The organism is Streptomyces deserti, from assembly GCF_054782695.1.
In genome coordinates this window covers 1,140,324-1,195,272 of the sequence record NZ_BAAGRZ010000001.1, presented here as the reverse complement: position 1 = coordinate 1,195,272, position 54,949 = coordinate 1,140,324, and the positions used below count along the sequence as shown (strand labels likewise).

Here is a 54,949-nt window from a genome sequence, read left to right as displayed (position 1 = left end):
TCTTGCCGTTCTGCATCAGGAACAGCGCCGGGTACGTCGGGAACTGGCGGACCTTCTCCGTGTACGTCCACTTCTTGGTCTTCGGGTCGAAGATCTCGTTCTTGCCCGGGACCAGCTGGCCGATGTCGTCGAGGCCGGACACGCTGAGGATCCTGCCGTCGCTCAGCATGGTGAGCGTCGGATACCAGCGGGCCTCGTTCATCGGGTCGACCTTGATGTACTTCTCGGCGACCGGGTCGAACTCGTAGGCGTCGCGGATGCCCTGGAAGTCCTTCTTGTCCAGGGCGAGCTTCTGCGCGATGCCGTAGGTGTTGCGGGCGTCGCCGCCCTTCAGGCCCTGGACGCGGTAGTTGTCCTGGGTGCCGGTCTCGTACTTGGCGCCTTCCTTGGCGGCCTCGACGTAGATACGGCCGAGCCCGGGGTCGTTGCCCAGGAACTTGCCGGTCTCCGGGTCGAACTTCTTCTTGGCGCGCGGCACGAGCACCGGGTCCTTCGAGATGAAGGTCTTGCCGTTCTCCTTGCCGGTGAACTTGGTGCCCGCGGGCAGGGTGATCGGCTTGTCCGGGTTCTCGTTGTGGACGATCATCAGGCCGCCGGCCTTCTTCACGTCACCCTTGAGCTTCTCGTACCGCTTGGTGCCGCCCGCGATCAGCAGGTTGCCGTTGGCGAGCTGGGTGTGGCCGGTGCAGAACAGGTCGGTCGGGGTCGGGACCTTCTTGATGGTGCCCTTGACCGGGTCCCAGATCCGGGTGTCGTACTTCTTCGCGTCGAAGTTGTCCTGGTTGTTGCCCGACCCCGCGACGAGCAGCACCTTGCCGGTGCGCAGCAGCGCCGCGTGGATGGTGTTCTGCCGGTACTCCTCGGGGAACTCGATGATGTCCCACTTGCCGTTCGCGGCCTTGTACTCCGGCTTGTTGATCTTGTACTGGTGGTATTTCTCGGTTCCGAAGCGGTACAGCCACGGCCCGTTCATCCCGGCCAGCGCGAGTACCACCGCCGTGCCTATCGCGAGTCGACGGGCGCGGCGGCGGCCTGCACGGTCGTTCATTCCTTACGTCCCCCAAGTCCACCAAGGGCGATCTGCATGGTCTGGTCGTTGCCCCCTTCGGTGCCTCCGTGGGAGGCGGCCCAGCTGGGCTTGTGCTGCGGGGTGTGCGGCGCGTGCGACGCCTGCGGCTGGTGCGGCAGGGACAGCGGCTGGGGCTGCGTCTGGTGCGGCCCCGCGGTGTCCCGCGGCTGCTCCGCGGACTGCGCTCCCGCGGCGTGGGCGCCGGGCTTCTTCTTGGCCTGCCGCAGCTCGTGGCGCCAGGCGAAGATCGGGAACGCGGTGATCAGCATGGCGAACGAGGCCCAGATGACCATCGCCGGGTGGGAGTTCCCGAAGACGAAGCCGGCGGCGATCGACGCGCCGAAGATCAGGATGAAGTACCAGTGGTACCGGAAGGTCCCGAACCACCGGTCCGGGCTCGCCGAGTCGCCCTTGGGCGTGACCACGAACTTGCTCTTGCGGCGCAGCACGGAGTCGATCAGCGCCTTCGCGTACAGCGGCGCCGACAGCGCGGACATCACCATGCCGGCCACACCGCCGGAGCCCTCCGGCTCGTGCGGCGAGACGTTGTGGCGGCGGTTCCAGACGTACAGACCGATCTGCAGGGCGGAGGCGTTGCCGTAGAGCATCAGCCAGACCGCCGGGTCGATGTTCACACCCGAGGCGCCCAGACCCAGGAACAGCGCACAGCTCAGCGCCGCCAGGATCCAGTTCAGGGCCGACATCGGGTAGAAGATGATCATCATCGTGTAGTTGAAGAGCTTGCTCGGCGGCAGCGAGTACCAGCCCTTCCAGTACTGCTTGAGGATCGTCTCGTACGTGCCGCGCGACCAGCGCATCTGCTGCGTGAAGAAGTCCGTCCAGGCGCTGGGGCCCTCACCGACCGCGAGCACGTCCGGGGTGTAGACCGAGCGCCACTTGTTGCCCGTGGCCGGGTTCTTGTGGCGGTGGATCTCGAAGCCGGTGGCCATGTCCTCGGTGATCGAGTCGTACAGGCCGCCGATCTGCTTGAGCGCCTTGATGCGCACGGCGTTGGACGTGCCGACGAACATCGGCGCGCCGTAGCGGTTGCCGGCGCGCTGGATCAGCGCGTGGAAGAGGAACTGCTGCGACTCGGCGGCCTTGGTGACGAAGTTGTCGTAGTTGCCGTACACCTGCGGGCCGATGACGAACCCGACGTCCGGGTCGCGGAAGAAGCCGAGCATCCGCTCCAGGTAGTTGGGCAGCGGCACGTGGTCGGTGTCGACCGAGGCGAAGAAGTCGTAGTCGTCGCCGTGGGCTTCCAGCCAGGCGTTGTAGTTGCCGTGCTTGGTCTTGGCGCGGTGCGGGCCGGTGGGCTGGTTCCACTTCGCGACGCCCTTGCGGGAGAAGTGGTGCACGCCGAGCCGCTCGCAGACCGCCTTGACCTCGGGGTCGTCGCCCTCGTCGAGCAGCCACACGTGCATCAGGCCCCGGTGGCGGATCCTCACCGCCGCCTCCAGGGTCTTCGTCACCATCTCCAGTGGCTCCTTGCCGGGCACGAAGGAGGTGAGGAAGGCCACTCTGGTGCCGGTCTCGGGCACCACCGGGATCGGGTCGCGGGCCACCAGCGTGGCGTGCGCGTTGGACAGCACGTTCATGCAGCGGAAGAACTCGATCAGGCCGATCGAGACGAGCATCACGACGTCGAGCGCCGGCAGGAAGTCGTACGCCGGGTAGTCGCGCTCGGTCCAGTGCGAGGGCTGCAGCAGCCAGACCAGCAGCACCAGCGACAGCACCGGGGCCGCGGCCAGCATCAGGGCGATCCGGATGCGGTGCGGCTCCTGCGAGATCAGCGAGCGGTACCGCACCTTGTACGGCTTGTTCGGATCGGGCTGGGTGAGGGGACCCGCGAGCCGGCTGTAGTGCTCGTAGTCGTATCTCGGCAGTGTTTTCTTGATCCGGCGGAACGTCCCCGTGTTCCAGGTCCGGTGAGCAGGCACCCTGAGCTGGGTGGTCTGGGACGGGTCGTGGTCCTGCCCGGCGCCTGTCGGCGTCGACGTCATGAGTCATCCCCCCACACGCGGGTCCGCCGCGTGTTTCGTCGCTTCCTACCGCCTGGTGCAGGTCCCCCTCGACCTTCACAGGCGTATCAGTGGTGGATCGCTGTCACCACGTCATCCACACCTTATAGACACGGCAACGCGACCTTCCGGTTGCATGATGCCCCCCTCGGCATCCCTTCACGAACGGGGCCCCTCTCCCCGCAGCACGGGCAACCGGCTCCTTGCCCCCCAACTACCGCGTATACGCGGATTGTTGAAGAACCAGGGTTCTACGGTGCTCATCATGATCGCAAGATGCGAAACGCGGTGTTTACCGGTCATACGCGCTCATTGTGGCGCCTGTGAGGGCCTTGTGGAGCCGTTGTGGACAGGCGGGCGCGGATGTTGCCGAAGTGCTCTCTTATGGCCTCCTCCGCCCTGACCGAGTCGCCGGACCGTACCGCGTCGAGGATCTCCCGATGTTGCCGGCAGGTGACGGCAGGGTCCTGCGGCACGCCCCCGAGGTCCGTGCGGACCCGGTGGAAGGCGTCCCAGAACGCCTCAAGAACCTCGCTCAGCAGCACGTTGTCCAGCCCCCGGTAGAGGGTGGCGTGAAAGGCCCGGTCGGTCTCGGCGAGGCCGGCTCCCCGCGCGGCCTGCTCATCCATACGGGCGGCGAGCGCGTCCAGTTCAATCAGGTCCGCCTCCGGCAGCCGCCCCGCGAGCCGGGAGACGAGCCCGGTCTCCACGGCCTCCCTCAGTTCCAGCAGCTGGAGCAGGGAGTCCTCGCCCCGGTAGTGCCCGGCGACCGTGCGGAAGGCGAGGCCCTCGATCATCGGGGCCAGGGACATCGGACCGACGTACGTCCCGAAGCCGTGCCGGATCTCCACGATGCCCATCGCCTGGAGCGCCTTCAGCGCCTCGCGCACCGAGTTCCGGCTCGCGCCCAGGTACTCCATCAGCGCGGGCTCGGTCGGCAGCGGGGCTCCGGAGGGCAGCCGGCGGTCGATGATGAGCTTCTTGATCCTCTCCTGGAGGTCACGCGCTGCCATGGCCAGAGGGTATCCGGCCAAAAGCCGACGGGCTCCCCGTTCGTACGAAGGGGGAGCCCGTCTTGTCGGTGCGCCGCCAGGGACTCGAACCCCGGACCCGCTGATTAAGAGTCAGCTGCTCTAACCAACTGAGCTAGCGGCGCGCGGTGACGCGTTAACTCTACAGGACGCCCGGGGGTGCTCCCGACCACCTGCCCGGCGGGGGGCCGGCCCGCGTCCGGCCGCGTACATCATTCGGACCGTCAACATGCGCACCGGGAAGACAGTTGAGAAACTGGCGGTCGTGCACAGGCGCGGACTTTTCGACCGGAAGTGTGAGGGGAATCGCATGGAGTCTCCGGTATTCGAGGAATTCGATCCGGCGAGCGACTGCGACTGCCCCGGCTGTGTCCACTGGCGACGCGTCCTGCCGCGTTCCACGGCCGGCCGCACCACCGGCCACCCGGCCGCCCACCGGGCCCTCGTCGTGGCGGCCGCGGCCTCCACCGCGCTCGGCGCGGGCCATGTGGCACCCGCCCCGGCCGCCCAGCACGCACCCCACCGCCCGGGCGTTCCCGCAGGTGAGGAGCCTGATACTCCACAGGGCGGCAAGGCCCCGCTGCACGGCTCCGGCGAGCAGTCGGCCAAGCCAGCCGTGGCTCCGAAGACACCCCCGACCACCCGCGCGGACATCATCAACCGGGCCAAGAAGTGGGTCGCCGCGCAGGTGCCGTACAGCGTGTACGCGTACTGGTCCGACGGTTACCGGCAGGACTGCTCGGGCTATGTCTCGATGGCCTGGAACCTGCCCGGAAACGAATGGACGGGCAGCCTGCACCGGTACGCGGACCGGATTTCCAAGGAGGAACTCCAGCCCGGCGACATTCTGCTGTTCCACAATTCGGCGGATCCCCAGAACGGCTCCCACGTCGTCCTTTTCGGCGGCTGGACGGACTACACGCACACCTACTACTTCGCCTATGAGCAGACCCGCCCGCACACCCGCCGGCAGGCCACCCCGTACGCCTACTGGAGCCACTCGGACCGCTACCTCGCCTACCGCTACAAGGGGCTCCCGGCGGGGACGACGGGCGCGTCGGGCACCCGGCCGGACACCGGGAAGCCGGCCGCGTCCACCCCGGCGCCGTACCCGGGAGCGGCGTATTTCGGCCCCGGCGCCAACAACAAGTACGTCACTCAGCTCGGCCGCATGCTCGTCGCGCGCGGCGCCGGGCGGTTCTACACCTCGGGCCCCGGCCCGCGCTGGACGGACGCGGACCGGCGGGCGACCCGGGCCTTCCAGCAGGCCCAGGGCTGGCGGGGCGCGGCCGCGGACGGCCTGCCGGGCCCGCTGACCTGGCAGCTGCTGGTCACGGGGCAGGGCAGGGACGTCAAGGCGGTAGCGGCCGGGCCGCCCTCATCGCACGGGGTGCCGGGCTATCCGGGGCGGGCGATGTTCCGGCCCGGCGCGAACAACCCGTACGTCACCCAGCTGGGGAGGCAGCTGGTGAAGAAGGGGTTCGGCATGTACTACAAGGCCGGGCCGGGGCCGCGCTGGAGCGAGGCGGACCGGCGAGGCGTCGAGGCCTTCCAGCGTGCCCAGGGCTGGCGGGGCGGCGCGGCGGACGGTTATCCGGGGCCGGAGACCTGGCGGCGGCTCTTCTCGTAGCCGCCCACGAGCGTCCCGCAAGCGCCCTGCAGGCGTCTCGTAAGCGACTTCTCTCACGATCTGGCGCGGAGGCTGGAGGCACCCATGAGTACGACCACGTCACAGACGCCCGAGTCCGAGGGGACGGCAGACAGTCCCACCCGGCCCGCTCGGCTGATCCAGAACGAGGTGACCACCGAGATCCCCATTCACCTGCTGTTCCGCGACGACCCGGACCCGGCGACGGTGCCGCTGAAGCCCGCGGTGGTGAGCCGCCGGCAGGGCACGGGGGAGCAGCCCCGTCTCAGGTACCCGCCTGCCGCGCGGCCGCGTCCCGTGCCGCGGGTCGATCCGGACCTGGTGGAGCGGCCGGCCCGGGTGCTGCCCGGCGCGGCGGGTGTGCTGGCCGGGATGTGCGGGGCGGCCGGGTGCGTGGCCACGTCGTGGTGGGCCGGCGTGCTGCCGCCACTCGTGGCCGGGGCGCTGGGGCTGCCGGCGTCCGCGGGGACCGGGCTGGGTCCCGCGCAGTGGGCGGCGTACGCCGGGGCCGGTGCCCTCGGGCTGTTCGGCTTCGGCGGGCTGGCCCGGGGCCGCACCGGGCGGGCCTGGGTGCTCGGCCTGTTCGGCCGCTACCGGGGGACCGTACGGCGCACCGGCCTGCTGTGGGTCAATCCGCTGCTGTTGCGCCGCCGGGTCGACGTCCGGCTGCGGCACTGGCGCGGCGAGCCGATGCCGGCGGCCGACGCGAGCGGGGTCGCGCTGCGGGTGGTCGTCCTGGTGGTGTGGCGGGTGCGGGACACCGCGCGGGCCACGCTCGCGGTCGAGGACCACGAGACGTATCTGCGCGAGTGCGTCGAGGCGGCGCTGCTCCGGGTGCCCGTGGAGATGCCGGGCGGGGCGCAGGGCTCCGTCGACGCGGCGGCCGACGCGCTGACCCGGCTGGTGGCGGCGGACACCGCGCCGGTCGGCCTCGAGGTGTTCTCGGTGCAGCCGGTCAGGGTGGAGTACGCCCCCGAGGTCGCCGCCGCCATGCACCGCCGACGGATCGCCGCGCTTGACGCCCAGCACCGGGCGAGCGTGCTCAGCTCGGTCGTGGACTCGGTGGAGGACACGGTGACCCGGCTGACCATGCGGGGCCTGGTCGAACTCGACGACTACGAACGCAAGGCGCTGGTCAAGGACTTGACGGTGGCGTTCTGCGCGGGACGCGGCGAGCAGGGTCCGTGATTGGTATGGACATGTTCAACTAGTCGCAATAACCTGATGCTTGGTCTAGACCTACCTGCACAGCTCACTGAACCCTCCCCCACGTTCTCCAGGAGCGGCAGCATGCGCACAAGGACCAAGCTGTACGCAGCCGCGGTGGGACTGGCGACGACCGGAGCTCTCGTGCTCTCCTCCGGCGGCGCCAGCGGCCACGGCTACACCGACCTCCCCATCAGCCGGCAGAAGCTCTGCCAGAACGGCACGGTGACCAACTGCGGCGCCATCCAGTGGGAGCCGCAGAGCGTCGAGGGCCCCAAGGGCTTCCCCGCGTCCGGACCGGCCGACGGGCAGATCTGTTCCGGGAACAACACCCGGTTCGCCCAACTCGACAGCCCGCGCACCCCCTCGGGCGGCGCCTGGCCGACCACGAAGGTGACGGGCGGCCAGACGTACACCTTCCGCTGGCAGTTCACGGCCATGCACGCCACGACCGACTTCAAGTACTACGTCACCAAGCCGGGCTGGAACCAGAACCACAACCTGGCCCGCTCCGACCTCAACCTCACCCCGTTCCTGACGGTGCCGTACAACGGCCAGCGCCCGCCGGCCACGCTCTCCCACAGCGGCAGGCTGCCGTCCGGGCTGAGCGGGCACCACGTCATCCTCGCGGTGTGGATGATCGCCGACACGGGCAACGCGTTCTACGCCTGCTCGGACGTCACGTTCTGAGGTTCTCTTGAGTCACCGCCGCGGCCGGTGTGGGTAGCTTCCTCCCACGCCGGCCGTTCGGGGCCGGCGGACCGACCTCGGGGGACGTGCGATGGACGTGATCTTCTACCTCGCACCCGGCCTGATCATGGCCGTGGCGATCTTCATGGCGTACCGCGTGGTGCGCCGCTGGCTGCAGCTGCGCGGCGCCTGGAACAGCGGGCTGACGGCCGAGGGGCGCTGCCTGCGGGCGTACTCGACGGTGAGCGGTGGTCACGGTGACACCTCCGTGCGCACCACGCTGCACCATGTGTACGAGTTCATCACGCATGACGGCCGGGTGATCCGGTTCGAGGAGGAGGACGGTCCGGCGACGGTCGTCGAGGGGGACTACGTGACCGTGTACTACACGGACTGCCCCCAGGTCGTCGCCACGGCCCACGCCCCGAGCCGGGTGAAGCAGGCGGCGGCGACCTTCGGGATCCTGGCGTTCCTCGGGGTGGTCGTGGTGTTCTGCGTCGGGTTCGTGGTGACGTACACCGAGGTCTTCGCGTCCTCGCAGGCCGCCGGTTTCTGACCGGACACGACTGAGGGGCCCCTCGCTCCCACGAGAGGCCCCTCACCAGTGCGCCGCCAGGGACTCGAACCCCGGACCCGCTGATTAAGAGTCAGCTGCTCTAACCAACTGAGCTAGCGGCGCATGACTCCCGCCGACCGCTGGAATCACGTGAATCACGCGACTCACGCTCTCGCGGCTGGCGACGAAGAAAATAATACCTGGCCCCAGGGGGTGCTTCCGACCACGTCCTAGATCGCCAGCGACAGCAGCACCGGCGCCGCGTTCCGGTTCAGGGTGTCCGCGGCCTGGCGCAGCCGTTGGGCGTGCTCCACCGGGAGGGACAGGGCGAGGCAGCCCACCGTGGAGCCGGCCGTGATCGGGACGGCCGCGCAGACCGTGCCGACCGCGTATTCCTGCAGGTCGAGGACGGGCACGGTGGGCGGCTGGGTCTCCAGGCGGGAGAGCAGGAGCTTGTCGCTGGTGATGGTGCGCGAGGTGAGGCGGGCCAGCTTGTGGCGGGCGAGGTGGTCGCGGCGGCCGGCGTGGTCGAGCTGGGTGAGCAGGCTCTTGCCGACCGCGGTGGCGTGGGCCGAGTAGCGGAAGTCGACCCACTCGTTCACCTTCGGGGTGGCCGGGCTGTCGGCGTACTGGGTGACCTTCACCTCGCCGTCGACGTACCGGCTGATGTAGACGGCGGCGCCGACCGAGTCGCGCAGCCGGTCGAGGATGTGCTGGAGCTTCTCGCGCAGCGCCTCCTCGCGGTGGTGGGCCGAGCCGAGGCGGGCGAGGGCGGCCCCCGTGACGTACGCGCCGTCGGTGATCTGCTCGACGTAGCCCTCGCGGCGCAGCATGCGCAGCAGCGCGGTCAGGCGCTCCGGGCCGAGGCCGGTGTGGCGGGCGAGCTCGGTGTCGGTGACTCCGGTGGTGTGCCGTGCCACGGTCTCCAGAACGCGCAGGGCGTCCTGGGCCGAGTGGTACGGCGCGGTCGGCTCGTGCTTCAGCGCCACGGTGGTCTCCCCCTGCGCTTGCTCATTGGGCCGTAATCCGGTCGGTGAACCTCCTCCACGATAACCGGCAAGGGCTCTGCGGGGAGCGGGTGTTGACAGGATTCCCGTGGCCTCCCAACTGGGGCATCGGCACTCTGGCATATGCCAAAGTCATTTCCTGTGCCGTCACCCGCTCCCTGGACCTCGCGCGTTGCCCTGTTCACCGTCCGTGGTCACAGGACCGCGCTGAGAAATTCCCGGGTCCGGTCGTTCTCCGGTTCGCTGAAGATCTTCTCCGGCGGGCCCGACTCGATGATCCGGCCCGAGTCGAACATCAGGACCTGGTCGGAGATGTCCCGGGCGAAGTTCATCTCGTGGGTCACGCAGAGCATCGTGATGTCGGTGGAGCGGGCGATGTCCCGCAGCACGTCGAGGACGCCCGCGACCAGCTCGGGGTCGAGCGCGGAGGTCACCTCGTCCAGCAGCAGCACCTTCGGCCGCATCGCCAGCGCCCGCGCGATCGCCACGCGCTGCTGCTGACCGCCGGACAGCTGCGCGGGGTGCTTGTCGACGTGGTCGGTCAGCCCGACCAGCTCCAGCAGCTCCCGCGCCCGCTCCTCGGCGGCGTCCTTCGACATGCCGAGGACGGTGACCGGCGCCTCGGTGATGTTCCGCAGGACGGTCATGTTCGGGAACAGGTTGAACTGCTGGAACACCATCCCGATCTTCTTGCGGACCTCGCGGACCTGCTTCTCGGGTGCCGGGAACAGCTGCTCCCCGTCGACGGTGATCGTGCCCTCGTCGGGCTTGAGCAGCGTCATCAGCAGCCTGAGGATCGTGGTCTTGCCCGACCCGGACGGCCCGATCAGGGTGACGTGCTTGCCGGCGTCCACGGAGAAGTCCAGGTGGTCGAGGACCGTCACGTCCCCGAACCGCTTGGTGACCTGCTCCAGCCGGATCAGCTCGGAGGTGTGCTCGGCCGGGTTCTTCTCAGGGGTGGGGTGGGTCTCAATGGACAAGGCGTCGCTCCAGGGCTCGCAGGACAAGGGAGGCCAGGTAGGAAATGACGATGAAGGCCACGCCGATCACGGTCACGGGCTCGGTGAACCGGAAGGTCTCCTGGGAGAACAGCCGTGCCTCGCCGAGCATCTCCAGCACCGTGATCGCCATCAGCATCGGCGTGTCCTTGAGCATCGCGATGACGTAGTTGCCGAGCGCCGGGACGACCCGGCGCACCGCCTGCGGCAGGATCACCGCCGTCCACGTCCGGCGCAGCGGCAGGTTCAGCGCCGTCGCCGCCTCCCACTGGCCGACCGGTACGGCCTCGATGCCGGCCCGGTAGACCTGCATCGTGTACGTCGAGTAGTGCAGGCCGATGGCGAAGATGCCGGTGGTGAGCGCCGAGGCGGTCACGCCCCACTCGGGCAGCACGTAGAAGAGGAAGAACAGCTGCACCAGCAGCGGGGTGTTGCGGACGAACTCCGTGAACACCCCGACCGGCCAGGTCACCCACCGGGTCGGCGCCCGCATCAGCAGCGCCCACACCAGCCCCAGCACGAACGAGATCAGCGAGCCGAGGACCAGCGCCTGCAGGGTGACCAGCAGGCCGTCCCAGAAGTGCGGCATGAAGTCGGAGACCGCGCTCCAGTCCCAGTTCATCCGACACCGCTCCCCTCAGGCACGCGCACGGAGGCCACCGTCTTCTTCGGCGCCTTGCCGACGCCCGCCTTCAGCCGCTTCTCAAGACCGCGCATGCCCCGGGTCAGCAGGAAGGCGATCACGAAGTAGATCAGCAGCACGTACGTGTAGATCTCCGCGCTCTCCTGCAGCGCCAGGCGTACCAGGTTGCCGCTGAACGCCAGGTCGCCCATGCCCATGATCGACACCAGGGCTGTGCCCTTGAGCAGTTCGACGAGCAGGTTGGAGAACGGCGGGATCATCTCCGGCACCGCCTGCGGCAGCAGGATCAGCCGCATCCGCTGCCAGGGCGTGAAGCTGAGCGCGATCCCGCCCTCCTTCTGCGCCGGGTCGACCGCGCTGAGCGCACCGCGCACGATCTCCGAGCCGTACGCCCCGTAGGTCAGCCCGAGCGCGAGCGTGCCCGCCCACAGGGGCACCAACTGCCAGCCGAAGGCGATCGGCAGCACGAAGAACACCCAGAAGATCATCACCAGGGCCGACGTCCCGCGGAACACCTCGGTGTAGAGGCCCGCGAGGAAGCGGACGATCCACAGCCGGTGGGTGCGCGCGATACCGGCGACGAAGGAGACCGCCGCGGCCAGAGTCGCGCTGAGGACGAGCAGCTGGATCGTGACCCAGACGCCCTTGAGTACCAGTTCCCAGAGTCCCGAGGTCATCCGCCGCACAGCTCCTTCGCGGTCAGATCCGTCATCTCGGCCTCGGTGAAACCGAACGGCTTGAGGATGCGGAACAGCTCGCCGCTCTTCTTGAGCTTGTGCAGCTCGACGTTGAAGGCGTCCCGCAGCCTGGCCTCGGTCGGCCGGAACGCGAAGGCGCCCCCATCGACATGCGGTTCGCCGTCGACGATCGGCTTGAAGGGCCGGGTCGCCTCGGCCTTGCGGGACTTCTTCACCACCTCACGGGTGGTCAGCGCCGTACCGGCGAAGACGTCGACACGGCCCGCCTCGACGGCGTTCAGCCCGGCCACCTGGTCCGGGACGATCAGGATGTCGCTCTCCTTGTACCCGGCTTCGACCGCGTACTGGATCTCCGCGTAACCGGTCCCCGTCGCGAACCTGGCCTTCTTCTCGACGACGTCCTTGTAGTCGTGCAACCCCTTCGGGTTCCCCTTGCGGACGATGAACGAATCCAGCATCTGGTAGTCGGGGTCCGAGAAGATGACCTGCTCGCAGCGCTCGGGGTTGACGTACATCCCGGCCGCCACGACGTCGAACTGCTGGGAGTTGAGCCCGGGTATGAGCGAGCCGAACTCGGTCGGCACGGGCTGCACCCGGTCCACGCCCAGCCGCTTGAAGATGACCTTGGCCAGTTCTGGTGCCTCGCCGGTCAGTTCGCCGTTCTTGTCGATGTAGCCGAACGGGATCTCGCCGGCGATCCCGAGCCGTACGACGCCCGCGGCGCGCAGCCGCTCCAGCAGATCACCGCCCTCCGTACCGGACGCGGTGGCCACGCGAGAGCAGCCGGCGGCCCCCAGCGCGCCGAGCGCCGCGACCCCCGCGAGCAGCGACCGGCGTGTGGTTCCGGATGAGTTCTGGCTGTTTCTGAGTGGTGGAGCCATGGGCGCGCGGCTACCCGAGCGCATGCGATCTATGCGCCCTGGGCACGTGGGAACCCATGACGGATCGCTTCATCGAAGTCTCACTTGCCAAGCGCGGCGTGCGCTGCACGGCCCAACTCCTGGACGACCGTGCCCCGCTGACCTGCGCCGCCGTGTGGGACGCCCTGCCCCTGTCCGGCGACGTCTACCACGCGAAGTACGCGCGTAACGAGATCTACGCCCTCTTCCCGCCCTTCGCGGAAACGGAACCGCCCCTGGAAAACCCGACAGTCACCCCCATTCCGGGCGATCTTTGCTATTTCGCCTTCGCGGGCGCGGAGTTGGGCACGAAGGCGTACGGCTACGACCGCGAGGTCCGCGCCGGGACGACACTCGTGGACCTGGCCCTGTTCTACGAACGCAACAACCTGCTGCTGAACGCCGACGTCGGCTGGGTGCCCGGCACCGTCTGGGGCCAGGTCGTCGAGGGCCTGGAGACCATGGCCGAGGCGTGCAACGACCTGTGGCGCTCCGGAGCGGCGGGGGAGACGCTCAGCTTCCGGAGGGCCTGACCCCCGACGCGATCCCGGCCTCGTAGAGCGCGTGCGCGGCCCGCAGCACCAGGTCGTCGCGGTGCCGGGCCGCCACGAGCTGCATCCCGATCGGCAGGCCGTCCCCGTCCGTCCCGACGGGCACGGTCGCCGCGGGCTGCTGGGTCAGGTTGAACGGGTACGTGAACGGCGTCCACCCCGTCCACCGCCGGTGCCCCGACCCCTTCGGCACCTCGGCGCCCGCCTCGAACGCCGTGATCGGCAGGGTCGGCGTGACCAGCAGGTCGTGGGTGTCGTGGAAGAGTCCCATCCGGCGGCCCAGGTCCATGCGGACGTCGACCGCGGCCAGGTACTCCAGTGCCGAGTAGCGGGCGCCGATCGCGCAGATCTCCCGCAGCCCCGGGTCGAGCAGCGCGCGCTGCCCGGGCCCGAGGTGCTGGGTCACGCGGGCCGCCCCGCTGAACCACAGCGTGTGGAAGGCGTCCACCGGGTCGGTGAGGTCGGGGTCCGTCTCCTCCACGTACGCGCCGAGTTCCGCCAGCCGCTGCACCGCCCGCCGTACCGCCTCCGCGACCGCCGGGCGCACCGCCACCTGACCGCCCAGCGTCGGCGAGTACGCCACGCGCAGCCCGTGCACCCCGCCCGCCAGGCCGTCCGCGAGCGACCCGGGCGGCGGCCCGAGCGCCGACCAGTCACGCGAGTCCGGGTGTCCGATCACGTCCATCAGCAGCGCCGCGTCCGCCGCGTCCCGCGTCATCGGCCCCACGTGCGCCAGCGTGCCGAAGGCACTTGCGGGGTAGAGAGGCACCCGGCCGTACGTCGGCTTCAGCGCGAAGATCCCGCAGAAGGACGCCGGGATACGGACACTCCCTCCGCCGTCCGTGCCCAGCGACAGCGGCCCCGCGCCGAGCGCCACGGCCGCCGCGCTGCCCCCGCTGGAGCCGCCCGCCGTGCGCGTCGGATCGTACGGATGACGGGTCACACCCGTCAGCGGCGAGTCCGTCACGCCCTTCCAGCCGAACTCCGGGGTCGTCGTCTTGCCGAGGAAGACCGCGCCGTGCTCGCGCAGCCGGGCGACGGAGGGCGCGTCCTCGTCCCAGCGGCCCTGCTCCGGGATGGTCCGGGAGCCGCGCAGGGTCGGCGCCCCGCGCAGCAGCAGGATGTCCTTGACGGTGACCGGGACCCCGTCGAGCAGCCCGCACGGCTCACCGCGCCGCCACCGCTCCGCCGACTCCCGCGCCCGCTCGAGCGCGTCCTCGGCGGTGAGACGGACGAACGCGTTCACCTCCGGCTGGACCGCCTCCGCCCTGCGCAGGGCCGCACGGGTCGCCTCCACAGGGCTGAACTCGCCCTTCCGGTAGCCGTCGAGCAGCTGTACGGCGGTCAGCTCGGTGAGCTCGGTCATCCACCCTCCCAGGGACGTTCAGTGTCCGGGTACATACCCGCGCTGCTTGTCCACCACGTTCCCCAGTGGCCTGCCCGTCTCCCACCGCTCGTACAGCTCCACGAACTGGGCGGCGAGCTCATCCCGCCAGCCGACCGTGTCGCCGCTCATGTGCGGGGAGACGATCAGGCCCGGGACCTGCCACAACGGACTGTCGGACGGGAGGGGCTCGGCTTCGAAGACGTCGAGCGCCGCCCCCGCGATCCACCGCTTGGCCAGCGCCTCGGCGAGCGCGTCCTCGACGACCAGCTGGCCCCTGCCGACGTTGACGAACCGGGCGGAGGGCTGCATCACACCGAAGCGGCGCGCGTCGAACATCCCGTACGTCTGCTCCGTCAGCGGCGCCGCGGCGATCACCCAGTCGGCGCGGGACAGGAGCCGGTCCAGGTCGTCGGGGCCGTGGATGCCGGTGCGCGGGGTGCGCCCGACGAGCGCGGTGGTGATGCCCAGCGCCTTGAGGGTGCGGGCGATGGCCTGCCCGATCGGCCCGGACCCGACCACGCAGGCGCGGGTGCCGGAGACCTTCTGGGACTCGCGGTGCCGCCAGGTCCGCTCCCGCTGCAGCTCCAGGGTGCGCGGCAGGTCCTTGGCCATCGCCAGCACGAGGGCGGCGACGTACTCGGCGATGGGCTGGTCGAAGATGCCGCGCGCGTTGGTCACCACCGTGTCGGAGGCGGCCAGCTCCGGACACATCAGGTGGTCCACGCCCGCGCTCGCCGTGTGCACCCAGCGCGGCCGCGGCCCGTCCCCCGGCCAGGCCGCGCGCACCGCGTGCGAGGTGAAGTCCCACACGAGCAGCACATCGGCGTGCGGGAGCCGGTCGGCGAGGGTGGACTCGTCCGCGTGCTCGATCTTCGCGCGGCCGGTGAGGCGGCCGAGGCGGGGCAGGGGGTCGGCGTCGAGGATGAGCAGGGTGGGGGTGGTCATGGGTGGCCGTTTCTCCGGGCAGGGGCCGTCCGGCGCGGGCGGTGACGAGGGATTAACCGGGTGTTGACCCCGTGGTGACGTGGGCGGATTGACCACGCTCGCACCAGAACCTACCTTCGTCAACACGGCCGTGTGTACGGTCCGTTGCCCACCCCTCTCTCAGCGTGAGGCCGGTGCCTGCCATGGATGTCTCCCGTGTCGGCGGTTCCCATGTCGGCGGCTTTCTCGGCCCGAGCCCGCAGCGCGGTGTCGGTGTCGTCGCCCCCTTCGACTTCGCGCTGGACCGCGAACTGTGGCGGTGGGTACCGGACGAGGTCTCCCTGCACCTGACGCGCACGCCGTATGTGCCGGTCGAGGTGAGTCTGGATCTGGCCCGACTGGTCAGCGAGCACGAGACGCTGAGCGAGGCGGTGCGCACCCTGACCGCGATCGGCCCCGAGGCCGTCGCCTACGCCTGCACCTCGGGCAGCTTCGTCGGCGGCATCGCGGGCGAACGCGCGATGTGCGAGGCGATGACCCGCGCGGGCACGGTCCCGTCGGTCACGACCTCCGGCGCCCTGCTGGAGGCGCTGGCGGAGCTGGACGTCCGGCGGCTCGCGCTGGTCACGCCGTACACGGTGTCGGTCACCCGGTCCCTGGAGGAGTACGTCGCCGAGGCCGGCGTCGCGGTCGCCGGGTGTGCCTTCATGGGCCTGACCCGGCACATCTGGAAGGTGCCGTACCGCAAGGTGGTGGAGATGGCCCGCAGTGCCGTACGACCTGACGCGGACGCCCTGTTCATCAGCTGCACCAACCTCCCGACCTACGACGTCATCCCCCAGCTGGAGGCGGAGCTGCGCATCCCGGTGATCTCGGCCAACCAAGTGACGATGTGGGCGGCACTGCGCCGACTGGGTACCCGTGCCGTGGGGCCGTATCAGGCGCTGGTCGATCCGGCGGCGCGTTCCGGTCCCGTGACGCCGGGCGAAGGTCCCGGTCCCGTACTGCCGGAAGAGAAGCAGCAGGAAGGCTGGACATGACCGCACTCGGACTCCTCTACCCGGGCCACTCCGCCGAGGACGATTATCCGCGCATCGAGCAGCTGCTGGGCAGCGACGTCCGGATCGACCTGGTGCACACCGACATCGGCGAGGACGCGCACCGGGTGGACGCGCTGCGCGAGATGGGCGCGCCGCAGCGCCTCGCGGCGGGCGTCCAGGAACTGCGGCACGCCGGCGCGGAGGCCGTGGTGTGGGCCTGCACCAGCGGCAGCTTCGTGCACGGCTGGGACGGCGCCCAGGACCAGGTCCGCACCCTCGCGCAGACGGCGGGCATGCCGGCCTCATCGACGTCGTTCGCCTTCGTCCACGCGGTACAGGAGCTCGGCGTACACCGGGTCGCGATCGGGGCGACCTACCCGGAGGACGTGGCGTCGCTGTTCGCCGACTTCCTCCGCTCCGCCGGCATCGACGTGGTCGCGGTGAAGAGCTCGGGGATCATCACGGCGGCCGAGGTCGGCACCTGGGGCGAGGCGGAGGTCCTCGCCCTGGCCCGCACCGCCGACCACCCCGACGCGCAGGCGCTCCTCCTCCCCGACACGGCGCTGCACACCGCCGCCCACATCACGACCCTGGAGAAGGAACTCGGCAAGCCGGTCCTCACCGCCAACCAGGTCACGGTCTGGGAGGCGCTACGCCTGGCGGACCGGCGGGTGAACGCGCCGGAGCTGGGGGCGCTGTTCACGAGGGAGCCGATCGTGCAGGTGTGAAGCCGGGTTTTTTACGAGGGCTTCAGGCGCTCACTGCGGACGGTGCCGGACGGCGCCGTCGGTGGTGAGCGCCTCGCGCATGGTGCGCAGCCGCCGGTTCTGGCGGTTGCCGTACAGGACGAGCCAGATCAGGAAGGCCCCCGCGACCACGGCCGAGCCGACGGCCTGCCGTACGCCCGCAGCGAGGGCCATGAGCACCACGAAGGCGGTCCACATCACGGCGAGGACGACGAGGGCCGCGACACGGTGCCGTGTGCGGTGCAGACGCTGCTCGACCAGGTCGCGCATGGCCTGCCGCTCCTGCGGATCGGTGGGTACGTCACCCCGCCGCAGTTTCCGGTCCAACGACATGAGGCTGTCCACCGACCCTCCGGCGGCCCGCTTCTCCTTCCGCCGTACGACGATCAGCACGGCGACCCCGCCGAGCGAGGCGAAGGCCATGCGCGTCAGGACGGAGGCGACCGAACGCTCCGGGAACAACAGCAGGACCACGGCGCTGGCGAGCAGGACGGACAGGACGACCTGGAGCCACAGATGCTTGCCGAGACAGTCGTTGACGCGATTCACAGCGGCCTGCCTCCCCGTCACATCCGCGCCCGGCGCCGCACGACGAGGACCCGCATCGTCAGAGCGACGGCCAGCAGCACCCAGGCCACGGCGCAGTATCCCCACGCGGTCGTCCCGCGCACGACACCGACGGAGGCCCAGACCGTCCACAGAGCGACCACGACACACAGCGCGGTCCAGGCGATGTCGGCGATGCGGGTGGGCAACTGGGCGCGTTGTCCGGTACCGGGTTCGAGCGTGCCGAGCCCTGACTGCTGCGGTGTCTTCCATCGCGTCATGGATGCTTCCTCCCGGTCGTGGGATTGGGGACATTCCGGGTGCCCCGGGCTGGGAGGGACAAGCGGTGAAGTGCCGGGCGGGATACGGAAGATGAGGCTCCGCGGGCCTTGTCGAGGCCCTTGCGGCGGTGCCATTCCACATCAGCGTTCGCGGTTCTTCGTCACCAGGATGACCGCAACCGCGGCTACGAAGATGACGCCCAGGATGACACTGATCACCGTGCTGCCACTGCCTGCGCCACCCGCTGCGAGGATCATGCTGCAGACTCCCTGACGTGCGATCAGCTTGTCGGCCCTGCGAGACCGATTCCAACGGGCCCCGAAGTCCCGAGTGCGCCTGGCAGGGCTCGTCACCGCGCACTTACCTGCCGGGCTGTCTGCCCGACCGCATCAAACCCGGCCGCCGCAGTCGAGCCCGGGCCGTAGGTCTTACCCAGGCCACCCGTCTGTGCATCTCTCAAGCGAGCCAGGGCATCCCGCTCGCCGACGGGTCATCCGACCTCAGCCACTCCGGTGGCCGCGAGGACTCCGATGACGATCAGGAACACTCCTACGATCAGCGGCCCCGTCCGCACGGTGGACTCCCCAGCGGATGCGTTCGCCCTGCCGAAAACATTGCGCCGACTGGTGGCGGCGCGCGCGAATTTCCTGCTGTAGATGATGAGCCCAAGGCCTGCGAGGATGCCGAATGCCGAGAGGAAGATGCGCATCCAGACCTCCTGGTGTTGAGATGTGGGGGCCTGAGACACGCCCCAGCCACTGGGGCGGCCTCAGGCTTCGGTTCCACGGGCTGAGGAGCGTTGTTGTGAGCAGCGCAGCTCCCGTAAGCGGACGGCCCCGGCGTCTGCACCTCCTGTGGATCCTTCGAAGCCTCCCCCAATGCCCGGGAGTCCGGGGATCGCTGTTGTTGACGGGGTCGCCCGCGGCGTACAGGTAGGGGTTGTTCGGAGTTGTCCGTGCCCGCGTGGGCCAGTTCGTAGCTCGTGCCACCGAAGACGACGCAGATCGGTGCCTCTGCTCAGGTCGCATCTCCAGGCCACGGGCGGGCGCTACCACCACTGGCAGCCGAGAGTGCGACGGCACTCACGAACACCCAGGCGCCCGCAGTCATCCCACTACCGGCATACAGCAGGCCGACTTCACCCTCCTTCACCGCTTTCCGTCCCTCTTCTCTTTGCGTAGCCGGACGAACCCGACGATGACCAGCGCCACGATGAGTATTCCGAAGAACAGCCACGTCAGGGCGGGGTTGTTCTTAGAGCCGATGGCCAGCGTTGTCGCCGCCGCTTCTGCGAATGACATCGACGCTCCCTAGGGTGAAGTAATCCGGCAATTACAGCCAGCCTCCGGTGATGCTGGCACCACCGACGTAGTTGAGGACCTCATAGCCGATATCTACGGCCAATCCTGTCTTGCCCGAGAGGCCGACTGCCTTTCCTGCCACTCCCACGCCGCCCGTAGCCATACCCAGAATTCCTACTGCACCTCAGCACCGCACCTCTCCGACCTCTCCTGCTCGACAGGCAGGGGGTGTTGATCGGGGGGTATGCGCGTGAGGAAGTTGTCTCAGGTGCCGCGCTCGCCCCATGCCCCTCCTGGGCGCAGCCGTTCACGCCATGCACACTGACCGCGTCCGCCGCCGGTCGAACCTCCGTGAAGGACGGTCCCCCGATGACCGAACCGGGCAGAGCCCTGCCCACAGTCCGTGCCCTCGCCGTACAGATTTCCGGGCGCCTCCTGTGCTGGAGCTTGGCTCTGGGTATGGCCTCCGCCGCCGTGGACGTGGTCCTCGATCCGCAGGCCCGCTGGTGGCTCACCGTATTGTCGCTTCCCTGGTGTCTCGCCGGTGGATCCGTCCTCGCCTGGGCCGTTCTGCGCGCCCGTGAGAAGGCGGCCCGGCGCCCTCCGTACGGTGACGGCGGGCGGGGCGTTCGGAGCGACTGGGGGCAGGCGGCCTGACGGCCGGTCAGGCCGTGCGGCGCCCTGCGGCTGCCGAGGTGGCGCCCAGCTCGCACCACACGTACTTGCCGCGGTTGCCCTCTCTGGCCAGCAGCTGCCACCCCCAGACGTCGGAGCAGGCCCGCACCAGCGCCAGCCCCCGGCCGTCCTCCAGGTCGAGGGCCTGCTCGAAGGGCTGTGGCGGCTCCGGCGGTGCCGGGTCCGCGTCCCATGCGCCGATCCGCAGGACGCCGTTTCCCGACCAGCACACGCGCAGGGCAGCGGGCCCCTTGGTATGGCGTACGGCGTTGGAGACCAGCTCGGTCGCGAGCAGTTCTGCCACGTCGGCCAGGCGGATGAGGCCGTGCATGGTGAGGATGAGCCGGAGGGTGCGGCGGCAGATGGTGACGGCTCGCGGGTCGTTCGGGATGTAGAGGGAGTACTCCCAGGGTTCGGTTTCGGGCATGAGTGAGCTCCTGCCTAGTCGAGGGGAGTGGTTTTTCGGGGCCGGTGTCATTGCCGCAGCCGTCATGGCAGGACGGAGTGGTGCGCTTCCGGTGCCCCCGCTGAATCGCAGCGTGTGCGGCGCGTCACCGACAGTAGGGCAAAAATTTTTCCTCGCGCAAGCCGGTCGCGTAGTCTGACGCCCGAACGAAGCACGGCGGTAGAGCAGTTGAGGGCTGGAGAGGTACATGGCACCACGAAGCCAACCCACGGCACGGCAGGTGCGTCTGGGAACTGAGCTGCGCAGATTGCGTGAGGCGGCCGGCCTGAAGGCTCGTGAGGTTGCGGGGCTGCTGAGTTCGACCTCGGCTCAGATGAGCCAGGTCGAGGCGGGTCTCGCCGGAGTCAGTGCCGAGCGGGTGAGGCGTCTGGCCGCGCATTACGCCTGCGCCGACGATGCGTTGATCGAGGCTCTGGTTGCCATGGCCACTGACCGTACGCAGGGCTGGTGGGAGGAATACCGCGGGGTGCTGCCACCGGTATTCCTGGACGTCGCCGAGACCGAGCATCACGCGACTTTTTTGCGCGAGGTCGTCACCAGTCACGTCCCCGGGCTCCTCCAGACGCCGGACTACGCCCGCGCCGTCTTCGGCTACATGGTCCCGGAGCTTCCCGCGAGCGAGTTGGAGCCCCGTGTCGAGCACCGGATGAGGCGCCGGTCCGTCTTCCAGCGTGATGTCCCGACGCCGTACGAGACGATCGTTCACGAGGCGGCGCTGCGCATCCTGGTCGCGGACCGCCGCGCGGCCCGAGACCAGCTCTTGGAAATTCTGGGGGCGATCGAACGCGGGCATGCGACAGTGCGGGTCATCCCGCTCACCAGGGAGGGGTTCGCTGGAGCCGGGATCGAGATGATGTACGTGGGAGGACCGCTTCCCCAGTTGGACACCGTGCTGCGGGACGCCCCGCACGGGACCACCTTCATCGACGCCGAATCCCAACTGGCACGCTTCCGGGCCCTGCTCAATAAGGTGGAGAAGGCAGCACTGCGACCCGTGGAGTCGCGAGACTTCATCCACCGCATGACGAAGGAACTGTGAGGCGTCCGCATGACTCAGGCCATCCGCTGGCGAAAGTCGTCGTTCTCCGGCGGCGGCGACGGCAACACCTGCGTGGAGGTCGCCGACCTCGACACTCACATAGCCATCCGCGACTCCAAGCACCCCACCCACGCCACTCTCTCCCTCCCCACCCCCGCCTTCACCGCCTTCATAGACGCCCTGAAGAGCCCCAACAACAGCACGGAATAAACGGAGACAGTCTCCTGTTAAGGCCGGAACGACAACGCACGGCCCACACCCAGGAGGCACCCCACCGTGGCGGCAGACGAGATCCGGGGCGAGGCACACGGCAGCGCCCCCGTCCCCCTCTCCGTACTGGACCTGGTCACCGTCGGCGCGGGCCGCACCGCCACCGACGCCCTGCGCACCAGCGTCGCCCTGGCCCGCCTCACGGAGGCGCGCGGGTTCCACCGGTACTGGGTCGCCGAGCACCACTCCATGCCGGGCGTAGCTTCGTCGTCGCCTGCCGTGATCCTGGCCCACCTCGTCGCCCACACCGACCGCATCCGGCTCGGCTCGGGCGGCGTGATGCTGCCCAACCACGCCCCGCTCGTGATCGCCGAGCAGTTCGGGACGCTGGAGGCCATGGCCCCGGGCCGTATCGACCTCGGCCTGGGCCGAGCCCCCGGGACGGACGGCGCGACCGCCGCCGCCCTGCGCCGGACCGACCGACTGGGCGAGGGCGCCGACGACTTCCCCGAGCAGCTCGCCGAGCTGACCCGCTTCCTCGACGACGACTTCCCCGACGGTCATCCCTACCGCCGTATCCACGCCGTCCCGGGCCCCATCCAGTCGACCAGCCCCGGGGGTGTCCAGTCACCGCACCGCCCGCCCGTCTGGCTGCTCGGCTCCTCCGGCTTCAGTGCCCGGCTCGCCGGCCTGCTCGGCCTGCCCTTCGCCTTCGCCCACCACTTCTCGGCGCAGAACACCGTCCCGGCCCTGGATCTGTACCGGGAGAGCTTCCGGCCCTCCGCCGTCCTGGGCGAGCCGTACGCCCTCATCGGCGTGTCCGCGCTCGCCGCAGACGAGGAGAAGGAAGCTCGCCGTCAAGTACTCGCCGCCGCACTCAGCATGCTGCGGCTGCGTACCGGCCGCCCGGGACTCATCCCCACCCCCGAGGAGGCGGAGGCGTACGACTGGAGCCCGATGGAGCGGGATTTCGTCGACTCCTGGAACGCCAACGTCATCCACGGCACTCCCGACGAGGTCCGCTCCGGCCTCGACGATCTCCAGAAGCGCACGGGCGCCGACGAGTTGATGCTCACGGCCAACGCCCACAGCGGTGACGCACGCCTGCGTTCCTACGAACTCATCGCGGACGCCTACGGGCTGCCGAAGCCCGCCTGAACCACGGGGAGCCGGCCCCGCCCGAACTACGGCTTCCCGCACCCCGCCTGGGCCCCGGACGCTCCCAGCAACCCGGAGATACGATCCGGCGGCACCGGACGCGAGTACAGCCACCCCTGTCCGGTGTCGCAGCCGATCCGGCGCAGCCGCGTCGCCTGCGCCGAGGTCTCCACGCACTCCGCGGTGACCGTCAGCCCGAGCCGGTGGGCGAGCTGGATCATCGCCTCCACGACGACCTCGTCGGCGGGGTTGGGACGGGCGGCGGCTGCGCTGTTCTCGTCGTGGTCGTACTGGAAGCCGCGTACGAACGTGCCGTCCAGTTTCAGCACCGACACCGGCAGGCGGCTCAGGTACGCCAGGTTCGAGTAGCCCGTGCCGAAGTCGTCGATGGCGATGCGTACGCCCATGTCGCTGAGCGCCTGCAGGGCCTGCAAGGGCCGGCCCGCCGAGCCCATCACCGCCGACTCCGTGAGCTCCAGTTGGAGCAGGTGCGGCGCCAGGCCCGTCTCGGCCAGGGTCTCCGCCACGTCCGCGACCAGGTCCGAGTCCCAGACCTGACGGACCGCCACGTTCACGCTCACGAAGATCGGCGGCCCGTCCGGGTGGTCCAGCTGCCAGCGGCGGGCCTGGCGGCAGGCCGTGCGCAGCACCCAGCGGCCCAGCGGGACGATCGAACCGTCCTCCTCGGCCAATCCGATGAACCGATTCGGCGTCAGTACGCCGAACTGAGGATGGTTCCAGCGGATGAGCGCCTCGACGCCGTGCACGCGGTCGTCCTCCATGCCGACCAGCGGCTGGTACTCGAGCATGAACTCGTCGCGGTCGATGGCCGGGCGGAGCGTGGAGGCGAGGGCCTGACGGGTCATGCGGTGCGCGTTGCGCTCCGGGTCGAACAGCGTCCAGCGCGCCTTGCCGTCGGCCTTCGCCCAGTACAGCGTCGTGTCCGCCGCCTGCATCAGGGCGGTGGGCGTCGTACCGGCGGCGTGCCGTTCGACGACGCCGATCGACGCGGACACCGACAGCCGTTGCCCGGCGATGTCGTACGGCTCCTGGATCGCCCGCAGCACCGACTCGGCGAGGTCGGCCAGTTGCTCGGTACCCGTGGAGTCCTCGACGAGCAGGGCGAACTCGTCGCCGCCGAGCCGGGCCACGAGCGGGGTGCTGGTGCGGGCGTAGCCCGCCTCGTCCGCGCAGCGCGTGAGGCGTTCGGCTACGGCCGCCAGCAGCCGGTCGCCGACGCGGTGGCCGAGGGTGTCGTTGACGGCCTTGAAGCCGTCGAGGTCGAGATAGCACAGGCCGATCCGGCCCGTGCCGCTCTGCTCGTACGACTCCGCCTCCAGCGCGGCCGACAGACGTTCGAAGAACAGGGTGCGGTTGGGCAGCCGGGTCACCGGGTCGTGCATCTGCAAGTGCCGCAGCCGCGCCTGGAGTTCGCGGCGTGCGCTGATGTCGGCGACGGACAGCAGCACGCCCTTGTCCTCGGCGGGCAGCGGAGCGACCGTCACCTGCACCCACACCGCGTGCCCGTCGGGGTGCTTGAGGCGGCGGGTGCAGCGCAGCCGGGCCAGCCGGCCGCGCAGCACCTCGCGGTAGGCGTGCCAGGTGCGCGCGTCCGAGGTGAGGTCCACCAGGTCCGCCGCGACGGCACCGGTCAGCTCGTCCGGGGCGGCGCCGAGCAGCGCGGCGAGCCGGTCGTTGGCGCTGACGACCAGGCCCTCCCGGTCGACGACCGCCATGGCGAGCGGAGCGGCCATGAAGACCGATCGGTACGGCTGGGGCTCGGTGCGCGGAGCCTCGGTGCGAACAGGCTCAGCAGGAGGAGGGTCAGTACGGGGAAGCTCGGTACGGGAAGACGTGTCGATCTCACTCTCTGTGACGACCGGCCGGTCGAGGTGTGCCGCGGGCGCCGGCCCTTCGGACGTTCCGCTCACCGCTCGCTCCCGCAGTGCACTCGATCTCTGTCCGTGCAGGAAAGTCTCAGGAAAGTGTGCCGATCATAGAGGCTGGCCCCAGGCCCTTCCAGCCGGGCGGCACTCTCCAGGACCGTCCTACCCTCCCGGCAGATCGTTTCTGCTCGTCCCTGGACGCCTTCTTCAGGCCCCCGACCAGTTGTGACGTTCCGTGAGTGTTCCGGGGTGTCGGTCCGGGCGACTTCTTCGCGTTCTCACCCGACTGGTGCAGACAAACAGGACGCAGTACGACAAACAGACACAGGCTGGATGCGGTGTTCCGCGAACCGCATCCGGAGGTCCCTGTGCCGCGTCAGCTCCCCGGTCTGCTGAGGGCACGGCCCCGACTGCGCAGCACCGCGGCGGTCTGCACCACCCTGTCGGCGCTCGCCGCGACCTCCCTGATGACCGGCCCCGCGGGCACCGAACCCCACTCGGCGGCGCCCTGCGTCCTGACCCGCACCGACGCCCACCACTCCGAGGGCCTGGACACCTGGAACGCCGCCTACCCACAGCCCGTCCGCACCCTGGACGCGGTGATGATCTTCCTGTCCTTCCCGGACTCGCACCCCCTGACCACCCCGCAGGAGCTGACCGCCGACCACTTCCCGGACACCACCCGCTTCTTCGAACGCGCCTCCTACGGCAGGTTCACCCTGCGCCCGCATCCGCTGCGGCACTGGATCCCGATGCCGAAGCCGTCCACGGCGTACGCCATACAGCGCGACTGGAAGACCACGCACCGGGCCGCCTACCTGCGCGACGCGCTCGCCGCGGCCGACGGGCACGTCGACTTCTCGCGCTACGACGTCGTCTACTTCGTCGCCGACCCGGACGCGCCCGGCGTGGACTCGGACGCGACGAAGGTCGTCAATCTGGAGGCCCCGCTGCGGGCCGACGACACGGACCTCCGGCGCATCGTCACGGTGTTCGAGCGGCATCCCCCGGACCGGCTGGTCCTGGCGCACGAGACCGGGCACGTCTTCGACCTGCCGGACCTGTACCGCCGCCCCGCCGACGGCAAGGGCGACTGGGACACGTACGTCGGCGACTGGGACCTGATGGGCAGCCAGTTCGGGCTGGCCCCCGACCTGTTCGCCTGGCACAAGTGGAAGCTGGGCTGGCTGGAGTCCCGGCAGGTGGCGTGCGTACGGGAGGGGACCGCGCGGCTGACGCTGGAGCCGCTGGAGGCGGGACCGGGGGTGCCGGTGACGGGCGCCGCCGGGGCGCCGGTCTTCGGCCTCGGACGGGGCACCAAGCTGGCGGTCGTGCGCACCGGCCCCGACAGCGTCCTCGCCTTCGAGGCGCGCGGAGCCGTCGGCAACGACGCGGCCGCCTGCCGGCAGGGGGTGCTGGTGTACCGGGTGCGCAGCGGGACGCAGTCCGGGACCGGGCCGATCGAGGTGATCGACGCCCACCCGCGCACGGAGGCCTGCTGGGAGGACTCGGTCTACCCGCCCCTCGCGGACGCCCCGGTCGCCCTCGGCGAGAGCTTCACGGTGCCGGGAGAGGATGTGCGGGTGGACGTGGAAGGGCGTACGGCGTCGGGAGCCTGGACCGTGAAGATCACGATGGCCTGACCGCGCGGCTCACCGCCACAGCGGCCGGCCTCCAGGGGGTGTGGGTGGCGAAGCCCTCACAACGCGCGGCGCAGCCGCGCAGTAACAGAGATGGCGAGATGGTTCGCGCTTTCCGCGAACCATCTCGCCATCGCCATCGTGCGCCGCCAGGGACTCGAACCCCGGACCCGCTGATTAAGAGTCAGCTGCTCTAACCAACTGAGCTAGCGGCGCCTGCTGACGTCGTAGACCTTAGCACCCTGGTCGGGGGGAGGAAAAATCGATATCCGCACGGCCGCGCGGGCCGCCCGTACGGCCGCCCACAGCAGCACCTCCGGGCCCGGCAACCAGGGGTGACGGGTGTCCGGGGCGACCAGCCAGCGGGAGTCCGAGCGGGTGCCGGAGGCGGTACCGCAGGGGGCCGGGACGGTCACCGCGTCGCCGGTGCCGTGGCACAGCAGCGGTGGCACGGCCCCCGTACGGCCGTCCGCACGACCGCGTGCGCCCCACTCCTCCCAGTCCAGCAGCGACGGCAGCCGCTGGGCCGTGCCGGGCGCGGCGAACAGCAGCATCCGGCCGCGGAACTCGGCGACCGGTCCGGAACCCGGACCCTCGTCCCACATCCGGTCCAGCATCCGCCGTCCGAAGATCGCGGGCGCGCTCACGACGTCGAAGGCGGAGCCGCAGGGCAGCACGACCGGCGCCCCGGGGCGCTCCTCCCACAGCGCGAGGGTGCTGCGCGGATACGTTCCTGCCGAGGCCAGCCAGGCGGCGCCGTCCGCGGTCACGTCCGAGATGTTCCGTGTGCTGCTCATGACCCCCAGGTCTACCGGCCGTGAGCGTCCCGTTCCCGTGGGTTGCCGGAAATCGGGACAGGAACCACCGGGAAGGGGTAACCTGCCCGCCCGGCATATGCCAGGTGGGGTTGATCACACCGGGTCGGCGTGTCCCCGGCCCTCGCCGCCGCGCAGCAGGTCGCGACCGAACTCCACCATCTTCTTGGCGTAGTCCTCGGTCCACTCGGCCCGCTCCGCGATGTCCGCGGTCGTCAGCCGGTCGAACCGCCGGGGGTCCGCGAGCTGGGCGGCCGCGATCGCCTGGAATTCCACGGCCCGGTCCGCCGCGGCGCGGAACGCCTGCGTCAGCTCCGTCGCCCGGTCCAGTAGCTCCCGTGGGTCGTCCATCGACTCCAGGTCGAAGAAGTGCTCAGGGTCGGAGGCCGCCTCCGCGGGCTCGAAGAGCAGGGGCGCGGGGCGTAGCCGCGGTTCGTTACGACGCGGCGTGTGCTCCGCCATGTCTTCTCCTCCTCGTACGTCACGGACGGCCCTCCCCGGCAAGCGGGGGCACCCCGGTGGAGTGGGCCACCGTCCATTGTCGCGCGCCCGTGCAAGAGGGCCTTGGGCCCAGGACCTCAGGGCTGCCACACCACCCGGTGCCCGGCCAGATGCGCCAGCACCGCGTGATTGGCTTCCCACCCATCCGGAAACTTCACGACCGTGCCCAGCTGCACCGGCTCCGTCGACGGGTAGTCGTCCAGCAACTCGTCCACGCCCGCCCGGCACACCACGATGCAGGCGTGCCGGTGCCGGGAGGCCAGGACGCACAGGCGGCCGGTCTCCAGGTGGAAGGCCGTGGCGTCGGGGCGGCCGGACAGCGGGTGCAGGACGACGGTCACGTCGTACTCCCGGCCCTGGAGCCGGTTCGCCGTGTCCACGACCACATCGGCGGCCCCGAGCTCGGCCAGCGCGGCACGCACCGCCGCCGCCTGGTCCCGGTGCGCCGTGCCGACCGCGATCCGGTCGGCGGTCAGGGACACGGGGTCGGGCGAGCGCTCCGAAGTGGCCGCGCCGCCCCGGTCCAGGAGCCGTCGTACGACCGTCGCCACCGCCCGCACCGCCTCGGGGTCCGTGCGCGGGGTGTGCCGGGCGGGCAGCTCCAGCAGGCCCCAGCCGGACTCGGCCGCCTCGTCGAGCACCCGGTCCGGGCCGGAGCCGTCCGACGGGACGGCGAAGGTGAGGCGGCGGTCGCCGTGGCCGGTGCCGCTGCGGAACGGCGTGTACGGGTAGAAGGCGTCCGACACCAGCGGGGCCGCCGAGGCCGGGAGCCGCCAGGACACCGGCAGGCGGTGCTGCGGCAGGTCCGGGTTGTGCGCGAGCAACGTCGTCACGGCGGAGGCGGACGGGTCGTACGACAGGCCCGCCCACTGCTCGCTGCCCACGATCGCGAACGGGTCCAGCTGCCCCGGGTCGCCCACGAACAGGGCCCGCTCGAACAGCCCGGCCACCGCGAGCAGCGCGTCCGAGCGCATCTGGTACGCCTCGTCCACGATCGCGTGCGGCCACGGCTCGTCGACCTTGACGTGCGCCCACTTGGCGGCGGTGGACAGCACGACCGGCAGCCCGGTGAGGTCGGCCGCCTTCGCCGACTTCCGTACGTTCGGAAGGTCGTCGAGCGCCTTGTCATAGGGGTCGGCGTCGCTGCTGTGCAGGCGACCGACCGGCAGCTCGGGGTTCTTCTCGGCGAGCCGCAGCACCAGGTCGTCGACCTGGGCGTTGGTCTGCGCGACGACCATCAGCGGGCGGTCGGCGGCGGCGAGTTCGAGTGCCGCCCGGACGACCAGGGTGGACTTGCCGGCGCCGGGCGGGGAGTCGACGACGACACCGCGCGCGGTGCCGTGCAGCGTGTCGCGGAGGATCGCGTCGGTGGCCTCGGCCGCCGCGGCCGACGGGGCGAAAACCGTGGTCACAGGACATCCTCCTCGGTCACCGGGTCGGCCGCCTCCAAGGCCGCCTCACCGGGCGGCCCGCCGTGCGTCCACGGCGTCTCCTCCGGGTCGGGCAGCTTCGCCCCGCCGCGCGGCTCGTGCTCGAACAGCGTGAAGCAGACCAGGTCGCCCTTCTCCGGGACCGACCCGGCCTCCGGCTCCTTGCCCCGGCCCATCTTGTCGAGGATCCGCAGCACGACGAGGCCGCCGTCGTCCTCGTAGGTCACGAACTCGGCGGACTGCGGTTTCCCGCCCAGCGACCGGTACACCTTGGCCCGCTCCCCGAGGTGCGGCCGGTCGTCCGTGCGGACCGTGACCAGCGGGCGGGGGCTGGGCCGCTTGCCCTCGCTGTACGCCATGACGACGTCCGTGACCTCGCCCGCGAACGCCTCCCCGGCCAGCCGCCGCGCCACCATCACCAGCGGGTCGTCGAGCGCCTCGTGGGCGTCCAGGCGGGCCTGTTCGCGCTCGCGCGTGGCGAGCTTGTTGGCGGCCGTGACCGCGTCGTCGCGGCGCGGCTGCGGGGGCTCTCCGGCCAGGACCCGGTCGCGGTGGCCGGTGAACGACCAGCGGTCGCGTGTCCACCGCTCCTCGACGTGCGCGCCCGCCGGCAGCTCCCGCAGCAGGTCCAGGCCCTGCCAGACCTTCTCCCAGGTGGGCAGGGTGCGGCTGCGCACCAGCTCGCGGATCTCCCGCTCAGCGGCGGTCAGCGCGGCGAGGCGGTCGTCGGCCTCCAGGCCGTCCTCGGCGGCGGAGAGAGCGGTGCGGGCGCGGTCGTAGCGCTCGATGGCCGGGGCGAGCAGCTTGTTGTCGAACGCCGGGTCGGTGGCGGGACCGGCGGGCGGGCACGTCAGCTGGCCCCGCGCGTCCCGCTCCAGCTCCGCCCTGAGCGCGGCCTCGGCGCCCGACAGCCCCTGGGGCGGGTCGATCCAGGCGAGCAGCGCGCCCAGATGCTGGTCCTCCAGCGTGGACTGCCCGGTCGCCCAGTGCCGGGCCAGGACATCCGTCATGGCCAGCAGCAGGGAGGAGCCCGGCACCCGGGCCCGCTCCCCGAAGTGCGTCAGCCACCGCCCGAGCAGCGGTACGCGCGGTGGTGCCGGATGGGGCGCCTCCGGGTCCTGCTCCGCCGTACGGCGGAAGCGCATGGAGCGCCCCAGCAGCCGTACGAAGTCGATGCCCGCGCGGCTCGGCACGATCAGCTGCGGCGCGTCCGCGCACAGGTCGACCTCGACCTTGACCCGCTTGCCGGTCTCCGGGTCGGTCTCGGTGCGCTCGGCGGCCTCGACGACGTCGGCGTACGCGTCGACGTACGGGAGTACGACGTCGGCCAGCTCGGCGAGGAACGCGAACCGCAGGTCGCGGTCGCGCGGCTGCGGGACGACCAGCAGGTGCGGCGCGTCCCGGTCGGTGCCCACCAGCGCGCCGAGCGGGGCGCCCGCCTCACCGGCGGTGGTGAGCGGCACGAAGACCAGGGGCCGCTCGGACAGATGCCGGTGCCGGACGGTCGCGGCGGGCTGGGCGCGGCCGGTGCGGACGGCTTCCAGGCGGGCGAGGGTGGAGATCAGCGACATGCCGCCCCCTTCAGGGCCTGGGCGCGCAGGGCCGCCGCTCTGCGCAGCGCCGCCACCGCCGGGTCCTGCGGGTCCCCGGCCTCCCCGCGGGCCGCCGCCAGAACGTCGTCGACCGTCGCGAGGCCGCCCAGTTCGGCCCGGACCGGGCGGCCCAGCGAGGTCACCGCACCGGCCTCGCGGGAGCGGGCGCGGCAGTGGAAGGCCAGCTCGCACGCCGACAGGCACTCGGGGGCGTACGTGGCGGGGACCGACTCGACGGCGGCGGTCAGCCGGTCGGTGGGCAGCTCCGGCGAGAAACACGTGCCCTCGGGGAGCGTGTCGGCGATCTCCTGGATGCGGGTGAGCCGGGCCAGCTGCCGGGCGGTCACCGCGCGCTGCTTGCGGATGTCGACGGCGGACGCGGTCGGCAGGTTGGAGAAGTCCTTGGGACAGACGAGCAGGATCCGGTGCCGCACGCGCGGGGCCGGCACGCCGCCGGCACCGGCGCGCCCCTCCGGCTCCGCGCCGAGCCGGGCCGCGACCTCCTCAAGCGCCAGCACGTACACCGCCGCCTGCCGGGCCGCCGCGCCCACCTTCGCCGGGTCCGCGGAGCCGTCCAGCAGCGGGAAGGACTTGATCTCGACGACCGTCCAGCTGCCGTCCGGGTGCACCACCACCGCGTCCGGCTCCAGGAAGGCGGGGGAGCCCGCGACGTCGAGCGCCAGCATCGGATGGTCGAGCAGCGTCCAGGCCCCCGGCGTCTCGGTGGCCTTGCGCAACTCCAGCGCCGTACGGGCCGTACGCCCTTCCGGGCCGGTCGCGGTCAGCTCGGGCACGCGCGCGTCGGCGGGCGGCTCGGCGGACCGGTCCAGCTTCTCGTGCACCAGCCGCAGCAGCTCCGCGCCGCCGTCCGCCTTCACCTTCGCCTCGAACGCGTTGCCGCGCATGAACGCGAACTGCGACTGCCCGAAGGCCGACGGCGCCCCCAGCGCACCGGCCAGCGCCGCCTTGTTCACCCCGGCGCCGTCGAGGATCGCGCGCCGCTCGCAGCCCGGGTTGGCGGCGAGGGCCGCCAAGGCGCGGGCGTCCAGCGCCTTCGCCGGAACGTCGGGCCCGCGCAGCTCAGCGAGCCGGTGCCGGAGCGCCTTCTCCCGCGTCCTGGGGAGAGGCACCCGGCTCGGCTCCTGGTTCGAACCGTGACGCGCGCTGCCGTGGAATTCGCTCACCCGCGGAAGTCTGGCATCCGGCACTGACAATTGAGGAACCTGCGCCGGAAGAGTCCGCCGCGACCGGCGCTACCGGCGCGGCGGCGGGCGCGACTGTGGGCGCGGTTGCGGGCGCGAGGCGCGCCTTCACCCGGTCCGCCGCCCGCATCACGACCGGCGCCAGCAGCAGCCCGGCGCCCATCACGGCCGCGCCCGCGACCGCGTCGAGGAAGTAGTGGTTCGCGGTGCCCATCACCACGATCGTCGTCACCAGCGGGTAGACGACACCCGCCACCTTCGCCGTACGCGTACCGCCGTAGCGCCACAGCACCACTCCGCACCACAGCGCCCAGCCCACGTGCAGGCTCGGCATGGCCGCGTACTGGTTCGTCATGCCGCCCAGCCCCCGCGGCGCGCTGGCCTCACCGCCCCACCAGCCGTACGAGCTGTAGTGGGCCATCGTGTCCACGAAGCCGTGACTCGCGTCGAGGAGGCGGGGCGGGCAGGTCGGCAGCAGGGTGAAGCCGACCAGGCCCAGGAAGGTGGACGTCATCAGCCAGGTGCGCGCGGCACGGTAGTGCAGGGTGCGGGAGCGGAACAGCCAGACCAGGAGTACGGGCGTGACCAGGTAGTGCAGGGACGCGTACCAGAAGTCGGCCGGTATGCCGATCCAGGGCTCACGGGTGAAGAGACGGTTCAGCGGGTGCTCGGCGTTGAGGTTCAGGGCTTTCTCGACGCGCAGGATCGCCAGACCGTGGTCGACGGCGTCGGAGACATCACCGCGGACGAGGAGCCGGCCCGCCGAGTAGCAGGCGTACACCAGCAGGATCAGCGGCAGTTCGGTCCACCAGCGCAGCCGGGTCGCCGGGGCCGCCTCGGTGCCCGGTGTCTCGGTGTGCGGCATCCGATCGCCCTCCCCCTTCTCCTCCGCGGCGCCCCGTCAGCCGGTCGTGCCACTTTACGGCGTACGTCTTCACGCGTACGTGTGCGCCCTCGTGGGCGCCTCGGCCCTCATAGACGCTGGGATCGCCCGCCGGGTTGCCCGTGACCAGCGTGCGCGATGATGGGGGAGTTCCGCCCGCGTTTTTCTCCCGGAAAGGTCTTGGTCTCCTATGGCACCGCGCATCCTGCTGGCCCGGCACGGACAGACCGAGTGGTCACTGTCCGGCAAGCACACCGGCAGGACCGATGTGCCGCTCCTGGAGGAGGGCCGGCGCGGCGCCAAGCTGCTCGGCGAGCGCCTGCACCGGCCGCCGTACGACGGCCTGCCCGGCGTCGAGGTACGCACCAGCCCGCTGGCACGCGCGCGTGAGACGTGCGAACTGGCCGGCTTCGGTGAACGCGCGCGTGCCTGGGACGTGCTGATGGAGTGGGACTACGGGGCGTACGAAGGCATGACACCGGAGGAGATCCAGGCGGTGCGGCCCGGGTGGCTCATCTGGCGTGACGGTGTGCCCGAGGGCGAGTCCCTGTCCGAGGTGACCGCCCGGGCGGACGAGGTGGTGTCCTGGGCGCGGTCGGAGGACCGTGACGTACTCGTCTTCGCCCACGGGCACATCCTGCGGTCGATCGGGGCGCGGTGGCTGGGGCTGCCGATCGATTTCGCGGCGCGGATACGGCTGAATCCGACGTCGTTGTCCGTGTTGGGGTGGGCTTATGGGGAGCCGGCTGTCGAGAGCTGGAACGACTTGGGGCACCTGGCGTAGGTGTTTCGTACGCGGTGCCGGGGCTGGGCGGGGGCTGCGCAACCCGGCGCTACGGGGTCCCGCGGCTGAGCTCACGCCGTCCGTGGCGACGAGGCGTGACGTTCCAGGAACGCCGACACCCCCGAAGACCGCCGGTGAGGCATCAGTACGCGCGCCGTTCCCGCCAGCATCGTCCGGATCCGCGACGACTGCACCTCCTCCAGCAGGTCCAGCACCCGCATCCCTGCCACCGCCGCCTCGTCCGGCCGCCCGCCCCGCGCCAGATCGTCCGCCAGCTCCGCCGTGTACAGCGCGATGTTCCGCGTGAAGTGCGGATCCTGCAGCTCCGCCGCCCGCCGCGCGTGCCGCGCCGCCCGCGGCCAGTCGCCCAGCGTCGACCAGCACTGCGCCTCCAGGCCCTCCAGTTCCGCCTCGCCGTAGAAGCTCATCCACTCGGGGTCGGCGTCCGAGGGTCCCCGCTCGTACAGGGCCTGCGCACGGGCCAGGGCCTGCTCGCAGCCGGTGCGGTCGGCGAGCCCCGCCCAGCCGCCCGCCTCGCGCAGCGCGAGCAGCGACATGAGCCGGGCCGAGCCCAGCGGCCGTGCGACCCGCTGCGCGGCCTGCGCCGCCCGGACCGCCTCGCGCGGCCGGCCCGCGTCCCGTGCGAGGAACGCCATGTTGCAGAACGCGTGCGCCTCCACGGCCGGGTCCCCGTTCATCCGGGCGGTCGCCAGCGCCTCCGCGTAGTGGGAGCGCGCGTCGTCGAAGCGCCCCGAGTCATGGGCCAGCCAGCCCACGGAGATGGCCAGTTCACCGGCGCCCGAGTACAGCCGGTCCGCCGACGTCTGCCGGGTCGTACCGGCGTCGAGCAGCGCGTAGGCGGCGCGCAGCGGAGCCGCCGCACGCCGGTAGAGGCCGTCGGCGCCGTGCCGGTCGTCGAGCAGCCGGATACGGCGGACTGCTTCTTCGAGGGCGCCCGCGTCGCCCGCCCCGGCGCGGCGCAGGGGGCGCTGAGCCGCCGCGGCGTCGAAGGCGAGCCCCAGGGGGCCCAGCGAGGCGGCGGCCACCGTGGCGCCTCCGCCGGTCATGAATGCGCGACGCAGCACGTCGCTCTCCTCGTGGTTGTCGTGCGGGTCGTACGGGTCGTCCGGGTCCTGCGTGTCATACGGCTCGTAGGTCCCGCTGGTCTCACTCGTGGCGTTCGCCGGGTTCGTGGTGCACGGCCGGGGCGCGTCCTCGGCGGCGCGCGCCTGGCGTCCGCGTACGGACGAGCGGGGCGCGAACCCCAGGTCGGTGAGCGTGCGGCCGGGGAACATGTGCAGGAACACCCGTTCGTACGCGTAGTTGGGGCAGCGGATCTCGCCCGCCTCGACCCGGCCGATGTAGCGCGCGTCACAGCTGACCCGCTCGCCGATCTCGCGGGCGGCCCTCCGGACCGCCGCGGCGAACTCGGCCGGCGAGCGCTGCCCGCGCAGCTGCCGGAAGACGAGGTTCGGCTGCGGTGGCCGGTTGGGTTGAGACGAGGTCACCGTTGACGACGCCATGGCCGGGTCCTCTCGTGCGAACCGTCGAACCATGCCGGATTCGGGGCGAGTTATGTGTTTTGCCTGTATAGCGTGCCCTGTTTCCGGCGGGCAAGAACGTACCGGCTGTGTCGGAGCCGCCACGCGGGGTTTGGCTACAAACCGGATATCTCATCCGTGATCTGCCATGAAGTGCCATCCTTTGCGGCGGACTTCTGCCGTAGCCGTTGACGGCCCGGCGCGTTGAACACTGCGGACCGGGAGGCCCCCGACTCCCGACCCGCGTGTCCGAGCAGGGGTTTTCGTGGTGGAGGCCGGGATGGTGACGACCAGCCAGAGCAACGATCCTCGTACGCCGCCGGGTATGCCGACGACCGTGCACGTGGCACAGCTCGCGGCGGCCGGGTGCGAGGTGGTGACGGTTCCGGCGCGGCAGGGCCTGGAGGCGGTCGACATTCTGCGGCGTGGGGCCGGGGACGCGGTGGGGCTCGTACTGCACGACGACGGGGGTGACACGCTGGGGTTCCTGGTGCCGGCGGGGACGGCTGCGGGGTGGGACGTGCCGGGCAGTACGTGTACGGAGACCGACGGGCCAGGGGTGAGGCCGGCTCCGCCGGAGCCGCCGGTGGAGGGGGCGGACTGGTTGTTGCCGCCGGGGGAGGCGGAGCCGGCGACGGATCCTGTGGTGTTGCGGGCGGCGTTGGGGGAGGCGGCGCGGATGATCGCGGCGGCGGACGGTTGTTGTTGAGGTCGTTGCTGCTGAGGCCGGCTGTCCAGGTGCTCGGGGCTGGGGCCGCTGCCGGGTGGGTGCAGCTGGGTCGGCACGCGTGCCCGCAGCGGGGTCGGGACCACCACCGCAGCTCGGCGCGTAACCTCCCGATAATGGCCCCATGGGAAAGTCCAGGAATCCCCGCCGCCGGCAGGTCGCGGTCGAAGCCGTCGTCGAGCGGGTCGACGGTGGGCTTGCCGAGCTGATTCCCGATCGGGAGCGGGCGCGGGCCTGGAGCCTGGTGATCGACGGGGCACCGCAGTCGCACGTCGATCTCGACGACCCGGCGTTTCTGTCCTTCGAGTACCAGCGGCGGCTCGGGCACGTCATCGACCTGGTCGCCCCACCGGGCAAGCCCCTCCACGCCGTGCACCTCGGCGGTGGCGCGCTCACGCTCGCCCGGTACGTCGCCGCCACCCGGCCCCGCTCGACGCAGCAGGTCGTCGAGCGGGACGCGGCCCTCGTGCGACTGGTCCGGCGTGAGCTGCCGCTGGATCCGAACGCCCGGATCCGGGTGCGTTCCGTCGATGCCCGGGAAGGTCTCGCCAAGATGCCCGACGGGTGGGCCGATCTGGTCATCAACGACGTGTTCAGCGGGGCCCGTACGCCCGCGCACCTGACCTCGACCGAGTTCCTCGACGACGTCCGCAGGGCCCTGCGGACCGGCGGTGTCTACGCCGCCAACCTCGCCGACGGGCCGCCGCTCGCGCACCTGCGCGGCCAGATCGCCACCGCCGCCGCCCGCTTCGGCGAGCTCGCGCTGATCGCCGATCCGGCGGTGCTGCGCGGCAAACGCTTCGGCAACGCCGTTCTGGTCGCCTGCGACCGGCCGCTGCCGGTCGCCGAGCTGACCCGCCGGGCCGCCTCCGACCCGCACCCCGGCCGGGTCGAGCACGGCAGGGCGCTCCTCGACTTCACCGGAGGGGCCGTACCGGTGACGGACGTCGCGGCGGTGGCGTCGCCGGCGCCGCCCCCGTCCGTGTTCCGGTGACCCCGTACCGCGCTCAGTAGGTCCCGATGTCCACGCGCGGCGGGCCGTCGTGCCAGGTGCAGAACACCGACACCCGGTCCGCGCCCGACGAGAACTCCACCCGGATCCAGGACTCCGTCTTCCACATCTGCATCGACCAGCCGGCCGCAGGGGTCGCCGACACGAGCGTCGCGGACGTCTGACCCAGGTCGAAGACCACGCGGCCGCCTTCCGTGTCGTAGCCCCTCACCTGGCCGGAGGCGGTGGGGGAGGGGGAGGGGCGGGGGCTGCGCTTCGGCGGCTGCGCGGGTGACGGGGTGCTCGGCTCCCGGGTCGCGGGCGGTTTCGGTGACGGACTCTTCGCCGGGGACGACGGCCGTCGTGTCGACGACGCCAGCGGTTTCGACGTCCGCCCGGTCGCGTCGGCCGCCGTGATGGGCAGGGCGCGCGGCGGGTCGTACGCGGTGCCCGCCATCACGGTGTGGACACCCCACCACGACAGCGTGACCGCCGCGCCCGTGGCGAGCAGCCAGGCCAACATGTGTACGAGTCCGCTGCGCATCGCGGGCCATACTGCCTCACGGGTCACATGCGTGTCGCCCGGTTGTCCACAGATGCGGAGTTGTCCACAGGCCCCGATCCGGCTCCGCCGCATGGCGTACGGTGCGGCGCATGGCAAGTGTGCTCGTGGTCGAGGACGACCAGTTCGTACGCTCGGCGCTCATCCGGCACCTGACCGACGCCTCGCACACCGTACGCAGCGTCGGGACGGCACTGGAGGCGCTGCGCGAGGTCGCCCATTTCCGGTTCGACGTGGTGATCCTGGACCTCGGACTGCCCGATCTGGACGGGTCCGAGGCCCTGAAGATGCTGCGCGGCATCACGGACGTGCCGGTGATCGTCGCGACCGCGCGGGACGACGAGGCGGAGATCGTCCGGCTGCTGAACGCCGGGGCGGACGACTACCTCACCAAGCCGTTCTCGGTCGAGCACCTGTCCGCGCGGATCGCGGCCGTGCTGCGCCGGGCCCGGTCCGGTGCCGCCGACGCCCAGCCGTCGAGCGTGCTCCGCGTCGGCGGCCTGACCGTCGACCCGCTGCGCCGCCAGGCCGAGCTGGACGGTGTCCGGCTCGACCTCACCCGCCGCGAGTTCGACCTGCTCGCCTTCCTGGCGCGCCGGCCCGGTGTCGTCGTCCCGCGCAAGGAGCTGCTGGCCGAGGTGTGGCAGCAGTCGTACGGCGACGACCAGACCATCGACGTCCATCTGTCCTGGCTGCGCCGGAAGCTGGGCGAGACGGCGGCGAACCCGCGCTACCTGCACACCCTGCGGGGCGTCGGCGTGAAGCTGGAGCCGCCCGCCGCCGAGCCTCCGGCCGAGGTGGAGCCGCCGCGATGAGGTGGGCCCTGGTCAAGGTGTCGCTCGCGGTGACCACCATGGTCGTGGTCGCCTTCGCGGTGCCGCTCGGACTCGTCATCCGCGAGATGGCCCGCGACCGTGCCTTCTCCAACGCCGAACGCCGGGCCGCGGCCGTGGCCCCGGCCCTGTCCATCACCACCGACCGCGACCAGCTCGAACGGGTCGTCGTCTCCGCCGGTTCCGACGCCGACCTGGCCGTCCACGTCCCGGCGGGCGACGGCGGGCCGGCCCTCGACATCGGACGGCAGCGCGCCGCCGACGAGGACATCGCGGCCGTACGGAAGCTGGGGCGCGCCTCCACCAGTACGGTGTCCGGCGGCTCCACGCTGCTCCAGCCGGTCGCGCTGAGCTCCGGCATCGCGGTCGTCGAGGTGTACGTCCCCGAGTCCGAGGTCACCAACGGCGTCGGCACGGCCTGGGCGGTGCTCGCCGCGGTCGGTGCCGCCCTCGTCGTCGGCTCGGTCGCGGTCGCCGACCGGCTGGGCGTACGGATGGTGCGGCCCGCCCAGCGTCTGGTCGAGGGCGCGCACGAGCTGGGGGAGGGCAAGCTGGGCGCCCGCGTGCCCGAGGAGGGGCCGACCGAACTGCGGCTGGCGGCGGTGGCGTTCAACTCCATGGCCGACCAGGTCGTGCAACTCCTCTCCAACGAGCGGGAGTTGGCGGCCGATCTGTCGCACCGGCTGCGCACGCCGCTGACCGTGCTGCGGCTGAACGCGGCCTCGCTCGGGGACGGGCCGGCCGCCGAGCAGACCCGGGCCGCGGTCGAGCAGCTGGAGCGCGAGGTCGACACCCTCATCCGCACCGCCCGGGAGGCCAAGCCGCAGACGGCCGCGGCCGGGCCCGGCGCCGGGTGCGACGCGGCCGAGGTGGTGCGGGAGCGGATGGCGTTCTGGTCGGCGCTCGCGGAGGACGAGGGGCGCACGTGGCGGGTGGCCGGGGCCGACCGGCCCGTGCGGATACCCGTGGCCCGCGCCGATCTGGCCGCCGCGCTCGACGCGCTGCTCGGCAACGTCTTCCGGCACACCCCCGAGGGCACCGCCTTCGCGGTCGACGTGCACAAAGGCGAGGACGCGGTGATTGTGCTCGTCTCCGACGCGGGCCCGGGCATACCCGACCCGGAGGCGGCCATGGCACGCGGCCGGGGCTCGGGCAGCGACGGCTCGACCGGGCTCGGCCTGGACATCGTGCGCCGGCTCGCGGAGTCGACCGGCGGGGACGTAGCGATCGGCTCGTCGGTGCTCGGCGGGACCGAGGTGCGGATCTGGATCCAGCTGGACGGGAGGAAACCGGTGCGCAGGGGACATCGGGGGGCCGTACGGCGCCGCCGGCGACCCGCGCCGGCCGCCACCTTTAATCGGTCCCGATCCCTTCCTTAAGCCCACCCTAAGATCGCCAACTCCCGTCGCGATCAGGCGCTTTGCCCGATTCGAGATCGCTAGCGTGCTGCCGCATCCACCCCAGAAACGCACAGCGAAGGCAGGCACGCGATGAGTACGCACCGGCGCAAGGTGAGCGGGAGGAAAAAGGTGATCGGCGCTGTCGTCGCCACGGCCGTGGCCGGCGGTGGCGCGATCCTGGTCACCGGTACCGCCCAGGCGGCCGGAATCGGCGCGGCGTATACGAAGACCAGTACCTGGTCGACGGGTTACACCGCGCAGTACGTCGTCACCAACAACAGCGGGCAGGCGAAGAGCGACTGGACGCTGGAGTTCGATCTGCCGTCCGGGGCGAAGCTGAGCTCGCTGTGGAACGGCGAGTCGAGCGTCAGCCGGCAGCACGTCACCGTGCGGCCGCCGAAGTGGGACACGGACGGACTGGCCGCCGGCGAGGCGGTCACCGTCGGCTTCGTGGTCAACGGCACGGGCGACCCGGCCGGCTGCCTCATCGACGACGCGAAGTGCGCCACGGACGACGGCCCGGCCCCCGAGCCGACCGGCCGCCCCACCCAGTCCCCGAACCCCACCCAGTCCCCGAACCCCACCCAGTCTCCGAGCCCCACTCAGAGCCCGACCCAGCGCCCCACCCCCACCCCGAAACCCTCGGAGAGCCCCGGCACCGGCACCCCCACCACCGCCGGCTTCGCCCCCTACGTCGACACCTCCCTCCACCCCGCCTTCGACCTGGTCGCCGGCGCCGAGGCGACGGGCGTGAAGGAGTACAACCTGGCCTTCATCACGGACGGAGGAGGCTGCACGCCGAAGTGGGGCGGCGTGACCGACCTGGCGAGCGACGCGGTGGCGGCCCAGATCGGCGCCCTGCGCGCCAAGGGCGGCGACGTCCGGGTCTCCTTCGGCGGCGCGGCCGGCTCGGAGCTGGGCACCACCTGCTCCTCGGCGGACGCGCTGGCGGCGGCGTACGGCAAGGTCGTGGACGCCTACCGGCTGACCAAGGTCGACTTCGACGTCGAGGGCGGCGCGCTGCCCGACGCGGCGGCCAACACGCGCCGCGCCCGGGCCATCGCCGAGCTCCAGCGGCGCCACCCCGGTCTGGACGTCTCCTTCACCCTCCCGGTCATGCCGGAGGGCCTGACCCAGGACGGCGTGAACCTGCTGGTCGACGCCAAGCAGAACGGCGTGAAGATCGACACCGTCAACATCATGGCGATGGACTACGGCCCCGCGTACAGCGGCGAGATGGGCACCTACGCCGAACAGGCCGCCACCGCCACCCAGGCCCAGATCAAGAGCGTCCTCGGGCTCTCCGACAGCGCGGCCTGGAAGACGGTCGCCGTCACGCCGATGATCGGGGTCAACGACGTCACGACCGAGATCTTCACGGTCGACGACGCCACCCAGCTGGTCGACTTCGCCAAGGCGAAGGGGCTGGGCTGGCTGTCGATGTGGTCCGCGACCCGTGACAAGCAGTGCCCGGGCGGGGAGAAGCCCGCGGCGGACGCCACGTGCAGCTCGATCCTCCAGGACAGGTTCGCGTTCACGAAGGCCTTCGCGGCCCACCGGTAGGGCGGACCGCGCACGGCTCCGGAGGGCGCGGTGATGTCGATTACGTTTCGACAACTCGGGCCGACAGCTATTGACGCATGAACGGACATACGGCTGTAGTTACGCCCACGCGTGTTCGGTCAAGTTGGTTTCTGGTCGATTACGACCGACTCCGATGCATCGCGTTCATGGCCGAGCCTTGTCCTCTGGAGCCGCTCATGCACCACCTCACCCCCTCCCTCCCCGCTCCCAGCCGCCGCACCCTGCTGCGCGGCGTCGGCGGTGCCGTGGCCCTCGGGGCCGGCATCCCCCTGCTGAGCGCCTGCGGCGGCAGCGGCACGGCCGCCGACCCGAAGACCGTCTCCCTCGGCTCCAAGGCGTCCGACCCGGTCCCGAAGAAGGCCTTCGCCGACATCTACGCGGCCTTCACCAAGCAGTCCGGCATCAAGGTCGCCGTCAACACCAAGGACTCCAACACCTTCCAGGAGCAGATCAACGCGTATCTGCAGGGCACGCCCGACGACGTGTTCACCTGGTTCGCCGGCTACCGCATGCAGTTCTTCGCGGCCAAGGGCCTCGCCACCCCGATCGACGACGTGTGGCAGAAGGTCGGCGGCAACTTCCCCGACGCGATGAAGAAGCTCAGCAAGGGCGAGGACGGCAAGTACTACTTCGTGCCGCTGTACACGTACCCCTGGGCGGTCTTCTACCGGAAGAGCGTCTTCCAGGAGAAGGGCTACGAGGTCCCCACCACCTGGGACCAGCTGGTCGCCCTGTGCAAGCAGATGCAGAAGGACGGGCTGGTCCCGATCGCCTTCGGCGACAAGGACGCCTGGCCCGCGCTCGGCACCTTCGACCAGATCAACTTCCGCAAGAACGGCTACGACTTCCACGTCGACCTGATGGCCGGCAAGGCGTCCTGGACCGACGCCAAGGTCCGTTCCGTCTTCGACCTGTGGACGGAGATCCTCCCGTACCACCAGGAGGGCGCCGTCGGCCGCACCTGGCAGGACGCGGCCCAGACCCTCGTGTCGAAGAAGGCCGGCATGTACCTGCTCGGCACCTTCGTGGCCCAGCAGTTCACCAACAAGGCCGACCTGGACGACCTGGACTTCTTCGCCTTCCCGGAGATCGACCCGGCGTACGGGCAGGACACCGTCGAGGCGCCCACCGACGGCTTCATGCTCAGCAAGAGCCCGAAGAACAAGTCGGGCGCGGTCCAGCTGCTCGAGTACCTGGGCAGCCCGGCCGCCGAGGAGATCTACCTCAAGTCCGACCCGAGCGTCGTCGCCGCCTCCACCAAGGCCGACACCTCCTCGTACACCCCGCTGCAGAAGAAGGCGTACGAGATGATCAGCGGCGCCAAGAGCCTCACCCAGTTCATGGACCGCGACAGCCGCCCGGACTTCACCTCCACGGTGATGCAGCCCTCGCTGCAGAAGTTCGTCCGTGACCCCAAGGGCGTGGACAGCCTGCTCTCCTCCATCGAGCGCCAGAAGAAGACGATCTTCGCCTCCTCATGACCATCGACACCACCCCGAAGAGCCCGGAGACGGCCGTCGAGCCGTCTCCGGGCGCCGCACCCCGCCCGAGGACGACGGGTCACCGCCGCCTCCTCACCCGCCGGGACCGTGTCGTCCTGGCCCTGATGGCGGGCATCCCGACCGTCCTGCATGTGGCCCTGGTATGGGTGACGGCCCTCGCCTCCATCGCGCTGGCCTTCACCACCTGGAACGGCATCGGCTTCGACTCGATCACCTGGGTCGGGCTGGAGAACTTCAAGGAACTGTTCACCAACAACCCGCAGTTCTGGCCGGCCGTCGAGCACAACGTCATCTGGTTCGTGGTGCTGATCCTCATCCCGACCCCGCTCGGCCTGTTCCTGGCCGTGCAGCTGGACAAGAGGATCCGCTTCAGCCGCGTCTACCAGACCGCGTTCTTCCTGCCGGTCGTCATGTCGCTCGCGGTCATCGGCTTCGTCTGGCAGCTGGTCTACAACCCGGACACCGGCCTGATCAACAGCATCATCGGCGCCAACAAGCCCGGCCACTACATCGACTGGATCGGCGACCCGGACCTCAACCTGTGGGCCGTGCTGATCGCCGCCTCCTGGCGGCACGCCGGCTACATGATGATCCTGTACCTGGCCGGGCTGAAGAGCGTCGACCCGTCGCTGCGCGAGGCATCCGCCCTGGACGGTGCCAACGAGTGGCAGACGTTCAAGAACGTCATCTTCCCGACGCTGCGCCCGACCAACACGGTCGTCCTGGTCGTCACCATCATCGAGGCGCTGCGCGCCTTCGACCTGGTCTTCGTCTTCAACAAGGGCGCCCAGGGCACCGAGCTGCTGTCGATCCTGGTCACCAACAACATCATCGGCGAGTCCAGCCGCATCGGCTACGGCTCCGCGATCGCGGTCGTCCTGCTGGTGATCTCACTCGTCGTGATCATCCCGTACCTGATCTCGACCTTCCGGAAGGAGCGGCGCGCATGAGCACCGTCACCGGCGCTCACCGGCAGCGCACCCCCCTGCGCCCCGCCCGGATCCTGCTGCACGTCTTCCTCGCCGGCGCCGCGCTGGCCTGGCTCGCCCCGCTGCTGTGGGCGGTGTACGCGGCCCTGCGCCCGTACGGGGAGACCAGCGAGAAGGGCTATGTCTCCTGGCCCGACAAACTGAGCCTGGACAACTTCACGAACGCCTTCCAGCAGTCGGACATGCTGCACTACTTCGGCAACACGCTGCTGGTCGCGGTCCCGGCCGTGCTGCTGACGCTGTTCCTGTCGTCGATGGTCGCGTTCTACGTCAGCCGCTTCGACTTCCGGCTCAACCTGTTCCTGCTGCTGGTCTTCACGGCGGGCAACCTGCTGCCGCAGCAGGTCATCATCACGCCCCTGTACCGCCTGTACCTGCTGATCGACCTGCCCGGCATCACGATGAGCGGCAAGCTGTACGACTCCGCGCTCGGCCTGGTCCTCATCCACGTGGCGTTCCAGTCCGGCTTCTGCGCGTTCGTGCTCAGCAACTACATGCGCTCGCTGCCGCACGAGCTGACCGAGGCCGCGCTCGTCGACGGCGCCTCGGTGTGGCGGCTGTACTGGCAAATCGTGCTGCCGCTGTGCAGGCCCGCGATGGCGGCCCTGGCGACGTTGCTGTCCATCTGGATCTACAACGACTTCTTCTGGGCCATCGTCCTGATCTCGACCGGCGAGAACATGCCGATCACCTCGGCCCTGAACAACCTCTCCGGCCAGTACTTCACCGACCCCAACCTGGTCGCCGCCGGTGCCCTGCTCACCGCGATCCCGACGCTGATCGTGTACTTCGCGCTCCAGCGCCAGTTCGTCAGCGGCCTCACGCTGGGCGCCAACAAGGGCTGACACCCAGGCCCCCTCAGAAAGAGAACCTTCCGTGCACCACCCCTTCACCCCCGTCGCCTCCGTGCCCGTGGACGTACGTGCGGCTCGCGTCCACGAGGAGGGCTGGCAGTCCTGGAGCCCCAGCGGCGCCTACGCCCTCGACGCGACGCCTCCCCCGAGCTCTCGGCTCCGCTCGAGCAGGGGGCGCCCCCACCGCCCGGCCAACGACAACTGGGCGACCGTCTGCTACCGCCCCGGCGTCACCGTCCCCGCCGGCACCTTCCAGGGCGAGGGCCTGCTCGCACTCGACCCCGGCGACGGCTCACCGGTCCGGCTGTGGGCGGCGGCCGAGCCGACCCGCGAGGTGCCGTCGGTCCGGCTGGCCGTACGCGACGGCGTGGCGGAGGTCAGCGCCGACGGGACGGTGAAGGAGTGGACGGGCACGAACATCCAGTCGGTGCTGGCCGACTGGGCCGGTGGGCTGGGGCTGGAGGCGCCCCGCCCGGCTCCGACGGTCTGGTGCTCCTGGTACGAGTACTTCACCGCCGTCACCGAGGACGACATCCACGAGAACCTCCGCGCGATGGACACCCTCGACCTGCCCGTCGACGTCGTCCAGATCGACGACGGCTACCAGAAGGCCCTCGGCGACTGGCTCACCCTCTCCGGCCGCTTCCGCTCCCGCGCCGGGATCGCGGACCGGATCCGGTCGCGGGGCCGCCGGGCCGGCATCTGGACGGCACCGTTCCTGGTGGACCCGACGAGCGACCTGGCCGCCGAGCACCCCGACTGGCTGGTCCGCGACGGCCGCGGCGGCTTCGCGCACGCCGGCCGCAACTGGGGCCACGACCTGCGCGTCCTGGACACCACGCACCCGGACGCGGCGGCGTACCTCACCGGCGTCTTCGCGACCCTGCGCGCCGAGGGCTACGACTACTTCAAGGTCGACTTCCTGTACGCGGGCGCCCTGGACGGCGTACGCCACGCGGACGTCGACGCCCTCACGGCGTACCGCGAAGGCATTTCACTGATCCGCGAGGCGATCGGCCCGGAGTCGTACCTGCTGGGCTGCGGCGCCCCGATCCTGCCCTCCCTCGGCCTGTTCGACGCGATGCGGGTCAGCCCGGACACGGCCCCGCACCGCCGCCCCGAGGCCGACGACTACAGCCAACCCGGCCAGGACCCGGCCGAGTTCACCGGTGCCGGCCGCCAGTGGCAGCACGGCCGCCTCTGGATCAACGACCCCGACTGCCTCATGGCCCGCCCCGCGGTGGAGACCCGCGAGCGCTGGGCCGCGCACGTGGAGTCCACCGGCGGCCTGATGGCCTCCAGCGACCGCCTGCTGTCCCTGGACGAGTGGGGCGTGACGACGACCCGCCGCCTGCTGTCGGGAGCCGCCCGATGAAGCGGGAACTGTCCCTGCCCGGCCTCGCCTACGGCGGCGACTACAACCCCGAGCAGTGGCCCGAGGAGGTCTGGGCCGAGGACATGCGTCTGATGCGCGAGGCCGGGGTGACCATGGTCAGCGTCGGTATCTTCTCCTGGGCGCTGCTGGAACCGTCCGAGGGCACGTACGACTTCTCCCGCATGGACCGGATCCTGGACCTGCTCCACGACAACGGCATCGCGGCCGACCTGGCGACCCCGACGGCGGCCCCGCCCGCGTGGTTCTTCCGCACGCACCCGGAGGCCCTGCCGGTGGACCGCGACGGGCGGCGGCTGTCGTACGGCAGCCGCCAGACGTTCTGCCCGTCGAGCCCGGCCTACCGCACGGCCGCCCTGCGCATCACCCGCGCGCTGGCCGAGCGCTACGCCGGCCACCCGGCGGTCGTGATGTGGCACGTCCACAACGAGTACGGCTGCCACAACGCGGAGTGCTACTGCGACACCAGCGCGGCGGCGTTCCGCAGGTGGCTGCGGGCGCGGTACGCGGACGACCTGGCGGCGCTGAACGACGCCTGGGGCACCACCTTCTGGAGCCAGTGGTACTACGACTGGGAGGAGATCCTGCCCCCGCGCCCGACGGGCGCGGTCCCCAACCCGGCCCACCAGCTGGACTGGCGCCGCTTCTGCTCCGACGAGCTGCTGTCGCTGTACACGGCGGAACGGGACGTCCTGCGCGAGGCGGCCCCGTCGATCCCCGCCACCACCAACTTCATGGTGATGTACAACTTCGACGCGCTCGACTACTGGCGCTGGGCCCCCGAGCTGGACATCGTCTCCAACGACCACTACCTGCGCTCCACGGACCCGGAGTCGGAGATCGACATCGCGCTGAGCGGCGATCTGGTGCGGTCCCTGGCGGGCGGCCGGCCGTGGCTGCTGATGGAGCACTCCACGGGCGCGGTGAACTGGCAGCCGGTCAACCGCGCCAAGGGCCCGGGGGAGTTGCGGCGCAACGCCCTCGCCCATGTGGCGCGCGGCGCGGACGGCATCGCGTACTTCCAGTGGCGGGCGGCCAAGGCGGGCGCCGAGCAGTGGCACTCGGCGATGCTGCCGCACGCGGGCACGGACAGTCAGATATGGCGGGACGTGGTCCGACTGGGAGCGGACCTGCGGGCGTTGGCTGAGGTGCGCGGCAGCACAGGCACGGCCGAGGTGGCCGTCGTCTGGGACTGGAACGCCCGCTGGGCCCTGGAACTCCCCTCCCAGCCGAGCGAGTCGGTCCGCTACCTGGACCTGGTCCGCTCCTGGTACGAGCCGCTGTGGCGGTCGGGCGTGGCGGTGGACTTCGTCCGCCCGGACGCGGACCTGTCGCCGTACCGGCTGGTCCTGGCACCGAGCCTCTACCTGGTCGACGACGCCGGCGCGGCGAACCTGACGGGTTTCGCCGAGCGGGGCGGCACCCTCGCGGTCGGCTTCCACAGCGGCATGGTCGACGAGAACTGCCATGTGCGGCTGGGGGGTTACCCCGGGGCGTTCCGGGAGGCGCTCGGCGTCCGCACCGACGAGCTGTTCCCGCTGCTGCCGGACGAGACGCTGGGCCTTGACGGAGGCGGCACGGCGACCCTCTGGTCGGAACGCGTCCGACTGGCAGGCGCCCAGGCCGTGACGTCGTACACGTCCGGCCCTCCTTCAGCCCCCGGCCGGGGGTACCCCCATCTCGCCGCGCTCGTCGGCGTCCCGGCGGTCACCCGTCACACCCACGGCACGGGCACCACCTGGTACCTGGCCACCCACCCGGACCCGGCGACCCTGGCGGCGCTGCTGGACCGCATCCGCACGGAGGCGGGGGTGGAGCCCGTGCGCACGACGCCCGACGGCGTCGAGGCGGTGCTGCGGCGGGGCTCGGACGCCGACTACCTGTTCCTGATCAACCACGGCGACCAGGACGCCGAGGTCACCGTGTCGGCCGGCGCGACCGAACTGCTGACGGGCCGGCGGATCGAGCGTGACGTCGTCACGGTCCAGGCAGGGGACGCCGCGGTCGTACGGGAACCGCGCTGACCACGAACGGTTACTTACCGGCCTCGGGCCCGTACCACTGGAGGGCCTGGCCGGTCACAGCGGCGATGCACTCGAAGTCGCGATCGCGGTGCAGGAGGGTGAGCCCCTGCAACTCCGCGGTCGCGGCGACGACCAGATCCACGGGCCCGGCACCGCGATGGTGTCCACGCTCGGCCAGCGCCTCCTGGACCTGCCAGGCGCGGTCGTAGGCGCGGTCGTCGCAGGCGAGCGAGGGCCAGCGCCCGTCGCCGGTTCTCCAGCACTTCTCGCAGGGCTGACGGTCTCCTTCTTGGTGCTCGTGCCGAGGGCCTTGGCCACGTCGGCCAGTAGGTCGTCGTCGAGGTCGATCACTGTGCGGCTCATCGGAGCACCTCCCCTGATATCAACGAGTGCATATCCCGGGAGATTCATGGTGAAGGCGCCGACAGGCGCGGGGCGCGGCACTCCCCTTGTGCCGCGCCCCGTCCCCCACCCCCGCAGTGGCTAAACCGCCTCCACCTCCGGCAGCGTCCCCGTGCGCGCCGCCCGCGCGTACCAGTGGGCGCTGGACTTCGGTGTGCGCTCCAGCGTCGCGTAGTCGACGTACACCGCGCCGAAGCGCTTGCCGTAGCCGTACGCCCACTCGAAGTTGTCCAGCAGGGACCACAGGAAGTAGCCGCGGACGTCCGCGCCGTCGGAGATGGCGCGGCGGACCTGCGACAGGTGGCCGTGGAGGTAGGAGATGCGCTCGGGGTCGCGCACCGTGCCGTCCGACTCGGGCTTGTCGTCGAAGGCCGCGCCGTTCTCGGTGATGTAGAGGGGCAGGCCCGGGGCCTCACGGGTGTAGCGCATGATCAGCTCGTGCAGGCCCGTCGGGTCGATGGGCCAGTCCATCGCGGTGCGGTCGCCGGGGGTCTGGTGGAAGGCGACGTCGTCCACGCCCGGCCACGGCGAGTGCTCGCTCGCCCCGTGCCCGTCCGCCCGCGGGCCCTTCGCGGCCGGGTCCGCCGCCGAGACCAGCGTGGGCGTGTAGTAGTTCAGGCCCAGCGCGTCCAGCGGCTGGTTGATCAGCGCCAGGTCGCCGTCGAGAACGAAAGACCAGTCCGTGACCGCCGACGTGGCCTCGAACAGCGCCTCCGGGTAGGCGCCGTGCAGGATCGGGCCGTGGAAGACGCCGCTGGCCAGGGCGTCGATCTTACGGGCCGCGGCCAGGTCCGCCGGGTCCTGCGAAAGGGGCCGTACCACCGCGGAGTTGAGGGCGATCGCGACCTGGTTGCGGGCCGGCATCACCGACCGCAGCGCCGAGGCGCCCAGACCGTGCGCCAGGTTGAGGTGGTGCGCGGCACGCAGCGAGGCCGCCGGGTCCGTACGGCCGGGGGCGTGGACGCCGGAGGCGTAGCCCAGGAAGGCGCTGCACCACGGCTCGTTGAGCGTCATCCAGTGCTCCACGCGGTCGCCGAGCGCCTCGCCGACCAGTTGCGCGTACTCGGCGAAGCGGTGCGCCGTGTCGCGCTCCGGCCAGCCGCCCGCGTCCTCCAGTTCCTGGGGGAGGTCCCAGTGGTACAGGGTGATGGCCGGCTTGATGCCGTGCGCGAGGAGTTCGTCGACCAGGCGGCGGTAGAAGTCCAGGCCGCGCTGGACGGCCGGGCCCCGGCCCGTCGGCTGCACCCGCGACCAGGAGATGGAGAAGCGGTAGGCCTTCAGGCCCAGCTCCGCCATCAGCGCCACGTCCTCGCGGTAGCGGTGGTAGTGGTCGACAGCGACGTCACCGGTGTCGCCGTCGGCCGTCTTGCCGGGCGTATAGCTGAAGGTGTCCCAGATCGACGGAGTGCGGCCGTTCTCCCGCACCGCTCCCTCGATCTGGTACGCGGAGGTCGCGGCGCCCCAGAGGAAGGCGGAAGGAAAGGTCACCGGGGTCACCGGCTTCTCGGAGTCAGGCATGGAAGCGCTCCCATTGGTGGTCGTCGGAGACCGACGGATGAAGGGGGGAGGGGAAAGGAAGGGAAGGGAAGGGAGGGGAAGGGAGGGGAAGGGAGGGGAAGGGAAGGGGGCCGAGGCGGCGGTGACCCGGCCCCCGTGAACTGCGGATGCGGAGCCTCAGCCCTTGACCGCGCCCTGCATGATGCCGCCCACGATCTGCTTGCCGAAGATCGCGAAGACGATCAGCAGCGGCAGCGTACCCAACAGGGCACCCGCCATGATCAGGGACTGGTCGGGGGTGTAGCCGCGGCCCAGGCCCGCGATCGCGACCTGCACGGTCGGGTTGCCGGTCTGGGTCAGTACCAGGAACGGCCACAGGAAGTCGTTCCAGGCCTGCACGAACATCAGCATGCCGAGCACGGCCATCGCCGGCCGCGCGGCCGGGAACACCACGTGCCAGATCACGCGCCAGCTGCTCGCGCCGTCCACGCGGGCCGCCTCGATGATCTCGTCCGGCAGCGCCTGGAGCAGGTACTGCCGCATGAAGAACACACCGAACGCGCTCACCAGCGACGGGAAGATCACCGCCTGCAGCTGGTCGGTCCAGTCCAGCTTGGCGACCATCATGTACAGCGGGATCACGCTGAGCTGCGGCGGCACCATCATCGTGCCGATCACGATCAGCATCATCGCGTTACGGCCCTTGAACCGCAGCTTGGCGAAGGCGAACCCGGCGATCGTCGACAGGAACACGATCGTCGCCGCCGAAACACCCGCCACGATCGTGGTGTTGAGGAACGCCTCACCGAGGTTGGCGTCCCGCCAGGCGATCTCCAGGTTGCTGAAGAGGTTGGAACCGAACCAGAACGGGGGCGGGGTCTCCGCCAGCCGCTGGTTGTCCCGGGAGGCCGCGATCGCCGTCCACACCAGCGGGAACAGCGAGCCGATGGTGAACAGGGCCAGGATCACGTACGCGATCGGGCCGGCGTGCAGCGTCCCGCCCGCCCGGGCGGACTTGGGCAGGCGCGAGCGCTTCTGCTCCTTGGCGGGCGTGGTGCCGGGGGGCGTCACAGTCGTCGTCACGGCCGAACTCCTTAACTACTGGCGCGCAGCCGGCGCGAGATGACGTAGTTGACGATGCCGACGACGATCAGAATCAGGAACATCGTCCAGGCGATCGCCGAGGCCCGGCCCAGGTGCTGGTTGACCCAGCCCTGCTCGTACAGATACAGGCCCAGCGTCTGGAACTGGTGCTCCGCACCGCCCGAGGCGCCCTTGTTCGCGTCGAACAGCAGCGGCTCGCCGAAGACCTGGCTGGCGCCGATGGTCGACACGACGACCGTGAACAGGATCGTCGGGCGCAGCGACGGCAGCGTCACATGGAAGAACTGCTGCCAGCGGTTGGCCCCGTCCAGGGCCGCCGACTCGTACAGGTCCTGCGGGATGGCCTGCATCGCCGCCAGGTAGATCAGCGCGTTGTAGCCGGTCCAGCGCCAGATGATGATCGTCGAAACGGCGATCTGGGAGGGCCACTTGTCGTTCTGCCAGTCGATGTGGTCGACGCCGACCTGGTTCAGAACCCAGTTGATCATGCCGTAGTCGCGCCCGAAGAGCAGCACGAACACCAGCGAGGCAGCGGCGATCGAGGTCGCGTACGGCGCGAGCATGACGACCCGGTAGAAGGTCGAGCCGCGCAGCTTGTAGTTGAGGATGTGGGCGATGCCCATGGCCATCAGCAGCTGCGGAACGGTGGAGATGATGCCGATGGTGAGGGTGTTCTTCGCCGCGTTCCAGAAGAAGTCGTCGTCGAAGATCCGGGTGTAGTTGCGCAGCCCCACCCAGTTCATGTCCGTGGGCGCCGTCAGCTCCACCTGGTGCAGCGAGGCCCAGCCCGTGTAGATCAGCGGGAACAGACCGAAGGCGACGAACAGCAGGAAGAACGGCGAGACGAAGGCGTACGGGCTCCAGCGCACGTCCCGCTGCCAGCGGCGGGACAGCCGGGCCCGGCGGCGCTCGTCCACCGGGGCGGACCCCTTGCCGGAGGCCGGGCGGGCCGGGGCCGCGCCCCCCTCCTTCGCGGGGGGCGCGGCGGTGTCGTGACGGGCGGCCATACGGGTCACTTGTCCAGGTTGTTGTCGATGGTCTTGGTCGCCGTCTCCCAGGCCTCCTCCGGCGACTTGCCCTTCGTCACCAGGACCAGGCCGTTGTCGTTCAGGCTCGACCCGATGATCTGGTCCTTCGGCCCGATGACCTGGACCGGGCTCGTCTTCGCCGCCTCGGCGAAGATCTTGCCGATGGGCGCGTCACCGGTCATCTTGTTCTTCGCGTTCTGCACCGCGGGCATGTCGTAGGCGGTCGGCGTGCTCGGGAAGCTGCCCCGCTTCTCGAACAGCTTGGCCTGCTGCTCGGGCGCGGTCAGCCAGGCGGCCAGCTTCATGGCCTCCTTCACGTTCTTGCCGCTCTTCGGCACGGTGAGGAAGGAGCCGCCCCAGTTGCCGGACTTGGGCGCGGTCGCCACGTCCCACTTGCCCTGGGCCTCCGGCTTGGACTTGCTCTCGATGTAGCCGAGCATCCACGGCGGGCAGGACATCGCGGCGAACTTGCTGTTGGCGATCGTGGTGTCCCAGGCCGGCTGGAACTGGGACTGGGCGCCGACCAGCCCGTCCTCGGCGGCCTGCGCGGTCAGCATGAAGGCGTCCTTGACGACCGGGTTGTCCTTGTAGATGACCTTGCCGGACTCGTCGTAGAAGCGGACCTTCTCACTGCTGAGGATGGCGCTCATCAGGCCACCGGGGGAGTCCATGAAGGTGGTGCCCTTGGGGGCGTTCTTCTTGTACTCCTGGCCGACCTCGACCAGCTTCTTCCAGTCGCCCGCCCACATCTTCGCCAGCTCGTCGCGGTCGGTGGGCAGCCCGGCCTTCTCGAAGAGGTCCTTGCGGTAGCAGATCGCCATCGGACCGACGTCGGTGCCGAGACCGATCGTCTGGCCGTCCTTGGTGGTGGCCTGCTGCCACTTCCAGTCCAGGAAGTCGTCCTTCTTCACACCCGGCGCCTTGGACAGGTCCTCGAGCTTGCCCGCCTGCGTGCTCACGACCTCGGCGATGTTGCCCACTTCGACGCCCTGGATGTCCATCAGGCCGCTGTTGGTGGTCAGGTGGTTGACGAGCGCCGGGTAGTAGTTCTCGTTCCGCTCGGTGACGTTCTCCTGGATCTTGATGTTCGGGTTGAGCTTCTCGTACTCGGCGTAGAGACCGGCTTCCTTGAAGCCGAAGGTGCCGAAGAGACCCAGGCTGATGACGGTCTTGCCGCCGCCGCCCGACGAGTTCGAGTCCTTGTCGCCGCCGTCGTCGGCACAGCCGGCCAGCAGCCCGGCGCCCAGCGACGCGACGGCCGCCAGCACTACCGCCTTACGTGCTCGCATCTGAGGTCCTCCTGTTGCCCTGACGTGCCGACCACCCCGGCCAACGGCATGGTTGGGCCCTTTTTACTCGCTGCGGCTCGGGCGGGGAACGTGCGGGATGTGTATGTGTCAGGTACCGTGGGAGCGCTCCCACCAGTGATGTGTTGAAGACTCGCCGCTCGGCGCGGGGGTGTCAAGGGACCGGACGCGGAGAAGTGCGTTCAGTTATCGGGCCGTTAACTGGGCGCGAGAGGCGGTGCCGGTGCGACTCGGGTTGACTCGTTTCATCCTGTCCCGCGCCCGGGAACAGGGCCGTCGGAGCCGGTGCCAGGTGGTACGACGGCCCTGGCACCCGAGGGGGTCGGCGCCCCTGAGGGGACTGTTACATTCCAGCCAGCGTGACATACGACGGGAGGGCGGAGCCCAATGGCAAGCCATGGAGCGCGAGGCCGGAGCGGTGGCCGGCCCACCCTCGAAGAGGTGGCGGCGCGCGCCGGTGTCGGCCGCGGCACCGTCTCCCGGGTGATCAACGGCTCGCCCCGGGTCAGCGACGCGACCCGCGCGGCCGTCGAGGCGGCGGTCGCGGAGCTCGGCTACGTCCCGAACACGGCCGCCCGCGCCCTGGCCGCCAACCGCACGGACGCGATCGCCCTGGTCGTGCCCGAGCCGGAGACCCGGTTCTTCGCGGAGCCGTACTTCTCGGACATGCTCAAGGGCGTCGGCTCCGAGCTGTCGGAGACGGAGATGCAGCTGTTGCTGATCTTCGCGGGCAGCGACCGGGAGCGGCAGCGGCTGGCCCAGTACCTGGCCGCCCACCGCGTCGACGGCGTCCTGCTGGTCTCGGTGCACGCGGACGACCCCCTGCCGGACCTCCTCGCCCAGCTGGAGATCCCCGCGGTGATCAGCGGCCCCCGGTCGGCGGGGGAGACGCTCGCCTCCGTCGACTCCGACAACTACGGCGGTGCCCGCCAGGCCGTCGAACACCTCCTGGAGCGCGGCCGCGGCCGCATCGCCCACATCACCGGCCGCCTCGACGTCTACGGCGCCCAGCGCCGCATCGACGGCTACCGCGACGCCCTGCGCGACGCGGGCCACGAGGTGGACGAACTCCTCATCGAGCCGGGCGACTTCACGGAGGAGGGCGGCCGCAGGGCGATGGCCGCGCTGCTCGACCGCCACCCCGACCTGGACGCCGTCTTCGCCGCCTCGGACGTCACCGCGGCCGGCGCCCGCCAGGCCCTGCGCGAGGCGGGCCGCCGCATCCCCGACGACGTGGCGCTGGTCGGCTACGACGACTCCGCCATCGCCCGCCACATGGAGCCGCCGCTGACCAGCGTCCGCCAGCCCATCGAGGAGATGGGCCGCAGGATGATCGACCTCCTCCTGACCGAGATCGCCGACCGCCGCCCGCCCGTGTCCCGGGGGCTGGAGCGGCGGCAGGTGGTGCTGCCGACCGAGCTGGTGCCGCGCATGTCGTCGTGACGGGGCATCCGCTCCTGGACATCTCCGAGGCCGTCGGTCGAGCCGTACCTCCGCTCGGTGGGCGAGGTGTTCCGTTCCGCGACCAGGACTCGGGCTGTGTGTCGTACGGCGTCCGACTCGGACGGAGCGTACGGGAGTCGGCGGAGGCATCCCAGGCCGCCGGGGATGACTTACGTGATCCTCGACGGCACGCTCATCGAGTCGGACCGTCTCACCGTCGTCCGTGAGAACGGCAACGACCTGT

52 protein-coding genes, 3 tRNA genes and 2 pseudogenes (1 of these 57 running past the window's edge) are annotated in these 54,949 nt (G+C 70.8%); 24 read left to right on the top strand and 33 right to left on the bottom strand.

All coding sequences use genetic code 11. The features are described from left to right. From glxA to ACYVMZ_RS05365, 4 genes are all read right to left on the bottom strand, one after another. Positions 1–1,048, bottom strand: the 5' portion of a protein-coding gene (glxA, locus tag ACYVMZ_RS05380; RefSeq protein WP_461075927.1) for a radical copper oxidase GlxA. The gene continues 893 nt to the left of window position 1, outside the view; 1,048 of the gene's 1,941 nt are visible here — the first part of the coding sequence; its start codon is at positions 1,046–1,048; the stop codon falls past the left edge of the window. After that, a complete protein-coding gene (locus tag ACYVMZ_RS05375) occupies positions 1,045–3,072 on the bottom strand; it encodes a glycosyltransferase family 2 protein (RefSeq protein ID WP_461075925.1) in 2,028 nt (675 codons plus the stop codon). The genes glxA and ACYVMZ_RS05375 overlap by 4 nt, the downstream gene beginning before the upstream one ends. Before the next feature lie 317 nt (positions 3,073–3,389). Continuing rightward, the gene (locus tag ACYVMZ_RS05370; protein WP_461075923.1) at positions 3,390–4,103 is read right to left on the bottom strand and encodes a FadR/GntR family transcriptional regulator; all 714 of its coding nucleotides are present in this window, start codon (positions 4,101–4,103) and stop codon (positions 3,390–3,392) included. Between the two features lie 69 nt (positions 4,104–4,172). Next, positions 4,173–4,246: transfer RNA gene (locus tag ACYVMZ_RS05365), tRNA-Lys, on the bottom strand. Between the two features lie 185 nt (positions 4,247–4,431). Here ACYVMZ_RS05365 and ACYVMZ_RS05360 point away from each other — a divergent pair. From ACYVMZ_RS05360 to ACYVMZ_RS05345, 4 genes are all read left to right on the top strand, one after another. Further along, entirely contained in the window at positions 4,432–5,751 is a 1,320-nt protein-coding gene (locus tag ACYVMZ_RS05360) for a peptidoglycan-binding protein (RefSeq protein WP_461075921.1), read from the top strand. 84 nt (positions 5,752–5,835) lie between these two features. Further along, the gene (locus ACYVMZ_RS05355) at positions 5,836–6,957 is read left to right on the top strand and encodes an SPFH domain-containing protein (protein ID WP_461075919.1); all 1,122 of its coding nucleotides are present in this window, start codon (positions 5,836–5,838) and stop codon (positions 6,955–6,957) included. Positions 6,958–7,059: 102 nt separating this feature from the next. Beyond that, a complete protein-coding gene (locus tag ACYVMZ_RS05350) occupies positions 7,060–7,665 on the top strand; it encodes a lytic polysaccharide monooxygenase auxiliary activity family 9 protein (protein ID WP_461075917.1) in 606 nt (201 codons plus the stop codon). A gap of 91 nt (positions 7,666–7,756) precedes the next feature. Next, complete coding sequence (locus tag ACYVMZ_RS05345; protein ID WP_461075915.1) at positions 7,757–8,221, top strand: DUF3592 domain-containing protein; 465 nt, start codon at positions 7,757–7,759, stop codon at positions 8,219–8,221. A gap of 49 nt (positions 8,222–8,270) precedes the next feature. Here ACYVMZ_RS05345 and ACYVMZ_RS05340 read toward each other — a convergent pair. The 6 genes from ACYVMZ_RS05340 to ehuB all read right to left on the bottom strand — a co-directional run bounded on the left by ACYVMZ_RS05340 (position 8,271) and on the right by ehuB (position 12,448). Next, positions 8,271–8,344, bottom strand: a tRNA-Lys gene (locus tag ACYVMZ_RS05340). A gap of 107 nt (positions 8,345–8,451) precedes the next feature. After that, positions 8,452–9,210, bottom strand: a complete 759-nt coding sequence (locus ACYVMZ_RS05335) for an IclR family transcriptional regulator (protein WP_461075913.1) — start codon at positions 9,208–9,210, stop codon at positions 8,452–8,454. 212 nt (positions 9,211–9,422) lie between these two features. Beyond that, positions 9,423–10,208, bottom strand: a complete 786-nt coding sequence (ehuA, locus tag ACYVMZ_RS05330; protein ID WP_461075911.1) for an ectoine/hydroxyectoine ABC transporter ATP-binding protein EhuA — start codon at positions 10,206–10,208, stop codon at positions 9,423–9,425. Continuing rightward, the gene (ehuD, locus tag ACYVMZ_RS05325; RefSeq protein WP_461075909.1) at positions 10,198–10,848 is read right to left on the bottom strand and encodes an ectoine/hydroxyectoine ABC transporter permease subunit EhuD; all 651 of its coding nucleotides are present in this window, start codon (positions 10,846–10,848) and stop codon (positions 10,198–10,200) included. The genes ehuA and ehuD overlap by 11 nt, the downstream gene beginning before the upstream one ends. Further along, on the bottom strand, positions 10,845–11,546 hold the full coding sequence (gene ehuC / locus ACYVMZ_RS05320) for an ectoine/hydroxyectoine ABC transporter permease subunit EhuC (RefSeq protein WP_461075907.1): 702 nt from the start codon (positions 11,544–11,546) through the stop codon (positions 10,845–10,847). The genes ehuD and ehuC overlap by 4 nt, the downstream gene beginning before the upstream one ends. After that, complete coding sequence (ehuB, locus tag ACYVMZ_RS05315) at positions 11,543–12,448, bottom strand: ectoine/hydroxyectoine ABC transporter substrate-binding protein EhuB (RefSeq protein WP_461075905.1); 906 nt, start codon at positions 12,446–12,448, stop codon at positions 11,543–11,545. The genes ehuC and ehuB overlap by 4 nt, the downstream gene beginning before the upstream one ends. A gap of 56 nt (positions 12,449–12,504) precedes the next feature. Between ehuB and ACYVMZ_RS05310 the strand changes: the two genes are divergently transcribed. Then, positions 12,505–12,999, top strand: a complete 495-nt coding sequence (locus ACYVMZ_RS05310) for a DUF3830 family protein (protein WP_461075903.1) — start codon at positions 12,505–12,507, stop codon at positions 12,997–12,999. Here the strand turns inward: ACYVMZ_RS05310 and ACYVMZ_RS05305 are convergent. Then, positions 12,980–14,383, bottom strand: a complete 1,404-nt coding sequence (locus ACYVMZ_RS05305) for an amidase (RefSeq protein ID WP_461075901.1) — start codon at positions 14,381–14,383, stop codon at positions 12,980–12,982. The genes ACYVMZ_RS05310 and ACYVMZ_RS05305 overlap by 20 nt on opposite strands. Before the next feature lie 18 nt (positions 14,384–14,401). Continuing rightward, a complete protein-coding gene (locus tag ACYVMZ_RS05300; protein ID WP_461075899.1) occupies positions 14,402–15,349 on the bottom strand; it encodes a D-2-hydroxyacid dehydrogenase in 948 nt (315 codons plus the stop codon). A 182-nt stretch (positions 15,350–15,531) separates the two neighbouring features. On the opposite strand from ACYVMZ_RS05300, the gene ACYVMZ_RS05295 reads away from it, so the two are divergent. Beyond that, positions 15,532–16,368 carry a maleate cis-trans isomerase family protein gene (locus tag ACYVMZ_RS05295; protein WP_461075897.1) on the top strand — a complete coding sequence of 279 codons (837 nt, stop codon included), beginning with the start codon at positions 15,532–15,534 and terminating at the stop codon, positions 16,366–16,368. Continuing rightward, the gene (locus ACYVMZ_RS05290; protein WP_461075895.1) at positions 16,365–17,096 is read left to right on the top strand and encodes a maleate cis-trans isomerase family protein; all 732 of its coding nucleotides are present in this window, start codon (positions 16,365–16,367) and stop codon (positions 17,094–17,096) included. The genes ACYVMZ_RS05295 and ACYVMZ_RS05290 overlap by 4 nt, the downstream gene beginning before the upstream one ends. A 30-nt stretch (positions 17,097–17,126) precedes the next feature. Here ACYVMZ_RS05290 and ACYVMZ_RS05285 read toward each other — a convergent pair whose 3' ends face one another. The 4 genes from ACYVMZ_RS05285 to ACYVMZ_RS05270 all read right to left on the bottom strand — a co-directional run bounded on the left by ACYVMZ_RS05285 (position 17,127) and on the right by ACYVMZ_RS05270 (position 19,243). Continuing rightward, entirely contained in the window at positions 17,127–17,663 is a 537-nt protein-coding gene (locus ACYVMZ_RS05285; protein ID WP_461075893.1) for a hypothetical protein, read from the bottom strand. Positions 17,664–17,680: 17 nt separating this feature from the next. Then, complete coding sequence (locus ACYVMZ_RS05280) at positions 17,681–17,941, bottom strand: hypothetical protein (protein ID WP_461075891.1); 261 nt, start codon at positions 17,939–17,941, stop codon at positions 17,681–17,683. 491 nt (positions 17,942–18,432) lie between these two features. Continuing rightward, positions 18,433–18,651 carry a hypothetical protein gene (locus tag ACYVMZ_RS05275; protein ID WP_461075889.1) on the bottom strand — a complete coding sequence of 73 codons (219 nt, stop codon included), beginning with the start codon at positions 18,649–18,651 and terminating at the stop codon, positions 18,433–18,435. 439 nt (positions 18,652–19,090) lie between these two features. Next, a complete protein-coding gene (locus ACYVMZ_RS05270) occupies positions 19,091–19,243 on the bottom strand; it encodes a hypothetical protein (RefSeq protein WP_461075887.1) in 153 nt (50 codons plus the stop codon). A gap of 459 nt (positions 19,244–19,702) precedes the next feature. Here ACYVMZ_RS05270 and ACYVMZ_RS05265 point away from each other — a divergent pair, with 459 nt between their 5' ends. Further along, positions 19,703–19,900, top strand: coding sequence for a hypothetical protein (locus ACYVMZ_RS05265; RefSeq protein WP_461075885.1), 198 nt, complete (start codon positions 19,703–19,705; stop codon positions 19,898–19,900). Positions 19,901–19,907: 7 nt separating this feature from the next. On the opposite strand, the gene ACYVMZ_RS05260 is transcribed toward ACYVMZ_RS05265, so the two are convergent. After that, entirely contained in the window at positions 19,908–20,345 is a 438-nt protein-coding gene (locus ACYVMZ_RS05260) for an ATP-binding protein (RefSeq protein ID WP_461075883.1), read from the bottom strand. Positions 20,346–20,571: 226 nt separating this feature from the next. Between ACYVMZ_RS05260 and ACYVMZ_RS05255 the strand changes: the two genes are divergently transcribed. From ACYVMZ_RS05255 to ACYVMZ_RS05245, 3 genes are all read left to right on the top strand, one after another. Beyond that, a complete protein-coding gene (locus ACYVMZ_RS05255) occupies positions 20,572–21,423 on the top strand; it encodes a helix-turn-helix domain-containing protein (protein WP_461075881.1) in 852 nt (283 codons plus the stop codon). A 9-nt stretch (positions 21,424–21,432) separates the two neighbouring features. Continuing rightward, on the top strand, positions 21,433–21,633 hold the full coding sequence (locus ACYVMZ_RS05250; protein WP_461075879.1) for a DUF397 domain-containing protein: 201 nt from the start codon (positions 21,433–21,435) through the stop codon (positions 21,631–21,633). A 66-nt stretch (positions 21,634–21,699) separates the two neighbouring features. Then, the gene (locus ACYVMZ_RS05245) at positions 21,700–22,791 is read left to right on the top strand and encodes an LLM class flavin-dependent oxidoreductase (protein WP_461075877.1); all 1,092 of its coding nucleotides are present in this window, start codon (positions 21,700–21,702) and stop codon (positions 22,789–22,791) included. Positions 22,792–22,817: 26 nt separating this feature from the next. Here ACYVMZ_RS05245 and ACYVMZ_RS05240 read toward each other — a convergent pair whose 3' ends face one another. Next, positions 22,818–24,722 (bottom strand): putative bifunctional diguanylate cyclase/phosphodiesterase, encoded by a 1,905-nt coding sequence (locus tag ACYVMZ_RS05240; RefSeq protein WP_461075875.1) that lies wholly within the window; start codon positions 24,720–24,722, stop codon positions 22,818–22,820. A gap of 293 nt (positions 24,723–25,015) precedes the next feature. Here ACYVMZ_RS05240 and ACYVMZ_RS05235 point away from each other — a divergent pair, with 293 nt between their 5' ends. Continuing rightward, positions 25,016–26,320 (top strand): M6 family metalloprotease domain-containing protein, encoded by a 1,305-nt coding sequence (locus tag ACYVMZ_RS05235; RefSeq protein ID WP_461075873.1) that lies wholly within the window; start codon positions 25,016–25,018, stop codon positions 26,318–26,320. Between the two features lie 139 nt (positions 26,321–26,459). Here ACYVMZ_RS05235 and ACYVMZ_RS05230 read toward each other — a convergent pair. The 7 genes from ACYVMZ_RS05230 to ACYVMZ_RS05200 form a co-directional block, all read right to left on the bottom strand. Next, positions 26,460–26,533: transfer RNA gene (locus tag ACYVMZ_RS05230), tRNA-Lys, on the bottom strand. Beyond that, a complete protein-coding gene (locus ACYVMZ_RS05225; protein ID WP_461076355.1) occupies positions 26,524–27,213 on the bottom strand; it encodes a bifunctional DNA primase/polymerase in 690 nt (229 codons plus the stop codon). Before ACYVMZ_RS05225 ends, ACYVMZ_RS05230 begins: the two co-directional genes overlap by 10 nt. A 15-nt stretch (positions 27,214–27,228) precedes the next feature. Further along, positions 27,229–27,594, bottom strand: a complete 366-nt coding sequence (locus ACYVMZ_RS05220; protein ID WP_461075871.1) for a hypothetical protein — start codon at positions 27,592–27,594, stop codon at positions 27,229–27,231. Between the two features lie 116 nt (positions 27,595–27,710). Then, entirely contained in the window at positions 27,711–29,045 is a 1,335-nt protein-coding gene (locus tag ACYVMZ_RS05215; protein ID WP_461075869.1) for an AAA domain-containing protein, read from the bottom strand. After that, entirely contained in the window at positions 29,042–30,634 is a 1,593-nt protein-coding gene (locus tag ACYVMZ_RS05210; protein ID WP_461075867.1) for a hypothetical protein, read from the bottom strand. The genes ACYVMZ_RS05215 and ACYVMZ_RS05210 overlap by 4 nt, the downstream gene beginning before the upstream one ends. Next, entirely contained in the window at positions 30,625–31,785 is a 1,161-nt protein-coding gene (locus ACYVMZ_RS05205) for a hypothetical protein (RefSeq protein WP_461075865.1), read from the bottom strand. Before ACYVMZ_RS05205 ends, ACYVMZ_RS05210 begins: the two co-directional genes overlap by 10 nt. Then, the gene (locus tag ACYVMZ_RS05200) at positions 31,736–32,722 is read right to left on the bottom strand and encodes a phosphatase PAP2 family protein (protein WP_461075863.1); all 987 of its coding nucleotides are present in this window, start codon (positions 32,720–32,722) and stop codon (positions 31,736–31,738) included. The genes ACYVMZ_RS05205 and ACYVMZ_RS05200 overlap by 50 nt, the downstream gene beginning before the upstream one ends. Before the next feature lie 208 nt (positions 32,723–32,930). On the opposite strand from ACYVMZ_RS05200, the gene ACYVMZ_RS05195 reads away from it, so the two are divergent. Then, positions 32,931–33,524 (top strand): histidine phosphatase family protein, encoded by a 594-nt coding sequence (locus tag ACYVMZ_RS05195; RefSeq protein ID WP_461075861.1) that lies wholly within the window; start codon positions 32,931–32,933, stop codon positions 33,522–33,524. A gap of 71 nt (positions 33,525–33,595) precedes the next feature. Here the strand turns inward: ACYVMZ_RS05195 and ACYVMZ_RS05190 are convergent, their stop codons facing one another. Continuing rightward, complete coding sequence (locus ACYVMZ_RS05190; protein ID WP_461075859.1) at positions 33,596–35,047, bottom strand: hypothetical protein; 1,452 nt, start codon at positions 35,045–35,047, stop codon at positions 33,596–33,598. Positions 35,048–35,345: 298 nt separating this feature from the next. Here ACYVMZ_RS05190 and ACYVMZ_RS05185 point away from each other — a divergent pair, with 298 nt between their 5' ends. Continuing rightward, positions 35,346–35,774, top strand: a complete 429-nt coding sequence (locus tag ACYVMZ_RS05185; RefSeq protein ID WP_461075857.1) for a hypothetical protein — start codon at positions 35,346–35,348, stop codon at positions 35,772–35,774. Between the two features lie 142 nt (positions 35,775–35,916). Further along, a complete protein-coding gene (locus ACYVMZ_RS05180) occupies positions 35,917–36,786 on the top strand; it encodes a spermidine synthase (RefSeq protein ID WP_461075855.1) in 870 nt (289 codons plus the stop codon). A gap of 13 nt (positions 36,787–36,799) precedes the next feature. Here ACYVMZ_RS05180 and ACYVMZ_RS05175 read toward each other — a convergent pair whose 3' ends face one another. Then, entirely contained in the window at positions 36,800–37,327 is a 528-nt protein-coding gene (locus tag ACYVMZ_RS05175; RefSeq protein ID WP_461075853.1) for a hypothetical protein, read from the bottom strand. Positions 37,328–37,437: 110 nt separating this feature from the next. Between ACYVMZ_RS05175 and ACYVMZ_RS05170 the strand changes: the two genes are divergently transcribed. From ACYVMZ_RS05170 to ACYVMZ_RS05135, 8 genes are all read left to right on the top strand, one after another. Beyond that, entirely contained in the window at positions 37,438–38,160 is a 723-nt protein-coding gene (locus ACYVMZ_RS05170; protein ID WP_461075851.1) for a response regulator transcription factor, read from the top strand. After that, positions 38,157–39,557 (top strand): sensor histidine kinase, encoded by a 1,401-nt coding sequence (locus ACYVMZ_RS05165; RefSeq protein WP_461075849.1) that lies wholly within the window; start codon positions 38,157–38,159, stop codon positions 39,555–39,557. Before ACYVMZ_RS05170 ends, ACYVMZ_RS05165 begins: the two co-directional genes overlap by 4 nt. Before the next feature lie 111 nt (positions 39,558–39,668). Beyond that, positions 39,669–41,141, top strand: coding sequence for a glycoside hydrolase family 18 protein (locus tag ACYVMZ_RS05160; protein ID WP_461075845.1), 1,473 nt, complete (start codon positions 39,669–39,671; stop codon positions 41,139–41,141). A gap of 197 nt (positions 41,142–41,338) precedes the next feature. After that, positions 41,339–42,643, top strand: a complete 1,305-nt coding sequence (locus tag ACYVMZ_RS05155; RefSeq protein ID WP_461075843.1) for an ABC transporter substrate-binding protein — start codon at positions 41,339–41,341, stop codon at positions 42,641–42,643. After that, positions 42,640–43,614, top strand: a complete 975-nt coding sequence (locus tag ACYVMZ_RS05150) for a carbohydrate ABC transporter permease (protein WP_461075841.1) — start codon at positions 42,640–42,642, stop codon at positions 43,612–43,614. Before ACYVMZ_RS05155 ends, ACYVMZ_RS05150 begins: the two co-directional genes overlap by 4 nt. Further along, a complete protein-coding gene (locus ACYVMZ_RS05145) occupies positions 43,611–44,498 on the top strand; it encodes a carbohydrate ABC transporter permease (protein WP_461075839.1) in 888 nt (295 codons plus the stop codon). The genes ACYVMZ_RS05150 and ACYVMZ_RS05145 overlap by 4 nt, the downstream gene beginning before the upstream one ends. A gap of 31 nt (positions 44,499–44,529) precedes the next feature. After that, positions 44,530–45,882 (top strand): glycoside hydrolase family 36 protein, encoded by a 1,353-nt coding sequence (locus ACYVMZ_RS05140; RefSeq protein ID WP_461075837.1) that lies wholly within the window; start codon positions 44,530–44,532, stop codon positions 45,880–45,882. Then, positions 45,879–47,924, top strand: coding sequence for a beta-galactosidase (locus ACYVMZ_RS05135; protein WP_461075835.1), 2,046 nt, complete (start codon positions 45,879–45,881; stop codon positions 47,922–47,924). Before ACYVMZ_RS05140 ends, ACYVMZ_RS05135 begins: the two co-directional genes overlap by 4 nt. Before the next feature lie 10 nt (positions 47,925–47,934). Here the strand turns inward: ACYVMZ_RS05135 and ACYVMZ_RS05130 are convergent. The 6 genes and pseudogenes from ACYVMZ_RS05130 to ACYVMZ_RS05105 form a co-directional block, all read right to left on the bottom strand. Beyond that, a pseudogene (locus ACYVMZ_RS05130) lies at positions 47,935–48,144 on the bottom strand (PIN domain-containing protein); the annotation flags it as partial. Then, positions 48,143–48,287, bottom strand: a pseudogene (locus tag ACYVMZ_RS05125) (type II toxin-antitoxin system VapB family antitoxin); the annotation flags it as partial. The pseudogenes ACYVMZ_RS05125 and ACYVMZ_RS05130, both read right to left, overlap by 2 nt. Positions 48,288–48,407: 120 nt before the next feature. Then, positions 48,408–49,844: a GH1 family beta-glucosidase gene (locus ACYVMZ_RS05120; RefSeq protein WP_461075833.1), complete on the bottom strand. Its 1,437-nt coding sequence runs from the start codon at positions 49,842–49,844 to the stop codon at positions 48,408–48,410. Between the two features lie 156 nt (positions 49,845–50,000). After that, positions 50,001–50,906, bottom strand: coding sequence for a carbohydrate ABC transporter permease (locus tag ACYVMZ_RS05115; protein ID WP_461075831.1), 906 nt, complete (start codon positions 50,904–50,906; stop codon positions 50,001–50,003). Positions 50,907–50,917: 11 nt separating this feature from the next. Beyond that, positions 50,918–51,934: a carbohydrate ABC transporter permease gene (locus ACYVMZ_RS05110; protein WP_461076353.1), complete on the bottom strand. Its 1,017-nt coding sequence runs from the start codon at positions 51,932–51,934 to the stop codon at positions 50,918–50,920. Between the two features lie 5 nt (positions 51,935–51,939). Beyond that, positions 51,940–53,244, bottom strand: coding sequence for an ABC transporter substrate-binding protein (locus ACYVMZ_RS05105; RefSeq protein WP_461075829.1), 1,305 nt, complete (start codon positions 53,242–53,244; stop codon positions 51,940–51,942). A gap of 405 nt (positions 53,245–53,649) precedes the next feature. Here ACYVMZ_RS05105 and ACYVMZ_RS05100 point away from each other — a divergent pair, with 405 nt between their 5' ends. Then, on the top strand, positions 53,650–54,705 hold the full coding sequence (locus ACYVMZ_RS05100; RefSeq protein WP_461075827.1) for a LacI family DNA-binding transcriptional regulator: 1,056 nt from the start codon (positions 53,650–53,652) through the stop codon (positions 54,703–54,705). Positions 54,706–54,949 lie beyond the last annotated feature (244 nt).

What these genes read in the sequence shown, in the direction of transcription:
- ACYVMZ_RS05375 (WP_461075925.1), bottom strand. Translation starts at nt 3,072, where the DNA reads ATGACGTCGACGCCGACAGGCGCCGGGCAGGACCACGACCCGTCCCAG.
- ACYVMZ_RS05370 (WP_461075923.1), bottom strand. Translation starts at nt 4,103, where the DNA reads ATGGCAGCGCGTGACCTCCAGGAGAGGATCAAGAAGCTCATCATCGAC.
- ACYVMZ_RS05360 (WP_461075921.1), top strand. Translation starts at nt 4,432, where the DNA reads ATGGAGTCTCCGGTATTCGAGGAATTCGATCCGGCGAGCGACTGCGAC.
- ACYVMZ_RS05355 (WP_461075919.1), top strand. Translation starts at nt 5,836, where the DNA reads ATGAGTACGACCACGTCACAGACGCCCGAGTCCGAGGGGACGGCAGAC.
- ACYVMZ_RS05350 (WP_461075917.1), top strand. Translation starts at nt 7,060, where the DNA reads ATGCGCACAAGGACCAAGCTGTACGCAGCCGCGGTGGGACTGGCGACG.
- ACYVMZ_RS05345 (WP_461075915.1), top strand. Translation starts at nt 7,757, where the DNA reads ATGGACGTGATCTTCTACCTCGCACCCGGCCTGATCATGGCCGTGGCG.
- ehuD (WP_461075909.1), bottom strand. Translation starts at nt 10,848, where the DNA reads ATGAACTGGGACTGGAGCGCGGTCTCCGACTTCATGCCGCACTTCTGG.
- ehuC (WP_461075907.1), bottom strand. Translation starts at nt 11,546, where the DNA reads ATGACCTCGGGACTCTGGGAACTGGTACTCAAGGGCGTCTGGGTCACG.
- ehuB (WP_461075905.1), bottom strand. Translation starts at nt 12,448, where the DNA reads ATGGCTCCACCACTCAGAAACAGCCAGAACTCATCCGGAACCACACGC.
- ACYVMZ_RS05310 (WP_461075903.1), top strand. Translation starts at nt 12,505, where the DNA reads ATGACGGATCGCTTCATCGAAGTCTCACTTGCCAAGCGCGGCGTGCGC.
- ACYVMZ_RS05305 (WP_461075901.1), bottom strand. Translation starts at nt 14,383, where the DNA reads ATGACCGAGCTCACCGAGCTGACCGCCGTACAGCTGCTCGACGGCTAC.
- ACYVMZ_RS05300 (WP_461075899.1), bottom strand. Translation starts at nt 15,349, where the DNA reads ATGACCACCCCCACCCTGCTCATCCTCGACGCCGACCCCCTGCCCCGC.
- ACYVMZ_RS05295 (WP_461075897.1), top strand. Translation starts at nt 15,532, where the DNA reads ATGGATGTCTCCCGTGTCGGCGGTTCCCATGTCGGCGGCTTTCTCGGC.
- ACYVMZ_RS05290 (WP_461075895.1), top strand. Translation starts at nt 16,365, where the DNA reads ATGACCGCACTCGGACTCCTCTACCCGGGCCACTCCGCCGAGGACGAT.
- ACYVMZ_RS05280 (WP_461075891.1), bottom strand. Translation starts at nt 17,941, where the DNA reads ATGACGCGATGGAAGACACCGCAGCAGTCAGGGCTCGGCACGCTCGAA.
- ACYVMZ_RS05275 (WP_461075889.1), bottom strand. Translation starts at nt 18,651, where the DNA reads ATGCGCATCTTCCTCTCGGCATTCGGCATCCTCGCAGGCCTTGGGCTC.
- ACYVMZ_RS05270 (WP_461075887.1), bottom strand. Translation starts at nt 19,243, where the DNA reads ATGTCATTCGCAGAAGCGGCGGCGACAACGCTGGCCATCGGCTCTAAG.
- ACYVMZ_RS05265 (WP_461075885.1), top strand. Translation starts at nt 19,703, where the DNA reads ATGGCCTCCGCCGCCGTGGACGTGGTCCTCGATCCGCAGGCCCGCTGG.
- ACYVMZ_RS05260 (WP_461075883.1), bottom strand. Translation starts at nt 20,345, where the DNA reads ATGCCCGAAACCGAACCCTGGGAGTACTCCCTCTACATCCCGAACGAC.
- ACYVMZ_RS05255 (WP_461075881.1), top strand. Translation starts at nt 20,572, where the DNA reads ATGGCACCACGAAGCCAACCCACGGCACGGCAGGTGCGTCTGGGAACT.
- ACYVMZ_RS05250 (WP_461075879.1), top strand. Translation starts at nt 21,433, where the DNA reads ATGACTCAGGCCATCCGCTGGCGAAAGTCGTCGTTCTCCGGCGGCGGC.
- ACYVMZ_RS05220 (WP_461075871.1), bottom strand. Translation starts at nt 27,594, where the DNA reads ATGGCGGAGCACACGCCGCGTCGTAACGAACCGCGGCTACGCCCCGCG.
- ACYVMZ_RS05210 (WP_461075867.1), bottom strand. Translation starts at nt 30,634, where the DNA reads ATGTCGCTGATCTCCACCCTCGCCCGCCTGGAAGCCGTCCGCACCGGC.
- ACYVMZ_RS05200 (WP_461075863.1), bottom strand. Translation starts at nt 32,722, where the DNA reads ATGCCGCACACCGAGACACCGGGCACCGAGGCGGCCCCGGCGACCCGG.
- ACYVMZ_RS05195 (WP_461075861.1), top strand. Translation starts at nt 32,931, where the DNA reads ATGGCACCGCGCATCCTGCTGGCCCGGCACGGACAGACCGAGTGGTCA.
- ACYVMZ_RS05190 (WP_461075859.1), bottom strand. Translation starts at nt 35,047, where the DNA reads ATGGCGTCGTCAACGGTGACCTCGTCTCAACCCAACCGGCCACCGCAG.
- ACYVMZ_RS05185 (WP_461075857.1), top strand. Translation starts at nt 35,346, where the DNA reads ATGGTGACGACCAGCCAGAGCAACGATCCTCGTACGCCGCCGGGTATG.
- ACYVMZ_RS05180 (WP_461075855.1), top strand. Translation starts at nt 35,917, where the DNA reads ATGGGAAAGTCCAGGAATCCCCGCCGCCGGCAGGTCGCGGTCGAAGCC.
- ACYVMZ_RS05175 (WP_461075853.1), bottom strand. Translation starts at nt 37,327, where the DNA reads ATGCGCAGCGGACTCGTACACATGTTGGCCTGGCTGCTCGCCACGGGC.
- ACYVMZ_RS05170 (WP_461075851.1), top strand. Translation starts at nt 37,438, where the DNA reads ATGGCAAGTGTGCTCGTGGTCGAGGACGACCAGTTCGTACGCTCGGCG.
- ACYVMZ_RS05165 (WP_461075849.1), top strand. Translation starts at nt 38,157, where the DNA reads ATGAGGTGGGCCCTGGTCAAGGTGTCGCTCGCGGTGACCACCATGGTC.
- ACYVMZ_RS05160 (WP_461075845.1), top strand. Translation starts at nt 39,669, where the DNA reads ATGAGTACGCACCGGCGCAAGGTGAGCGGGAGGAAAAAGGTGATCGGC.
- ACYVMZ_RS05155 (WP_461075843.1), top strand. Translation starts at nt 41,339, where the DNA reads ATGCACCACCTCACCCCCTCCCTCCCCGCTCCCAGCCGCCGCACCCTG.
- ACYVMZ_RS05150 (WP_461075841.1), top strand. Translation starts at nt 42,640, where the DNA reads ATGACCATCGACACCACCCCGAAGAGCCCGGAGACGGCCGTCGAGCCG.
- ACYVMZ_RS05145 (WP_461075839.1), top strand. Translation starts at nt 43,611, where the DNA reads ATGAGCACCGTCACCGGCGCTCACCGGCAGCGCACCCCCCTGCGCCCC.
- ACYVMZ_RS05135 (WP_461075835.1), top strand. Translation starts at nt 45,879, where the DNA reads ATGAAGCGGGAACTGTCCCTGCCCGGCCTCGCCTACGGCGGCGACTAC.
- ACYVMZ_RS05120 (WP_461075833.1), bottom strand. Translation starts at nt 49,844, where the DNA reads ATGCCTGACTCCGAGAAGCCGGTGACCCCGGTGACCTTTCCTTCCGCC.
- ACYVMZ_RS05110 (WP_461076353.1), bottom strand. Translation starts at nt 51,934, where the DNA reads ATGGCCGCCCGTCACGACACCGCCGCGCCCCCCGCGAAGGAGGGGGGC.
- ACYVMZ_RS05105 (WP_461075829.1), bottom strand. Translation starts at nt 53,244, where the DNA reads ATGCGAGCACGTAAGGCGGTAGTGCTGGCGGCCGTCGCGTCGCTGGGC.
- ACYVMZ_RS05100 (WP_461075827.1), top strand. Translation starts at nt 53,650, where the DNA reads ATGGCAAGCCATGGAGCGCGAGGCCGGAGCGGTGGCCGGCCCACCCTC.